This window comes from Undibacterium sp. SXout7W, from assembly GCF_049339385.1.
In the GTDB taxonomy this organism is placed as follows: Bacteria; Pseudomonadota; Gammaproteobacteria; order Burkholderiales; family Burkholderiaceae_D; genus Undibacterium.
Genome location: NZ_JBMPPF010000009.1, coordinates 115,343 through 164,933 on the forward strand (window position 1 = coordinate 115,343; position 49,591 = coordinate 164,933).

The window sequence follows — 49,591 nt, forward strand, 5'->3', positions numbered from 1 at the left end:
ATATGTACATACCAAGCTGGAACGCATCCGGCGCCACTTCGACCAAGTCATTGATATTGCCGTTATTCTGACGGTCGATAAGCTCCGGGAGAAAGAAAAACGACATAAAGCGGACATTAACCTGCACATCAGCGGTAAAGATATCCACGTAGAAAGTCTGTCGCATGATCTGTATTCTGCCATTGATACCCTGATCGACAAACTTGATCGTCAGGTGATCAAACACAAAGATAAAATTCAGGACCATCAGCATGATGCCATCAAGCACATTCCTGATCCGGCCTCTGCCTCATAATTTCTGCGGTTAGGGAAGACTTAAAAAGGACGCAATATTGCGTCCTTTTTTGCGATCTCTGCAATCGCGTGACGAGGATGATCGTCAACGTTAGAATGTCTGTCTCTACACTACTCAACGGTATTTTTCATGAGCGAATACGTACACACCTCTATCCGGAACAAAATCGGCTTTATCATGCTGGATCGCCCGAAGGCACTGAACTCCTTATCGCTGGACATGGTACGTACAATCACTGAAAGTCTGTTGCAATGGCGAGACAATGACGAAGTGAATGCTGTCTTCATTTACAGCAGCAGTGAAAAAGCATTTTGCGCCGGTGGTGATATTCGTTTTTTCTACGATGTAGGTACAGCAACCCCGACAGGCGACAGTGCTTTGCTGGAAGATTTTTTCACTGAAGAATATGCGCTGAATCATGTCATTCATTTTTATCCGAAGCCGTATATTGCACTGATGAATGGCGTCGTCATGGGCGGTGGGATGGGTATTGCCCAGGCTGGTTCGGATTGTGGTCTGCGCATTGTGACTGAGCGTACCAAGATGGCGATGCCGGAGGTGAATATCGGTTTATTCCCTGACGTCGGCGGCGGCTATTTTCTGTCGCGCACGCCAGGACAAATTGGCACTTATCTGGGGCTGACGGGTGAAATCATCGGGGCAGCCGATGCGCTGTATGCTGGTCTGGCCGACGTGTTTATTCCGACAGCAGAGTTACCCGCCCTGATGCAACTGCTGGAAACCACCGATAGCACCAATCGCACCGATATCCGCCATACGATCCGCACATTTGCAGCGACATTTGCAGATCAGGCTGCGCCTGCGGACAGCAAACTGGCAGCGCAACGCAACGTGATTGACCAGCACTTCAGTGGCAATCAGGTGCAAGAGATTGCCCGCCGTCTGGAAAACGACAGCAATGCCTTTGGGCAGCAAACCCTGGCAATGATGCAAAAACGTTCTCCGTTGATGATGTGTGTCACGCTGGAACAATTACGTCGCGGTGCGACGTTGTCTGTCGCAGATGATTTGCGTATGGAACGCAATATGGTGCGACATTGCTTCCGTCATGGCGAAGTGCTGGAAGGCGTGCGTGCGCTGGTTGTGGATAAAGACAACACACCACAATGGTCACCCACCTCGCTGGCAGAAGTGACAAGTGAACAAGTTGCAGGTTTTTTCAGCCAGGTCTGGCCAGAGCATGCCCACCCCTTGCGTCATCTGAACTAAATCCAGCAACGCCATCTCACCCTGGAACATAACAAAAAGGGCATGTATTTCGCATACATGCCCTTTTTTTGCTTCCCACGGCCAAAATATACTCCCCTCAGTATATAAAAACACGCCTTATTTTATATTGATGTCGGCCTGTTTTTATCAATTTATGGGGGGAGTATCTGTCTATCTCAGTGATGTGCGCCACCACCAAGATAGGCTGCCTTCACCGCCGGGTCATTTTGCAGGCTCGCTGCCGGACCATGCACTGAGATGCGGCCATTTTCCAGCACGTAACCATAATCAGCGACCGCCAACGCTGCGGCAGCAAACTGCTCCACCAGCAACATCGTCGTACCTTCTTGCTTGAGTCGCTGAATGATACGGAACACCTCGTCTACCAGAATCGGCGCCAGTCCCATCGAAGGCTCATCCAGCAGCACGACGTCAGGATTGAGCATCACAGCGCGCGCCATCGCCAGCATCTGCTGCTCACCGCCGGACAAAGTCCCCGCCAGTTGATGTCGCCGCTCTTTCAGACGAGGAAACAGTTCCATCGCCTTTTGCAGGTCATTCTCAATATCGCCACGCGGACGCGAGCGAGTGAAACGTGGAAACGCGCCCAGTAGCAGATTATCCGTCACCGACATGGTGGCAAATACGCGACGGCCTTCTGGCGAGTGTGCCAGACCAGCGCGTGCAATCCGATGCGAATCCATGCCCGTTACATCCTGCCCTGCCAGCGTGACTTTGCCTTCTTTAGGTTTTAACATGCCGGAAATCGCACGCATTGTCGTGGTTTTTCCAGCGCCGTTAGAACCAATCAACGTCACCACTTTGCCTTTAGGAACATCTAAGGAAATTCCGTGCAACACTTCGACCTTGCCATACGCAGCGTGCAAATTTGAAATAGATAACATGATTTGTCTCCTTAGGCGGTTGCAGTTGCTGCACCAAGTTCATCACTGACACTACCACCCAGATAGGCTTCGATCACTTTCGGATCAGCCTGCACCTCAGCCGGTTTGCCTTCGGCAATCTTCTGACCAAAATCGAGCACAGTCACCGTATCGCAAATCGACATCACCACGTCCATATGATGCTCAATCAGAATAATAGTGATGCCATGTTCACGGATTTTACGGATGATCGCGATTAACTCTTTGATATCCGGAGCGGTCAGACCCGCCGCTGGTTCATCCAGCAACAGCAATTGCGGATTCAATCCCAATGCGCGACCGATTTCGAGCAAACGCTGCTTACCGTAAGGCAAATTACGTGCTTCTTCATTGGCCAGATCTGCCAGGCCGACAAAGTTCAGGATACTTGCCGCACGGGCACGCGCTTCGCGCTCTTCACGCAGATAGCGCGGGCTGTGTATCATCACGTCAAAGACATTGCTACGGAAAGTATTGTGCAACCCCACCAGCACGTTCTCGGTTGCAGTCATTTCACCGAACAATTGCACGTTCTGGAAAGTACGTGCCACACCGCCGAGAGCAATCGCGGATGGCGTTGTACCAGAAATAACGCGGCCACTGAACTCCACCACGCCATCTGTTGGCTTATAAATGCCTGTCAGGACATTCATCATGGTACTTTTACCAGAACCGTTTGGACCGATCAAACCATGAACGGTGCCTTTGGCAATTTGCAAATCCACCTGATTCAAGGCTTTCAAACCACCAAACTGCATCAGCAACTGGCGAGCACTTAACAAAATACCCACGCGACCAGCGTCGGCTTTAACGATAGCAGTGTCATCATTGGCTGCAAACGCTGTGGACTTGGCGAGCAGGTGCTTTGGCCCCTTGCCTGCCAGTGCATTAACAAAGCCAACAATGCCATCCTGCAGGTAATACACCACGAACAAAGTCATCAGCCCAAAGATGGTCAGACGCCAGTCCGTAATGCTTTCCAGCTTGTAGGAGAACAATGCCATCGCGACCGTTGCCACGACAGGCACCGCCAGTTCACGCACTGTTTTGCGCTGCTTGATCAAGGTAAATCCACCTGCTGCCACAGCAATCACAGCAGCGACTGTGGCGATCTTGCGGAACAGCTCAATATCAGCCAACAGGGATGGCAACATCACCACGATGAAGGCACCCAGCAAAGAGCCGATACGCGATTTACGGCCACCCATAATCACCGCGAGCAAGAACAAAATTGTCAGCTCGAAGTTATACGTGTTCGGCGAAATGTACTCTTCCGAATAGGCATACAAACTACCCGCCAGTCCAGCCAGCGCCGCGCTGATCACGAAGGCATATACCTTGTAGCGGTACACGGAAACACCCATACAGTCAGAGGCAATCGGGCTGTCACGCAAGGCCTGAAAAGCACGGCCAAGATGCGAACGCAAAATACGATGCACGACAATCATCGCCAATACCATCATGCCGGCAACCAGATAGAAGTTGCCGACTTCACCAAGTTTCTGACCGAACAGAATTGGCTTCGCGACTTTAATCCCCATCGGGCCTTCTGTCAGGAACGTCATTTCGTTAATCAGAATCTGGATAATGGTACCGAATGCCAATGTCACCATCGCCAGGTAAGGTCCCGTGACGCGCAGCGCAGGCAAGGCCAACACCGCGCCAAACACTGCAGTGACAGCGATACTGGCAGGCAACGCCAACAAAATCGGCATACCCAGTTTGAAATACAACACGCCAGTGGTGTATGAGCCTATTCCGAACAAACCCGCATGTCCGAGCGACACCTGGCCGGTGTAACCGACAACGATGTCCAGACCAAACAATAAAATCGCGTAAATTAAAATCGTTTCGGCAAGGTGCATGTAATACGGATTATGCACAATCACCGGAAACAAGATCAGCGCAGCGATGCCGAGAATTGAAAAAGCTAAGGTCTTCTTGTTCATGTTTATTCCTTATACCTTTTTGATGGCGGCTTTGCCGAACAGACCAGCAGGTTTAAATGCCAGCACCAGCAACAGCAACACCAGGCCAGGTACTTCTTTGTACCCTGTCGAGATATAGAAACCGGTCAGTGTTTCAGCCACGCCCAAAATCAGTCCGCCGACAATCGCACCGACGCCAGAAGTCAGGCCACCGATAATCGCAACAGCAAACGCCTTCAGACCCAGTGCAGAACCCATTGTCGCGCCAGTCAGCGTCAACGGTGCCACCAGCACGCCTGCAAACGCGGCAGTGGCTGAAGATAAGGCATAAGAAAAGGTAATCACGAGGCTGGTATTGATACCCATCAGGCCAGCAGCATCGCGGTCATTCGAGGTTGCCACCACGGCTTTACCGTAAATCGATTTGCGATTGAATAATTCCACTGCCAGCATGATCGCCAATGCACCAACGACGACAACGACTTGCATCGCCTGTACATTGGCACCGAAAATCTGAAACGGTGCAGCAGATAGCGGAGATGGGAAAGTCAGATCGTCTTTACCCCAGATATTTTCAGCAACATTTTTAAAAATAATTGCGAGCGCAATCGTGGACATAATCCAGCCGAACTCTGATTTGATTTTAATCGCCGGACGTACACCGATCCATTCGACGAACATCCCTTGCAAGCCACCGAAGACGATGACGATAGGAATCATCAGCCAGTAATTCATGTAAGGACCACCATGAATATTACCGACCACACTCAGGCCAACCAGCGCGCCCAACATCAGTGACTCGCCCTGGCCGAAATTCAGGGTGCCGGAAGTCGCAAAGGTTAGTTGATATCCAAATGCAATGACCGCGTAGATCATGCCAAGTGCGACACCACTGAACACTAACTGTAATAGAATTTCCATTTTTATTTACCTAATGGAGAGCACCGTACAAGACGCGTACAGAGGCATATTGATATAGCTGCGCTATATCAATATGGGACGCAATCCTGATGGTGCGGTACAGAGAAACGAGTCAGACCTGTCTGCAATATCCGACGATCTGACTCTGATGACAGCTAAAAGACGATGTCTTATTTAGACTGAACGATATGGCCGCCCTTAGCTTCGCCCATGACTGGAATACCAGTTTTGATCGCTTCGTGATCGTCATGCGTAAATGGTTTGTTGTAAGTCGTTACAACGCCATCCACTTTTTCAGACAGATTTTCGAGTGCTTCGCGAACCTTGGCACCATCGGTGGTACCAGCCTGTTTAATCGCTGCGGCAAGAACATAAATGGAGTCATATCCTTGTGCTGCAGAAACTGGGGAAGGAATACGATCAACTTTGTAAGCCTTTTGGTAGGCATCGATAAAAGCCTTACGCTTTGGTGTCGTTGCTTCCTGGATAAATGTCTGTGGCATACGTGCGCCATCGCCATTTTTACCAGCGTTGTCGAGGAAGTTACCCATCGACAATGTCCAGCTACCGATCATCGGTACTTTCCAGCCGAGCTTTTCCATACCATTGGCGATCTGCGCCAATTCTGGGCCGATACCGTAAGTCAGAATCGCTTGTGCGCCGCCTTGTTTGGCTTTCAGCAATTGCGCCGTCATATCCACATCTTTGATATTGAATTTTTCTACGGCAACTGGTTTGATGCCTTTGGCTGTCAGTGCTTTTTCCAAATCTTCACGGCCTAATTGTCCGTAATTGGTGGAGTCAGCAAGAATCGCCACTTTGGTAAATTTATGCTTACCGATCGCTTCTTCCACAATCATCGCAGATTGAATCGTATCGCTGGCCGCAATACGGAAGATGTAGTTATCTTTGTGTTCTGGTGCAACGAACTGCTTGGTGATCGCAGTACCGGTAGCGATATTATTCATGACAGGAATTTTGGCTTCCTGATAAAAACGCTGAGCCGCCAGGGCAACGCCTGTGTTGGCATAGCCAACTGTTGCCACTACTTTTTCTTTATTGATCAATTCTTGAGCAACTTGCACACCACGCTCATTTTTTGCCTCGTCATCACGTTCAACGAGTTGAAATTGGCGACCTAGCACGCCGCCTTTCGCATTAATTTCGCTCACTGCCAGCTTCACACCATCGCGCATGGAAACACCCATAGGTGCTGAGCCGCCCGTTAATGGGCCTGAAACGCCGATCTTGATTGGCTCTGCAGCACTACCTGCTACCGCCCAACCCAATAATACCGATGCAACCAAGGTTTTCATTTTGTATGACATGTCCGTCTCCTGTTTATTGATTTGTAATCTGATATTTGAACAATTAGTCGTACTACCCCTACAAATTACCAGAAATTTCGCTTTGCAATGCAACATTAGCTACTTAAGTGTTACTACGCAGAATGCGTGATGAGGCATGCATACATCGATATTTTTATGAATAAATGTTAAATACGATACTGGCATTAGGATTAAGCAGGGGGCCATCATTGAGCCCCGGATGAGGAGAAAAATATTTTCATCGAATCATCAAAATATTTTCATACCAAAGCTGACATCTTTCTTAAAAAAACACACACCAAGCGGCATCATTGCTCACTTCACCGCTCTCACGATACGACTTTTCGGCAATATAAAATATATCCACGGTATCGACTGTATCGTTGACACATAAGAGCTATTTCCTCATCAAGTACTACTCAGAAAATAAACCGGGACGCATCAATAAAAAAGGTAGCAAAGCTACCTTTTTTATTGAATACATGGAGAACCGACATCCAGTTGTCTCAGCATGACTGACAATCTTCTACTTTTCTGAACACATCAGCCAGAAAAAAAGAAAACGATTGACTGGCAACTATTTCAATAAACCAAACACTTTACCGATCACTTTGCTACCGGATCCGATAGGGTCTTGGCGTATCGCTTTTTCCTCTTCTGCAATCATCAAAAACAAGCCATCCAATGCACGCTGAGTTACATAACCTTCTACCGTCGCCTCCTTCTCCGAAACAGCACCGAATTTCTGCGCCTGTCCCATCACAGCATTATATTTTGCCGATAAACCCGCTTTGTCTGTCACGCCTTTTACTAATGGCAAAAATTGCTGCGATAAGGGAGCGCTGGTTTTTTCTTTAAAAAATTCAGTGACCGATGTTTCTCCTCCAGTCAGAATATTTTTGGCGTCTGTCAGCGTCATCGACTTCACTGCATTCAACAGCAAAGGTTTAGCCATTGGCACTGCTGCTTCTGCGGCACGATTCATAGACACAACAAGTTCATCAAGCTGAGCCCCCTTGCCTGTCATTTTCAAAATCGGACGTGCCTGTTCCAATATTGAAGGTAACTGTATTTTGACCTTTTCATTATTCAGAAAACCATTTTCTACTCCGAGCTTTGACGTTGCTGCACTGGCACCTTTATCAAGGGCAGCTTTCAAGCCTGAACTGGCATCTTGGTTACTGAGATCAGCAAATGACAAGGCATGTGCAGGCAATACAGGTACCAGCAAGCTGGTCGCCATCAAGCAGGCTTGCAAAGCCTTGGCCAGACACATACGACGGGATGCAATTTGCAACATAATAAACTCCACAATATAAAAATAAGAACGAGATATCAGATTCACTAAATTTCATTCACCGCGAATAAGCGACGATGCTCCCTGACAGCGTAACGATCAGTCATGCCCGCAATGTAATCGGCTATCTTGCGCGCCTGCTTTAAAACGCGCTCTTCTTCTGATGCCGCCTGAAGTACCTGATAATCTGGTGGCAGGAGAATCGGCTCTGAAAACATGGCATGAAATAATTCAGAAACGATACGCCTCGCTTTTGATGTCATGCGATTGACAAGATAATGACGATATAAATGATGATGCAAAAACTGCTTAAGGATTGTTGCATGTCCATGCATCTGCTCAGAAAAGGCAATCATTTTTGGCATTCTGCGCACATCATCAATAGATGCTGGTGCATGGTCCGCAATGCGTTTACTGGAAGTCTGGATCAAATCTACGATCAACGCATTGATCATGCGGCGTATGGTTTCTGATATAGCGCGGCGCCCGGTAATCCCTGGATAAGCAGCATCTACACTGGCTCTGTGCACTGAATAAAACTCTAACTCAAGCAATTGAGATTCAAGCAACAAGCCTGACCGTAAGCCGTCGTCAATGTCGTGATTGTTGTAAGCGATCTCGTCAGCAAGATTAGTCAGTTGTGCCTCCAGTCCAGGCTGCTTTTTCTCCAAAAACCGCTGACCCACATCGCCCAACAACTGCGCATTCGTGACAGAGCAATGCTTGAGTATTCCTTCCCGGGTTTCAAAGCTTAAATTCAACCCATCAAACGCACCATAGCGTTCTTCTAATTGATCAACCACACGTAAGCTTTGCAGATTATGCTCAAAGCCACCATAGTCCTGCATACAGGCATTTAATGCATCCTGACCTGCATGGCCAAATGGTGTATGCCCAAGATCGTGCGCAAGTGAAATTGCCTCTACCAGATCCTCGTTCAGCCGCAGATTACGGGCGATAGAACGGGCAATCTGTGCGACCTCAAGACTGTGCGTCAAACGAGTACGAAATAAATCACCTTCATGATTCACAAATACCTGCGTTTTATATTCCAGTCGCCTGAACGCTGTGCTGTGAATAATACGGTCTCGATCACGTTGAAATACACTGCGAGAAGTAGAAGCTGGCTCAATAAAACGCCGCCCTCTCGACGTTGCAGATTGGGCGGCGTAGGGTGCCAGATGAGTGTCTGTGAACATCGCCTTATTGTAAAATACAATGACGCAAAGTTTGCAGAAGAATTTCTTTTGGTACCGTTGTGATATGGGCAGTCCCCAATGGCTTCAACAGAATAAACTTGATCTGGCCACCTTCATTTTTTTTGTCCACTTCCATCAGATCAAGCCAGCGCTGCTCTCCAAGATCAGGCGCAACAGAAGGCAGACCCGCCGCCTCTACCAGCTGCTTGATTCTGGTTCTGGCAACATAATCAATATAACCAAGACGATACGACAGATCAGCCGCCATCACCATGCCACATCCCACCGCTTCTCCATGCAGCCATTTGCCGTAACCAAGTCCTGACTCAATTGCATGCCCGAAGGTGTGACCAAAATTAAGAATCGCCCTCAAACCACCTTCTCGCTCGTCCTGACGCACGATATCTGCCTTAATTTCACAGGAGCGCTGTATTGCATAGGACAAAGCATGCGTGTCTTTCGCTCTCAACTGAGTGATATTCGCTTCGATCCAATCAAAAAACGCAGGATCAATGATCGCTCCGTGCTTGATCACCTCCGCCAATCCAGCAGAAAGCTCATTGTCAGGTAATGTCGACAGACTGGAAATATCGGCTAGCACTGCCTCTGGCTGATAAAAAGCACCAATCATATTCTTCCCCAAGGGATGATTGATGCCTGTTTTACCACCGACAGAAGAGTCAACCTGAGACAACAATGTCGTCGGCACCTGAACAAATGGAACACCGCGCATATAGGCCGATGCCGCAAAACCAGTCATATCACCGATCACACCGCCACCGAGTGCGACCAAAGTAGTTTTACGATCACATTTCTTTTCCAGCAAGACGTCGAAAATCACCATCAGATTCGACCATTCTTTGTGTTCTTCACCGTCTGGCAAAATAACAGAGACGACATCTTTACCAATAGATCGTAAGGTTTTTTCTAAGGTGGCAAGATAAAGAGGAGCAACAACAGTATTTGTGACAATTGCCACTCGCTGCCCCTTGATTTGATCTTGCAACAAAACTTGATCACTCAGCAAATCAGTACCGATGGTGATAGGGTAACTACGTGCACCTAAATCCACACGAAGATCATGCCTGAAACTACTACCAGAAGATTGCATATCTGTATTCGTACTGTGAACATGCTGGGGCGAACTTGCCGGAGCGAGTTTATCCAGAATGGTTTGAACTAAAAATTGAACATTCGGACGCCCGGTCTCAATCACCAGATGGGCGACTTCCTGATATAAGGGATGACGCTGAACTTCAAGTTCTTCAAGCTTTTTACGGGGATCAACAGTCCTGAGCAAAGGTCTGTTTTTATCGTTGCGAGTCCTTTGCAATATGCTGTTAATACCTGCACGTAGGTATATCACCGTGCCACGTTCATGCAGATATTGGCGACTCTTTTCATTCAGGATCGCGCCTCCACCAGTCGCCAGCACTACATCGTCCAATGCAGTTAACTCGGCGATTGTCTCAGCCTCACGTTGCCGGAAGCTGGCTTCTCCTTCAATTTCAAAAATGACAGGAATAGAGACACCTGTTCGTGCCTCTATCTCGTGATCAGAATCAATAAAGCGCTTATGCAGCTTTTTCGCCAGGGCCCGGCCAACCGTAGTTTTGCCGGACCCCATCAGGCCTACTAAAAAAATATTCGACACAAATAAACTTCAACTTACATATTCAGATGAATATGTTTTTTTATTTTCAATTAAGGACAAGGAACATTATTATCCGCAATATTCATTGTTGACGATGTTGATGCTCCCAAGCTATCCACCACTGTCAGTGTGACTACATATGAGGCAAGAGGTGTTGTAGGAATAAAACACCTTGTTCCAGCTGCTACTGCACTTACCGTAAATACGCTACCAGAAACAGATACTGGTGCTGAACGGGTATCGCTGGAGTAGGCAGTATAAGGCCCAGTACCACCATAGATAGACAAATCCACTTTGCCAGCATACAACTCACTGACACTAAAGACGCTAGGCGACATACGTAACAACGAGGCATTACCTTGGTTGGCAACAATATCAAATCGAATGGTCTGACCTTGAGTATCTGCAACTGTAATAGCCGTCGTGCCCGCATTCAACAATTTTGCAGTAAAGGTTCCACCTGCTGCAACGGAAGTAGGACTCACCGTCGCAATATTAGAATTGTTGTTTGTAACGGTATAGCCAGGAGTACCTCCGGAAAGACGGAATACCAGCGTATCACCGACACTTCCAGTTGCACCATTTGGAGATGCGGTCAATGCAGCAGAAGCAGTGGAGGCAACGGAAACACTCACTGAAATGACTTTACCTGTTGCATCTGTAATCACAACTTGCGCATTACCAGCAGAAACACCGGTCACTGAAAAATCAGTACCACTATTTGTTACAGTTGCCACACCAACATTACTACTTGTGACAGTGTAAGGAGCAACACCGCCTCCAACAGAATAAGGCACGGTAGAGCCAATGGAAACAGTAATAGAGGAAGGTGCGGTAGTAAATAACGCAAGACTAGAGCCAGTACCAACAGTGACATCGATCGAGAGCTGTTTACCGACAGAATCTGTAACAACAACTTTGGCCGCGCCAACAATCAAGCCTTTTACCGTCAATGTATTACCGCTTACCTGAACCGCCGCTACCGCAGCATTACTACTACTTGCAGAATATGGTGCTTTACCTCCACCAATAGTAAAAGTAGGCGAAGTCGAAGGTGCAACCACGAGTGGGTTAGTCGCTGTAGTAAACAAATCTGGTACAACACCACCACCGACAGTAACATTGATGGTCACAGAACCTTTTGCAGTATCACGCACAACCACTGTTGCTTTACCTATATCAACACCAGTAATAATCAGATTGTTACCTACAATTTTTGCTGTTGCGGCAGCGGTATTGCTGCTGGAAGCTGAATAAGTTGTTGTTCCACCACCAACAGTAAAGGTATTTGCAGCACCAACTGCCAGAGTGATGTCTGTTGCGGCTGTAGTGAAGAGATCATCACTAGTTCCGACCACGACATCAATACTGACTGAGCCGCCAATACTATCTTTTACACTTACCGTTGCTTTACCACCAGTAACACCAGTAATCACAAACCTGTTCCCGCTCACGCCAACAGTTGCAATTTGACTGTTGCTACTTGATACCGCATATACCTGACTACCACCGCCGATCTGATATACAGACGAAGTGGCACCAACCGCGACAGTAACAGCACTTGGTGCCGTGGTGTACAGAGTAATACCAGAACCCACAGTCACATCAATCGTTACAACCGCACCAGCACCATCCTTGACAGTGACTGTCGCGCTACCGCCGCCGCCGCCAGTAATTGTGAGTGTCTTACCGTTAACGCTGACAAGAGCAGCACTACTATTACTATTGGCGCTGTAACCCGGCACACCACCACCAATGGTGTATATCTGGGTTTCACCAGGAGAGATGGTGATTGCTTTTGCTGCTGTAGTAAATAAAGCAGCGCCACTTGTATTGCCAGCAGAACCGCCGCCGCCGCCGCAAGCTGACAGTATCGCAAGCAAAAACATCGAAAGGATGACACGAAGTAACTTCATAATTGAATACCTATCTTTAAACGAATTCGTATAATTGTATATTTACTATAAAAAAATAAACTAATATTTACTTTGTGCTCATACGTTCAGCGACAATTTTAGGGGTGATGAATATGAGCAGCTCGGTTTTATCGTTTGTTTTACCTGTGGTCTTAAACAAATTCCCGAACAATGGCAAATCACCAAAAAATGGGATTTTTGTCACATTATCCCTTTCATTTTGCTGAAAAATACCACCAAGAACAACCGTCCCACCGTTCTCAACCAATACCATCGTTTTCACTTCTTTAGTATCAATCGCATAACCAGCGCGGGTTTCGACACCGACACTGTCTTTGTGCACATCAACATCAAGAATCACATTTCCATCAGGGGTAATTTGCGGCGTCACTTCCAGACGCAAAGTCGCTTTTCTGAAAAAAATTGAAGTCGCCCCACTTGAAGTGGATACTTGATACGGCAACTCTGTTCCTTGTTCAATCATGGCTTTCAATTGATCTGCCGTCACGACTCTTGGACTAGAGATAATTTTACCCTTACCGTCCGCTTCCAAAGCAGAAAGTTCCAGGTTCAAAAATCGATTAGCAGCAGAAGAAAATAAGCTGACTGCCAAACTACCTGGATTAAGTCCATTGATACCCGCAGCTGGCAAGCTTACAAATTGCGTATTTGGAATAAAACTCTGATCCGTTATCTTCGCCTGACCAGTCTGCTCACCAACACCGAGATAATTACCAGTCAGAGCAAGACGTTGATTACCCTGTAATTGATATCCGACATCCCCACCGCGCAAACCTCGCATGTCTGCAAAACCAAGTTTTGCACCCAAATTCTTACTAAAGGTATCATCAGCTTCTACTATGCGAGCCTCGATCAAAACTTGCTTTGAGGCAATATCAGTCTTCTGTATCAGCTTCCTTACCTCTTCGAGTTTTGATGGAATATCAGTGACAAACAATTGATTAGTTCTCGGTTCAATGACGGCACTTCCTCTTTTGGACAATATACGATTGGTACTTGAACCATCTACACCAAAAACGAGCTTAAACGCTTCTGCCTTTTGATAATTCAATTGAAACGATTCCGTTTTTAATGGCTCTAATTCTGCAATTTGCGCTTTTTGTTCGAGTTCTAATTTCTCTTTAGTCAACAGCTCATCTTTGGGTGCGACCCAAATAACGGTACCGTTCTTACGCATATCAAGACCCTTGATCTGCATAATATTATCCAAGGCCTGATCCCAAGGTACGTCCTTAAGACGCAGTGTAATAGTTCCTGTCACGGTATCGCTGGCAATCACGTTCAAGCCGCTGACTTCGGCAATAATCTGTAAAATTGCTCTGACTTCGATGCTTTGGAAATTAAAAGAGAGCCTCTCGCCACGATAGCCCTGAGTTCCCTGCGTGAGCTTATTCGGATCTTCCTTGATCGGTTTTACTTCGACCACAAATTGTGTGTCACTCTGATAAGAGCTTTGTTCCCAAAGTCCTTTAGGCTCAATCACCATGCGGACGTTTTCACCAACTGCAGTCGTAGTGATGGTTTGAACGGGAGATCCAAAATCGGCAACATCAAGGCGACGCCTTAAGACTTCTGGTAATCCCACTTTCAGAAAATCAACGATGATTTTTTGCCCTTGCTGACGAACATCAACAGCGATCGGATTTAATGGCAAATCAACAACAATACGCCCTTCACCGCCAACGCCTCGGCGAAAATCAATATCACGCAATGCCAATTTAGTCGTCAAAGGTGCTTGTGCAGCAACTGGAAGACCCTGCGAACTAACAGCGGTAGCAACGCCTCCCGATGCATCAATCGTCACAATCAGTGCATTTCCCTCAATGACAGTGGCATAGTTAAGCGGTTTATTGAGATTAAAAACGAGTCGGGAACGCCCTGTCGCTTCAATCACGTTCACTGTACGTAAATCCCCGATATTGACATCAATGCTTGCTTTACCTGTTCCATTGGCAGTGTCAGCAAAATCCAATGCCACACGAGCAGGATTCGCAATTGAAAAACCAACAGGAGATTTAGTCAGAGGATTTTTCATTCCTACTCTGACAATAACATTTGCTCCTTGTTGATTTGCAGTAATAGACTCAATGCTATTTGACTGGGCCAGACATAATTGACTTAATCCCATCAAAATAAACAAACTGAACTTAGCAAGCATGGCGCCCCTTTTATTTGGATTTATCAACGCTTTCATTTTTTACTCTCCTGCAGTTCCAGCTTGGTATTACGCTCAGTCCATTCGCCAGATGCATCCTGAACAATTTCTTTTATTTCGATTTCGTTATCCGCAATTTTGGTAATCAGCCCAAAGTTTGCACCTATGTAATTTCCTACTTTTGCTTGATATACGGTTTTATCTACCTGTATCAGCGCCTGTCTGAGATTATTTTTTTCAATGATCCCAACCATTTTCAATGTATCCAGTGGAAACGCCTCCAAAGCCTCACGCCGCCTGTCCATATCAGGATGAATACCGCTACTGGATTCTGCTTTGAGTCTCGCCAATACCACCAGAAGTTTAGAGGGATTAAATGGGTCAATATCATTTTTTCCATTGTATGGAACAGGCATATAGACCTTTGGAGCACTGGGCTTCACGATGACTATGTGAGAATCCCTTTTCACTGTTTCCATCCAATCCTGCACTTCAGAGACATCATGCTCACCGCAGGCACTTAACAAAAATGCTGGCAGAACTAATAAAGAGAATCTTTTTATCGCTACTATCATTTTTTAGCCGTTTTTTTCAGGTTGGCCTGTGCCAAAACTTCGTCTTTATCTAAGTAACGGAATGTTTTTGCCACCACATCCAATACCAGAGTACCGTCTTTACCTGTTGTAATAGCCAAATTATTGAGGGTCACAATACGTGGCAATTTGGCAATATCAGAAACAAATTCACCTAAATCATGATAACTGCCTTGCAATTTAATATCGATCGGCAACTCCGCATAGTAGTCCTTAACAACAACCGTACCCGGCTTAAACGATTCAAACTGCAAGCCACGCCCTGCACCAGCCTGGTTAATATCTGACAACAACGCATCCATTTCCGCTTTACTTGGCAATTGCTTTTCCATTGCAGCAACATATTGCTGAACCAGTTTGCGCTGCTCTTTTAATGCATCAAGATTAATTGCCTGTTGTATCTTTTGGCGATACTCATCTTTCAGACGAACTTCTTCTTGTTGCTTCTGCTCAATTTCCTGAGTTTGTCCATCCCAGTAAAAGAACCATCCTAAAAAAAGGACAATCAGCAACACACCAAAACCAGCAGCAATTCTGGGAGCAATAGGCCACAGCCCTGGATGCAAGCCACTTAAATCGCGAAACTGCTCACTAATCGATTCAAATGCATCTTTTACGTTAATTGCCATTTCTAATCTTTCAATTCTTTTTCATCAAAACCTACTCGTATCAGAAACCGTTTTTGGCTGGCTTCGCAGTTTCTGCCGCAGAAGAAGCTGCCACATCTTTTTCCCGGGGGCGTTTAATGCCGACATTCACCGTAAAATCAGACACTTTTTTTGCATCCCGCCCCTGCCCAATTCCCGCAGAGTGAATGTCATTCAGATCAGGCTTATACATCCATTCAGATTTATTACCCAGATTACGAATAAACTCAGCGACTCTGTCCTGAGATTGCGCATAACCGTTCAGTGTAACGCGCTGACCATCCTGCTTTAATGATTTCAGATAGACGCCTTCCGGCGTCAGCTTGACCAACTCATCGAGCAAAAATACAGGTTGATTTCTATCGCCCTGCAAATCTTCAACTGCTTCCTGACGTGCTTTCAGCGCATCAATTTCTTGCTTGAGTGTAGAAATTTCTTTAATTTTCTCGTCCAGTCTTGCATTTTCTTTTTTAATCAGTTCCGTGCGCTCATTCTGTATGCCTAGCTGTCTGGCATAGTAAGCACCTACGATAACAATAACAAAGACGCCAATAATGGACGAAAGTAATAACAGCGAATAGAAGTCTTTCTTTAACTGCTTGCGGCGCTCTTCTCTGTGCGGAAGAAGGTTAATTTTAATCATCAGTCAAATCTCCGCATTGCCAAACCACAAGCAACCATATAAGCGGGAGCGTCTCCACGTAGCGACTTTTCATTCACACTGGATCCCAACTCCATGCCTTTAAATGGACTGACAACGGCCGTCGATATCTTTGTGCGCTCGGCAATTACATCAACCAACCCCGGAATGACCGCACACCCCCCCGTCAGAAATATCTGGTCAACTCGGGTATAGGGTGTTGATGTGAAGAAAAATTGTATGGCGCGGGTCACTTCCAATGCAGCGCTTTCAAGAAAGGGTTCCAGTAACTCCATCTCATAGCTATCTGGAAGGTCAGCGGTTTTTTTCTTCATTTCCGCCTCTTCTTGCGCCAGTCCAAAATTACGAACAATGTCCTGTGTCAGCTGCGCGCCACCAAACTGCTGTTCTCGCTCATAGATGACATCGCCATTCAGCAGGATGAAAATATAAGTACGCTTGGCGCCAATTTGAAAGACAGCACAGATCTGGTCACGACCTTGATTCGGTTGCATGTCAATTAAACGCAGAATTGCCGTTCTGGCGGCATAAGACTCCACATCCATAACTTTTGCCTGCAAACCAGCAGCTTGAACAACCGCGACCCTGTCTTCGATTTTTTCTTTGCGCGACGCGGCAAGCATCACTTCGACATCTTCTTCGGAATTAGCCGCAGGACCGATAACACAGAAATCCAGACTGACATCGTCCATCGCGAACGGAATATACTGACTGGCTTCAGATTCAACTTGCACTTCCAGCGCCTGCTCACTAAGGCTGCCGGGTAATATCATTTTTTTTGTAATAACGGCAGATGCAGGCATAGCGAGCGCAACATTTTTTGCACTCGTGCCACTTTTCTTGACCAATCTACGCACCGCTTCGGATACCTGTTCGATATTCTCAATGTTACCGTCGAGTATCGCCCCTTTAGGCAGCGGTTCCGATGCATAGCGCTCCAAACGATATGCTTTATCTCCGCCCTCGGAGAGTTCGACCAGCTTGATATCAAAAGAGCTAACGTCCAGCCCTATCAACGGTGGGTTTTTTCTGCCGAGCAATGTAGCCAGATCTAAAGCCAAGAATATCCCCTTACAAATACATCAGTGCATTTTTACAATAGAAACAAGCTTACCTAAGCAACATTTTCAGCAAATTGTCTTTTAAATCCGTGATTTACAAAACAATTATCCAAGCTTACATGAAATGCTAGCAATAAGACCCCTATTGGTAAAGCAATTTCCAAAAAGCATTACTTAAATATGTTGTCAAATATCCACGACAGGCACGGGATTTTAGTTCGAGCCAAAGCATGTTTCTCCCGGCAATAAACTCTGACCACACGACAGCGACTATAATGCATCTCGCCATTGTTACAAAATAAACCCATGTCTGACAGCAAAAATACTACGGGCGACAAACCGTCCTCTCCATCTTCTAAAAACAAGAGCATATGGACCCGCATACTGACGGGTGCAGGTATTTGCTTGATTGGTCTCGGAATTTCGGTTGTACTGATTGTTGGTTTTGCTCTCACAATGGCATATCCAAATTTACCGGAACTGGATTCTCTGACGAGTTATCGTCCCAAAATGCCGCTACGGATATTTTCGGCAGACAATGTTCTGATCGGTGAATTTGGTGAGGAACGTCGTAATGTCGTGCGCTTCAATGAAATTCCGGATGTCATGAAAAAAGCCGTTCTGGCAATTGAAGATGATCGCTTTTATGAACACGGCGGGGTCGATTATCTCGGTATCACCAGAGCGTTTCTGCATAATCTGACAGGTGGCGCCAAGCAAGGAGCATCAACGATCACCCAACAGGTGGCTCGTAACTTCTTCCTGTCGAGCGAGCAAACCTTCAAGCGTAAGATTTATGAAATATTAATGGCCTGGAAAATTGAACAGAATTTGACCAAAGATCAGATTCTGGAGGTCTACATGAACCAGATCTATCTGGGTCAAAGAGCATATGGATTTTCTTCTGCTGCTCAGATTTATTTTGGTAAAAATTTAAAAGACGTCACGGTGGCGGAAGCTGCCATGCTTGCAGGCCTCCCCAAAGCACCATCCGCCTATAATCCTGTAGCGAACCCAAAACGTGCAACAGTGCGGCAGCAATATATTTTGCAGCGTATGCGACAACTCGGCTACATCACCGAAGCCCAGTTTACGCAGGCAAAAGTCGAAGAGCTGCGCACAAAAACGGACAGTAGCGAATTTGGCATTCACGCTGAGTACGTTGCAGAAATGGCTCGCCAACTTGTCTATGAACAGTTCAAAGAAGATACTTATACCCGTGGCCTGAATGTCTACACCACGATCACAAAATCAGACCAGGACGCTGCCTATCTGGCGTTGCGCCGAGGAGTGATGGAATATGAAAAGCGGCATGGCTATCGCGGACCAGAAGCCATCATTACTATTCCAGAAGGTAAAGAGGCGGCAGAGGAAGCGATTGAAAGCGAATTGGCCGAACATTCTGACAACGATGACCTGCAAGTGGCGATGGTACTTGATGCATCACCAAAGCTGGTGCGTGCGGTCTTGTCCTCTGGAGAAGAAATCCGGATTGACGAAGCAGGACTCAGTTTTGCTGCCGGCGGATTATCGTCCAAAGCTTTACCCAACAAACGTATACAACGTGGTGCGGTGATCCGCGTATTTCAGGATGGCAAAAACTGGAGTATTACTCAAATGCCGGAAGTGCAATCGGCCTTTGTGGCGGCGAGCACCACCGATGGCGCCATCCGGGCGCTGGTTGGCGGTTTTGATTACAACCTGAATAAGTTTAATCACGTCACGCAAGCGTGGCGCCAACCGGGATCGAGCTTTAAGCCATTTATTTATTCAGCTTCACTGGAAAAAGGCTTGTCTCCATCCACCATCATTAATGACGAACCCATCAGTTTCGATGCAGGCCAGACTGGTGGACAGGCTTGGGAGCCAAAGAATTACGATGGTAAATATGAAGGCCCGATGACGATGCGCAAAGGTTTAACGAAGTCAAAAAATATGATTTCGATTCGAATTTTGCACAGAATAGGAGCCAAATATGGTCAGGAATACACTAACCGCTTTGGTTTTCTCCCTGAGAAAAATCCGCCTTATCTGACACTGGCTCTCGGCGCTGGCGCGGTGACTCCTCTGCAAATGGCGGGTGCTTATGCTGTATTTGCCAACGGTGGCTATAAGGTGAACCCTTATCTGATTTCAAAAATTACGGATAGCAATGGCAAGATTCTGGTTCAGACCAATCCTGAAAAAGCAGGTGATGAATCAAACCGTGTGATTGACGAACGTAATGCCTTTTTGATGGACAGCATGTTGAAAGACGTTGTGCGCTACGGTACTGCAACAAAGGCATTATCACTGAAACGGACTGATATCGCCGGAAAAACAGGCACCACAAATGATTCGTTTGATGCTTGGTTTGCTGGCTATCAGGCCAAACTGGTCGGTATTGCCTGGATAGGATTTGACCAGCCTAAAAACCTGGGAAATAAAGAAACAGGTGGTGGTTTGGCATTGCCAATCTGGATCGGCTATATGCAAAAAGCACTGAAAGATATTCCTATTGAGGAACGTGCGATTCCTAGCGGTATTATTTCGGTGGAGGGCGACTACTATTATGCAGAAAACCCTCCCGGATTAGGTATATCGAGTCTGGCACCACCACCTGTGAAAACTCAGGAAGAAAACACCGCTGATCACTGACCTTGTTCGCGCGCGATGCGGGACAAGGTAGCAAACAACTCCGAACCATCGCGCGTGTTTAACCAGTGGCTGCCATCATAGCGGTAATGAAATCCGCCTGAGCGTGCAGCCAGCCACATCTCTTGCATAGGTGCCTGGCTGTTCACGATGATTTTAGAGCCATTGTTGACGAACTCTACCGTTAGCACATTGCCACTACGGCTACATTCAACATCCAGCTCATCATTGTCAAACGCGCGTTCAAATATTTCTTCAACTTCTCGCAGACAGGCTTCTGCCAGAGTCAGGAATTCAGATTCAGTCATGCTACACTTCCTCGCCTCAGAGACAACATAAAAACGCCATTCTATACGGTGTTACCAACTCCCATGATGCGCACACTGATTTCCACCATTACAGTCGTTCTGTTGTTATCCGCCTGCGGTCAGAAAGGACCTTTGACGCTACCGGAAAAAAGTCCACCGCCTTCCAGCAGCATGAATAAATAACTGTTTTATACGCAATATTTTGGGGAGGACGGGGATTCAACAATCGCCCCTTCCAGACAAGATGCGACTATACCTGAATAACAATATCCTGATGCACTGATCCCATCATCCATGTTCGACGGATAACGAACTCATCGTGACTTATTTCAGAACAACGACCGGATCCCGACCAAACCAACGCCACCACAAACGGAGCATCAGCAACAGCGCAACGATCAGACCAAATAATACGGGCTGAGAAAAATCATGTTTGCCGGCTTTCATCCAGGTGTAATGCAGCACACCTAGTACGGCGACGATATATACCAATCGATGCAGCCGTTGCCAAAATTTGCCACCCAGCAACCTGATCATGCGATTCGTACTGGTGAGTGCCAGTGGAATCAGCAGCACGAATGCCGTAAAACCAACCGTAATGAATGGCCGTTTCAGCACGTCCAGCCACATTTCCTGCCAGTCAAAAAAATGGTCAAACCATAAAAATGTGGTGAAATGGAGAATCGCATAAAAAAATGTAAATAGTCCCGTCATGCGTCTGAAGCGTATTAACCACGGCCAATGCAAGAGCTTGCGCAGTGGTGTGATAGCGAGAGTCATACAGAGTAGATACAGCGTCCAGTCACCCGTGTTACGGGTAATAAACTCGACTGGATTTGCCCCCAGTTTATCCAAAAAAACTGCAGCGACGAGCCTGATCAGCGGTAACAGGGCTAATATGAAACAAGCCAGCTTCAGTCTGGCTATCTGCTTATTGGTCATCAGCATGTCAGAAAAATTTCTTCAAATCCATCCCCGCATATAACGACGCTACTTCGCTATAGCCGTTAAACATCAGGGTTTTGCGCTTACGGGCAAGCAAACCATCTTCACCAATACGGCGCTCGGTCGCTTGTGACCAGCGCGGGTGATCCACGTTTGGATTGACGTTGGAATAAAAGCCGTATTCATTCGGTGCCGCCAGATTCCATGCTGTACGAGGCTGCTCTTTGACAAAACGGATTTTGACGATAGATTTCGCAGATTTAAAGCCATACTTCCATGGCAATATCATCCTCACCGGAGCGCCATTCTGATTAGGCAGAACCTCACCATACATACCAAACGTCAACAAAGATAATGGATGATTGGCTTCATCCATACGCAAACCTTCTACATAGGGCCATTCCAATACCGGACTGCGTAATCCCGGCATTTGCTTCTTATCGTCCAAGGTCACGAATTCGATATAGCGCGCATTACCAGTTGGCTCCACTTTTTTGATCAGCTGTGACAATGAATAACCCACCCAAGGAATCACCATTGACCAGCCCTCAACACAACGAAGGCGGTAGATACGCTCTTCCAATGGAGCCAACTTCATCAGACTATCCAGATCAAGCCTCATCGGCTTTTTGACCTCGCCTTCAATGCTGATGCTCCAGGGACTCGTCCTCAATGATCCCGCAGTCATTGCCGGATCTGCTTTATCAGTGCCGAACTCGTAGAAATTGTTATAACTGGTGGCATCTTTATAGGCCGTTTTTTTCTCCATCACGGCATAGGTGGGATTGGGTTTTGCCACCAATTTTGCCGCCCCTATCGTTTGCGCGAAGGCCTCGCGATTTGCCATCTCCAGCAGCGCGCTGCCAGCGATCGAGCCTAACGCTAACTGTCGAATAAAATCCCGCCGCGATTCAAATACGGCTCGGGGAGTAATCTCTGAGGGGAAAGGCAAATCAATGCCATTGGGACTGCGTTTAATCAACATGTCGGACTCCGTGATGGAAACACTGGGCGCAAGAACAGTCTATTGAGATTGTTCTTGCGCCGATTAGTTTCTCATGAGTCGCTAAAGTCTGCTGATCCTTACGCAATAGGAAAAAAATTTATAAGGTACCGTAAGAGTGCAGGCCAGACAAAAACATATTCACGCCAAGAAAAGCAAACGTCGTCACCAGCAAACCGACGAGTGCCCACCAGGCTGCGACCTGACCTCGCAAGCCCTTCATTAAGCGCATGTGCAACCATGCAGCATAGTTAAGCCAGACGATCAGCGCCCATGTCTCCTTGGGATCCCAGGACCAATAGCCACCCCATGCTTCGGCTGCCCACAAAGCGCCCAGGATTGTCGCGATCGTGAAAAAAGCAAAACCGACAGCAATCGCCTTGTACATGACATCATCCAGCACTTCGAGTGATGGCAAACGATCTGCGAGATAGCCCTTTGACTTCAGCAAATACGCCAATGCCACCATCGCAGCCAATGAAAAAGTACCATAGCCAATGAAATTTGCCGGCACATGGATTTTCATCCACCAACTTTGTAATGCGGGCACCAGGGGCTGAATCTCTGCCGCATCGCGTGAAACGGTGTACCAGAGCAGAAATCCGATCGCAGCAGAAATGACCAGCAGCACAAACGCCCCTAGCTGGCGGGTTGCATACTGTTGTTCGTAGTACAAATAGAACAATGCTGTGATCATAGAAAACAAAATGAACACTTCATACAAATTGGAGACAGGAATATGACCAACATCAACCCCAACCAGATAAGACTCATACCAACGAACCAACATGCCGGTAAAACCCATGACAACTGCCGCCCAGCAGAGTATGGAACCGACAGACGAGCCGAAATCAGAACGGAGAATCAAACCGCCCCAATAGAACAATGTCGACAGAAAAAATAAAGTGCTCATCCATAAAATAGCAGACTGACTGGATAGCAAATACTTCAGAAAAAATTTCTGGTTCGCCATCTCCAGCGATCCTGCATATAAATGCACAGCGAAAAAACTCAATACTGCCAGCAAGAGCAACAAGGGTCGTACCGGTTTCCAATGCCATCCCAGCCATGCAAACGTTGGAGCTGCCAGTAACAAAATACCTTTTTCGTAGATATCCATATACGCGCCAAACTGACTCAGCGCAAACAACGATGCCATACTCAGGACGACGGCATACAACCAGTCGATGACCGTCAGCCGCTTGAAAAAGCCTTGATAGGGCGTGTAATTTTGTGTCATTTCCATCATAGTTTCCTTAGCAAACGGATATCTGCATATGCCCGCAGTGTAGTCGATTACGTTTGCGGCTGTTCAGAACGTCTGGATTCAGGCGCAGTATTTGTCACATTCTGGGTCGCAATATGCCCTAACTGCATCGCCAGCTGCTCAAATTCTTTTTCAAAATCAAGGGTCTTGCGCTGAGAACTCAGCGCCATCAGGGCATTCACACCCTGTACATCGTCTTTGACCCATATCCATAAACGACGTTCACGGATATAAAACATCGCAAACACGCCGATCACCAAAAACAGGCAGCCAAGATATACCACGTTCTTACCGGGCGAACGGGTAATCTGTAGTACAGAGGCTTTGACTTCGTCAAACCCGTTCAGTTGCAAAAATACTGGCGCACCATAAAAAAACGAATCGGATAAAGCACCTGTTGCCAGTTGCAGGAAGCGGGCATGTTTGTCTGACGGATTCAATACTGGCAAACCTTCTTTTTCGCGGGCAATCATCCACAAATCCCACATACTGCCATTGAGTATTTTCATAAATACATCAGCGGCTTTAGCCTGATCCGCAGCAGGAATTTGCTCTAAAAATGTAGAAATAGCCACAAAACCAGCTTGTTTTCCGTCTCCAGCAAAAATACCCAAGCTCTTTTTAGCCGACTCCATCAGCTGATTCTGCATCTGTGTCGCATTGGGCATATTGGACGGTAATGCCCGTGCGGCATAACGTTTAGCAGCCTCGTCGCGTAGATCAGGATTATTGATAGCGGCACGAAGACGCATCCATTCTTTCACACTGTCATCGTCATCCGCAGGAATACGCAAATAACGGAATCCTTCCGCTGGAGAATCCCTCGTACCGGCCAAAAACATATAGTCGCCATCCACAAACACCGGCTGCATATAGTTGTGAAATTCTCTTGCCTGACCTGTTTTATCACGCAATTTATACTGAACACTGGGTCCAACGTTTTTCAGATCTTTACTATTGGCATTTTTGGCTGCAGAACCCAGATGCTTATCCAGATCCGTGCTCAGTTGCTGATTTAATGTTTTACCTGGATTGACAGCGCGCACATCAGCACCATTGCGTGCCATATTTTCCACATTAAAAGGGCGGAAGCCAGACCACTCCACAGTAAAGTCATTGCCGTTTGTGCCTTTTAAGGCCGTATTCCCACCTACTTCACCCGTCATATCAAACGATGCAGAGCGACCTCCGGACATCGGATATGCGGTCAGCTTCAGACGACTGCCACCATCCTCAAAACTGGATTGATAAACAGCGATCCCTTTGTAGATCAATGGCTGATTGACTTTAATGACGGAGGAAAAAGTTTTCCCGGTGTCGTGATCAATCACTTCTACATCACTCGCAAACAATTTCGGCATACCCGTGCTGTAAAAATCAATCGTGAATTTTTTCAGTTTGATCGTAAACGGCAAATCCTGAATTAACACGCCATTTTGCTGAGGAATAATTGCCGTATTACTGCTACTCCCCTCTGGAATCATGGTGTTGCCGCGAAAAGTAGGATTTGACAGCGATAAGCGATGTTGTTGCGGGATTTTCGCAATAATACCGTTGCCATCAAAAGGCACTTTCCCCATAAACCATTGCTGTGCACGAATAGGCAGCTCGGAGTCGAGTAAGCCGCCAATACAGATAATGACAATCGCACTATGCGCAAAAATATAGCCCCATTTGTTTGCGGCTCCTTGCTTAGCGGCAATTAATGTTGCCTGGTCTTTTTCAACAACTTTAAAACGGTAACCAATACGAGCCAGATGATCGGAAAACTGCGCCGTCAGTTGAGCGCGAGTGCCAGTTGATTGCCACTCAGCCTTGTGATGAAAGTTACGAAGCGACTGCTCACGGACATTATCTCGCCAACTACGCATGTCTTTGAGCATTTTTGGCGTATTGCGGATAACACACAGACTGGTCGACACCACCAGAAAACCCATAATCAACAAAAACCACCAGGCTGAATATACCGAATACAGACTGAATTTATTGAATATTTCGAACCAGAACGGGCCAAACTGATTCATGTAGTTAGGCATTGGTTCATTTTGCTTCAGCACCGTGCCGATAATTGATGCGACTGCAATTAAGGTCAGCAGACTGATCGCGAACCGCATAGAGGAGAGTAGCTCTATTGCATCCGCCAGCCATGCCTGACGGGTATTGATATGCATCCCCCCCGTGTCCGTTGCCAATTCCGGGTCTAATCTGTGTTCCATACTTGTTTTGCCCAACTTGAAAAAAAAAGGGGATGGCGCTATCGCCACCCCCTCCGTTATATATTGTCTTGTTATTGTTTTGCTGGCTTCAATATCTGTCAGGTCAACCCTGACGTTATTTTTGCCAGAAACCGATTATTTCAAGCCGGCCACGTAGTCAGCAACCGCTTTCATTTCATCATCCGACATTTTTTTGGAGATAGCGACCATCTGCGCACTGTTTTTACGCGCACCTGTACGGAAATTTGTCAGCTGAGCGATGGTGTAGTCCTGATGCTGACCTGCGATACGTGGGAACTGAGCTGGGATACCTGCACCATTCGGGCTATGGCAACCTGCACATGCCGGAACATTTTTCTCTGCAATGCCACCACGGTAAATCTGCTTACCCAATTGCACGATATCTTTATTTTTTGCTGAACCTGGCTTGGATTTTTGTGCAGACAAATAAGCCGCGAGGTTTTTCATGTCTTCTGGTGTCATCGCTTTAGCGAATGTCGTCATCACGGGATTATTCCGGTCAGCACCAGTGAAATCTGTCAGCTGTTTATTGATATAAGCTTCATGTTGCGCAGCCAGTTTAGGATTGACGGTAATCGTTGAGTTACCAGCAGCACCATGGCAGGAGGCACAGGCGACAATTCCGCGTGCGGCATCACCATTCGTATAAAGAGCCTCGCCTTTTGCAGGATCTGCTTTTGCAGGTTTAGCTTCTTCATTCGCGTATGCAACAGAAGCAAGAGAGGACACCGCCAGAATTGCGACGCTGATGGATTTCAAAAACGGTAAGAAAGCACGGTTCATTCAAACACCCTGAGACTAAATAATAGAAATCTGCCCGATAGGCGACGCATAGCTGCTAGGTTGATGCACATCATGGTGATTGCAAAAACCGTGGTAGTAAGGCATGTGTTACAGCTGCCCATTACCTAACCCCTTATTGTACAATAGCTTTCGGGCGTTTTTAACGCTGACTGTTGCATTTTTCAATTTTTCCTTTCCTCTATGTCTATCCTCTGGCAAGCCCGCTTCTTTACTACGGTAAATCATTTACGTGATCTGCCGCGTACCCACGTTCCGGAAATCGCATTTGCCGGCCGTTCCAATGCAGGCAAATCCACTGCCATTAATACCCTATGTAATCAAAAGAAGCTTTGTTTTGCGTCAAAAACCCCTGGCCGCACGCAACATATTAATTATTTTTCGATCGGCGGTGCCCATGTTGGCCAACATCGCAAAGATGAAACACGTGTCGATGAAATCCGCGCATTACTGGTCGATTTGCCGGGTTATGGCTATGCCGAAGTTCCGGGCGCTGCGAAAGACCACTGGAATCAGTTGCTCGGTGCCTATGTTCAGCGCCGTACACAACTCGCAGCACTCGTGCTGATCATGGATGCACGTCGCCCTTTTACCGATCTTGATATTCAGATGCTGGAATGGTTTGCTCCGACCGGACGTCCTATCCATTGCATACTGACCAAAGCAGACAAGCTGAACCGGAATGAATCCGCCAATGCCTTGCGCCAGGCCAAGACGCTGCTGGAAAGCTATGTCGATGATGAAGGTGCGATGTTCCCGTTCACCATCCAACTGTTTTCAGCACTGAAACGAACAGGCATTGAGGAAGCTGATGCAGCAGTTCAACACTTGCTTGGCCTTGATCGGGAACCAGAGATGATCGTTGACGAAGCCGATTCCATCACGTCAGATGCAGAACCGGACCATGACAAGCCTGTGGCAAATGACTGAATCAGACGCGGAAATGATTTTTCATTGCCGCTCAGGTGACAGCAATGTGCCATATTGAACTACCAGAAAGACACACCACCTACGATAAGTACACGATCGACACACAGCAAGAAATGTATGACCTGAATATATGCAAGTCTGCATTTTCAATGCTCAGCATCAAGCTCTGTCATCATCTCTGTAATAAGATATCGGTATTCTCACGTCGCCTCACTCATCTGTCACATTTATCTCATCATGTCCTACACAAAACCTGCCATGTTCCCAGCTATCCGCATGCGCCGCATGCGTAAAGATGTTTTCTCCCGCGCGCTGATGCGTGAAAATATTGTCACTGCCGCAGATCTGATATATCCGGTCTTTGTAATTGACGGTGTTGGCCAACGTGAAAAAGTTGCCTCTATGCCCGGAGTAGAGCGGGTGTCGGTCGATGTATTGCTGGGCGTGGCGGAAGATTGCGTGGCACTCGGTATTCCTGTCATGGCGCTATTTCCGGCGATCAATCCTGGATTAAAAACACCTGATGGCATTGAAGCCACCAATCCGCATGGTTTGATTCCACGCGCTATCCGTGAGCTGAAAGAACGCTTCCCCGAGCTCGGCATTCTGACTGATATCGCGCTTGATCCTTACACCAGCCACGGGCAAGATGGTTTGCTCAACGCAGACGGCTATGTTCTCAATGATGAGACCACCGAAATGCTGGTACGTCAGGCTTTGACACACGCTCAGGCGGGAGCAGACATTGTTGCGCCTAGCGATATGATGGACGGGCGTATCGGCGCCATTCGCCATGCACTCGAAAGCAATCATTTTATTCACACACGCATCATGGCTTATTCGGCCAAATATGCCTCCGCCTTTTACGGCCCCTTCCGTGATGCGGTTGGTTCTGCGACGAATCTGGGCAAGAGCGACAAAGCCAGTTATCAGATGGACCCAGCCAACAGCGATGAAGCCTTGCGCGAAGTGGCGCTCGATCTGGCAGAAGGTGCCGATATGGTCATGGTGAAACCGGGCATGCCGTATCTGGATATTGTCCGCCGGGTCAAAGATGAATTCAAAGTTCCGACATTTGCCTATCAAGTCAGCGGCGAATACGCGATGATCAAGGCAGCGGCACAAAACGGCTGGCTGGATCACAATAAAACCATGATGGAATCCATGCTGGCATTCAAACGCGCTGGCGCGGATGGCATCCTGACCTACTTTGCACGCGATGTGGCACGGTTGCTGAAACACACCAACTGAGTCTGAGTGATCACTTCATGTTAGGTAGCAAGCAATGTACAGCAAGTACATTGCTTGTCTGAGGAACTTATTTATTGACTCATTGACTCATTGTTTCATGAACTGATGCATTGACGATAAAAACCGCTGCCTTGGATCAAATGGAGTCGTCTTGATTCACCTGAAGTGCCTTGATGAATATGGCAATCGTTCAGTTTAGAGAGCCCCGATATAAGCATCCTGTAACACATCAAGGCGTCAGTCGTATTCAAAAGTATTCAAAAGCATCTTGCAGTCTATGGCAACATCTGAATATCACCGGGCGTCAGCTGGAGAGTTTCAGCAATAGCCATATGCGCCTCCCACTATCCACAATCGATTCAAGTACACGGCAAGCCTGATAGCATGGATATTTTCTACATCACCGACACGCAGGTCACCCTTAATCAACAGCCAGCACCAGATATTGCGACAGCCGCCGGTTTTCTCTGGCTCGATGCCACTCACGATGAAGTCAGTGCGGCGCCAGAAGTCTGGCGTGATCAGATTGAAGCACTCAGTGGAACGCAAGTATATGATCTGCATTTAAAAGACATTACCAATTTATCGCATCCTTCGTATTTCGACGCGACACAGGATTACGAAATGGTGGTGTTTCGTAAGCTCACGCTGAGCGACGCTGTCCCTGCCCCCAAATCTGAACCTAAACGTAAAATCCCGGCTGCATTGAACAAACTGACGACTTCTCCTATTTCGTTTTTGCTGATGCAAAACGTGTTGGTGACCGTGCGCCCCCAGCACAGCCGCACCGTCGATCTGGCAAGGCATCGGCTGCTGGATTACAAACAGAAACCCGACAGCAACACACACGGCGCACGTTTGCCGACATCGCCCGAAGAGCTGATGCTGCGTTTGCTGAACGCGATGGTTGATCAATATCTGGAATTACGCCATCCGTTGACGCAACAACTAGACCGCTGGCAACACGCGCTGCTCGATCCTCGCCGCCCGTTCAACAACTGGATGGCACTACTGGATTCGCGTCTGGAGCTACGTAAGCTCGATAATCTGTGCGAGGAACAGCGGGATGCGATTCAGGAGCTGCGGGATCATATCGTCGATAATCATGACGGCAACAGCCGGGCAAAAGATTTGCTGCTGGTGCGCACCAATGATGTGATGGAACATATCAGCCGCGTCTTGAATCACGCCCGTCGTCTGGAAGCATCACTGGAATCCGCGGTACAAATCCACTTTGCAGCCATGGCACACCGTACGAGCGAAATTATGCGCACACTGACCGTCATCACCGCACTATTTATGCCGCTGACGCTGATTACCGGTATTTTTGGCATGAACTTTGAAGTCATGCCATTACTCAAAAATAGCGCCGGCTTCTGGATAACCATGGCAGGCATGGGCATTCTGGTCGTGTTGCTATTGCTGTATTTCCGCAGCAAGCAATACCTCGAAGAACGTTCGCGCTCGCGCTTCGATTCATAAGATACTCTGGTGGAGTATATGCAATTTTAAACTGATTGCCACCATAAAATAACGCACTATAAAAAATACTCCCTCTTTTCATCCATTTAATCAGATCGCACTTCATGCAAGATTACAGCTTCCTCTGGCACGATTACGAAACCTTCGGGGCGCAAGCCAGACGCGACAGACCCGCGCAATTTGCCGCCATCCGCACCGACGCTGAACTCAATGAAATAGGGGAAGCAATGATGCTGTATTGTCAGCCTGCTCCTGATTTTTTACCCGATCCGCAATCCTGCCTGATTACCGGCATCACGCCACAAACCTGTCTGCAACGCGGCATTCCGGAATATCAGTTTGCAGCGCAGATAGAAGCGGCATTTTCGCAAAGCGGAACCATCGGCGTTGGATACAACACCATTCGTTTTGATGATGAAATCACGCGCTTTCTGTTCTGGCGCAACCTGATCGATCCCTATGCCAGAGAATGGCAAAATAACTGTGGTCGCTGGGATATTCTGGATGTCGTCCGTACTGCCTATGCTTTACGCCCGGAGGGCATACAATGGCCACGCAATGACGATGGCAAAGTCAGCTTTAAACTGGAACATCTGAGTGCCGCCAATCATCTCGCTCATGATGCCGCACATGATGCACTGTCCGACGTGCGCGCCACCATTGCGCTGGCGCGACTGATACGCCAACAACAACCCCGATTATTTGAATTCTGCCTGGGCTTACGCAAAAAAGACCGCGTGATGGATGAAATTGGTCATGCGCTGGACAAACCGTTTTTACACATTTCCGGCATGATTCCGGTCGAATATGGTTGCCTCAGCGTCATGTGGCCTCTGGCGGTACATCCTCAGAATAAAAACGAGATCATTGCCTGGGATTTACGTGACAATCCCGCCGAACTCTGGGAACTCGATGCTGCCACCATACAGCAACGCATGTTCAGCAAAATTGCGGATTTACCGGAAGGCATCCGTCGCCTTCCGATCAAAACCATCCATATCAACAAATCACCTATGGTGATCAGCAATCTGAAAACTCTGACTCCTGCGCTGGCCGCACAATGGCAAATTGACATGGAGCAGATACAGGCACATGCCGCCATTGCTGCAACGGCACCCGATATGTCAGCTACCTGGCGGCAAGTCTTTGATCGTGGGGCGCCAGCAGTACTGGACGTGGATGAGGATTTATATGGTGGGTTTATCGGCGCTGGCGACAAGCGCTTGTTGAACGACTTACGGCAAATGACGCCAGCGCAATTAGCTCAGGCGTCGCCCGTATTTCAGGATGCACGTTTGCCAGAACTGGTGTTCCGCTACCGCGCCCGCAACTTCCCAGAGACGCTCAGTGAACAAGAGCAGAACAGATGGGAACATCATCGCGCAGCCCGATTGCACGAAGGTCAAGCCAACGCTCTGACGGTAGAACAGTTTTTTGAACGGATTGACCAATTCTCTGAATCTGCTGATGAGCAACAGGAAGAGATTCTGGGCGCGCTCTACGATTACGCAGAACATATCACGCCCAGCAGGTAACATAAAAAACGCCCGTACTGCATTGACGGGCGTTTTTACTGAATGCTGGAAATTGACTAAGCTGATGGTGGCAATGAGCAAATAAACAACCATGCCGACGAATCAATATGCCGTTTGGCTGTTCAGCCAATGAGAGGGTAATACGCTCAGATCCTATGGCGCAGTGACACGCGTCAGAGACTCCAAAAATGTATCCGCATTCTGATAGCCAACAACCCGATTGCTCAGTTCTTGTGACTGCTTGTCAAAGAAAATAATGCCGGGCGGCCCAAATAAATGAAAGCGTTTCAATAAGGCCTTGTCGTCAGCGTTGTTTGCTGTGACGTCCACCTGCAGCAACAGCATGGTATTCATTTTCTCCTGCACTCTGGCATCTGTAAATGTCAGCTTCTCCATTTCTTTGCAAGAGACACACCAGTCCGCATAAAAGTCGAGCATGGCTGTTTTCCCCTTATTCTGCGCCAGTGCTGACTCCAGCTCTGCCACAGTACGCACACGGGTGAACTGGACTGCATGACTCTGCTTGCCGTACAAATGTGCCAGCGGTGCATACACATCACGGCCGCCTGTGCTGACGCCAACTAATTGCGCCAGACCCAACAGGGCAAACAAAATAGCCAGCGCCTTTCCTGGCATTCCGGAGCGATGAAAAAATAACTGATAGGCAGCATACCCGATCAATAACAATGCCCATCCTGCCATTTGTAAGGCAACAGGAATCACCGGAGAAATCATCCATAAAGCCATCGCCAGCATCAATACACCAAAGAACCGTTTGATGTTCTCCATCCAGATACCCGCACGAGGCAATAAGCTACCTGCTGACACGCCCAACAACAGCAAAGGCACTCCCATTCCTATCGCGATAGCAAACATCGCAGCACCGCCAACAAATACATCCCGCGTCTGACTAATGTACACCAGCGCCCCGAGCAAAGGTCCGGTGACACAAGGACCGACGATGAGCGCAGAAATCGCTCCCATCAAAAAAACACCAAACAACTTTCCCATCCGGCTGTCGCGCTGACCTTCAGACACCTGCGTCAAACGCGTCTGCAATGCTGCCGGCATCTGCAACTGATACACATTAAACATCGATAGTGCCAATGCCACCATTAACAAAGAAAATGCACCGAGTACCCAAGGATTTTGTAATGTTGCCGCCAAGCCTTCGCCCGCCAGACCAGCCGCAATTCCCATCCCGGTATACACCAAAGACATTCCAAGAACATACGCTATTGACAATAAAAACCCACGTAAACGGCTGACGCCAGCACCTTCACCGACAATAATAAATGACAGAATCGGCACCATAGGCAAGACGCACGGAGTCAGTGACAAGCCGAGGCCAAGAATAAAAAACAAGGGAAAAATCACCACTAACTTGCCACTTTTCAATGCCGCACTGATACTGTTGTCCGACGTGGTTTGCGATGCATCACCTGCCTGCGAAATCTCGCCATTGACAATAGCTGGCTTACCTCCGGTGACGGTTGCATCAGAAGACATTGACAGCTTAAAACTGCTTTCCATAGGCGGATAACACAATCCCTGGTCAGCACACCCTTGACGCCCCACCTTCAGTGTGAAATCTCCAGCTGCCTGAACAGGAATCGTCACGACTAAAGAATGGCGATAGGTTTCGACTTCCTTTTGAAAAGTTTCATCAAATTTCACTTTACCCTTAGGCAAAACTGGCTCACCCAACTTGGCATCATCCGACGTGAACTTCAGACGTTCACGGTATAAATAATAGCCATCAGCGATGGTCAGCGTCACCTCAACCGTGCCTGGTGCAGAGATTTTTGCAGCAGCCGTGAATGCGATTTCCGGATCGAGAAAATCGTCAGCCTTGACCATACTGTGGCCGAAAAAAATAGCCAGCAACACCATCATCTGCAGCATCACACGCGGCAAATACTGGGATCTGTTTGAAATGAGATAACGAAGCATCATCTTTAATATCCTGTTGTTTCTTGTTGAACCCACTTGGCATAGGCCTCGGATGCATGCACTACCGGAACAGCAATAATTTCTGGCACATCATAAGGATGATGTTCAGTAATCAATGCCTGTAACGCAGAATAAGCCGCAACACAGGTTTTGATCTGCAATGGAATTTCTGATTGATCTTCCTGCTGACCATTCCATGTGTACAGAGACCGTATCTCAGGCAAGACGTTCACACACGCAGCCAACTTTGCATGCAATATTTTTTCTGCGATTGCCACAGCAGATGCCTGATCGGGGCAATGAGTCATGACAAGCAACAGTGAATTCATCTTTTTATCCATAGTGGCGCATTCTAACAAGGCTACCTGTTTCATGCTCGAAAAGCGTGTCGAGGGCGTTAATACGCGCCAAAAATGGACAACATAGGCATAAAAAAAGCCGCTCAGTCAAACTGAACGGCTTTTTGTCAGAACCCTGGAGTCCTGTCAGTATTTATTCTGCTTCTGGAGCATCAGCGATGTCAGTGACTTCTGGACGATCCAGCAGTTCAACATACGCCATAGGAGCATTATCACCAACGCGGAAACCCATTTTCAGGATACGCAGGTAGCCGCCGTTACGATTTGCGTAACGTGGGCCCAATTCAGCGAACAACTTAACAACCATTTCGCGATCACGCAAACGGGAGAAAGCCAAACGCTTGTTCGCCAATGTATCCGTTTTACCCAAAGTCAGAATCGGCTCGATAACGCGGCGCAGTTCTTTCGCTTTTGGCAAAGTTGTTTTGATTGCTTCGTGACGCAACAGGGAAACTGTCATGTTGCGCAACATTGCTAAACGGTGGGAAGATGTACGATTCAGCTTACGTAAGCCGTGACGATGACGCATGGTAATTCCTTTCAAGTTTTAAAAAAGCCAGCTCTTCTATCGCTAAAGTTGCTCATTATTGAGACTCATCAGCGCGGGCCGGTCGGTACTACGATTAAATTCGGGCAGCAATGCTGCCCGAGGATACAAATTATTTTTCCAAGCCAGCTGGTGGCCAGTTTTCCAACTTCATGCCCAAAGACAAGCCACGGGATGCCAGAACTTCTTTGATTTCGTTCAAAGACTTGCGGCCCAGATTTGGCGTCTTCAACAGTTCGTTTTCGCTACGCTGGATCAGATCGCCAATGTAGTAAATGTTTTCTGCTTTCAGGCAGTTTGCTGAACGGACTGTCAATTCCAGATCATCAACTGGACGCAACAGGACAGGATCAACTGCAGGTGCGCGGGATGGCGCTTCAGCAGCGGCTTCAGTACCTTCCAGAGCGGCGAAGACATTCAATTGATCAACCAGCACGCGAGCGGATTGACGAATCGCTTCTTCAGGAGAGATCACGCCATTGGTCTCAATATTAATAACCAGTTTATCCAGATCAGTACGTTGTTCAACGCGGGCAGATTCCACAGCGTAAGAAACACGACGTACTGGAGAAAAAGACGCATCCAGTATCATACGACCAATAGTTTTATTCGCATCTTCAGACAAGCGACGAACGTTACCTGGCACATAGCCACGGCCTTTCTCTACTTTGATCTGCATGTCGAGCTTACCGCCGGCTGTCAGATTAGCGATAACGTGATCTGGGTTAATCAGTTCTACGTCATGCGGCAAATCGATGTCAGAAGCCAGTACAGCGCCTTCGCCATCTTTTTTCAATGTCAAAGTGACTTCTTCACGATTATGCAACTTGAAAACAACGCCTTTCAAGTTCAACAGAATATCAACAACGTCTTCCTGAACACCATCAAGAGAAGAATACTCGTGAACCACACCAGCGATAGTCACTTCAGTTGGTGCGTAACCAGTCATTGTCGACAACAGAACACGACGCAAAGCATTACCCAGCGTATGTCCATAACCGCGTTCAAACGGTTCCATCGTTACTTTAGCGTGACCAGCACCCAACATTTCCACATCAATAATACGTGGCTTTAACAGATTGTTTTGCATGAATGTCCTTTTCAATACCCTCGGCTCGTTACACCGATAAGGCTGACGGCATTAAAGAAAAAGCCTGCCTGTCGTAAAACAGGCAGGCCGTGAAACTTAATATTAACGAGAATACAATTCAACGATCAGAGATTCGTTGACATCGTGAGCGATGTCACTACGATCTGGCATGGACTTGAAAGTACCTTCCAGTTTTTTCGCATCAACAGCTACCCAAGAAGGCATACCGGATTGCTCTGCCAATGACAGCGCTTCAGCGATACGAACTTGTTTTTTAGCTTTTTCACGAACAGCGATCACATCACCAGATTTAACCTGGTAGGAAGCGATATTCACAACGATACCGTTAACTGTGAATGCTTTATGGCTCACCAACTGACGTGCTTCTGCGCGTGTGGAACCGAAGCCCATACGGTATGCAACGTTGTCCAGACGGGATTCCAGCAATTTCAACAGTGTTTCGCCTGTATTGCCTTTTTGACGGTCAGCTTCAGCGAAGTAGCGGCGGAACTGACGTTCCAAAACGCCGTACATACGTTTAACTTTTTGCTTTTCACGCAATTGATTACCGAAATCAGAGGTACGAGCACCAGAAGTGCGACCATGTTGACCTGGTTTTGCGTCCAGTTTGCATTTGGAGTCCAGAGAGCGACGTGCGCTTTTCAGGAACAGATCCGTGCCTTCACGGCGGGAAAGTTTTGCTTTTGGTCCGATATAACGTGCCACGATATTTTCCTTGTAAATGACGCAATGATGTATTTATTGCGCTAGTCTGACCTACCTGCGATCAAACGGTGGTCTTAACAACAAAGGTAAACCCTTTGTAATTTCTAAAATTTCCACAACACAAAACCCGCCAACGAAATGGCGGGTCTGCATTCTAACGAAAAATTCGAAAGAATGCTAGCAGATATTAGTCTGCTTAGCTAAGATGCTTAAACAAGCAGCTTAGTACCAGCTTAGATACGACGACGCTTTGGAGGGCGACAACCGTTATGCGGAACTGGAGTAACGTCTTGAATCAGGGAAATTTTGATACCCAGATTGTTCAAAGCGCGCACTGAAGATTCACGACCTGGGCCTGGGCCTTTGATGCGAACTTCCAGATTTTTGATACCGCATTCAACTGCAACTTTACCAGCTGCCTCTGCTGCAACCTGCGCTGCAAACGGAGTAGACTTACGAGAGCCTTTGAAGCCAGCACCACCGGCAGTTGCCCAAGACAACGCATTGCCTTGACGATCAGTGATCGTGATGATGGTGTTGTTGAAAGAAGCGTGAACGTGAGCGATACCTTCTGCAACGTTCTTTTTAACTTTCTTACGCGCACGTGCTGCTGCAGCGTTATTTTGAGCTTTTGCCATAATGTTTTCCTTGGATCCGGGCTAGCCTGGATTATTTCTTCAAAGATTGCGCTGCTTTACGTGGACCCTTGCGAGTACGCGCATTAGTGCGTGTACGCTGGCCACGGCAAGGCAAGCCTTTACGATGACGGAGACCACGGTAGCAACCCAAGTCCATCAAACGTTTGATGTTCATGGACAGTTCACGACGCAAGTCACCTTCGACGATAAATTTACCGATTTCGTCGCGAAGCTTTTCGAGTTCGTTGTCATCCAGATCCTTGACTTTTTTATTAGTCAAAACACCTGTTGCTTCACAGATTTTCTGTGAGCGTGGACGGCCAATACCATAGATAGCTGTTAAGCCGATTACGGTATGCTGATGATTTGGGATATTAACCCCTGCGATACGTGCCATTCGTTATTCCTCGTTCAATAACGTTAAATTAACCTTGGCGCTGTTTATGGCGTGGTTCTGTGCAAATAACACGAACAACACCTTTGCGCTTGATGATTTTGCAGTTGCGGCAGATCCGCTTAACTGATGCGAGAACTTTCATTTTTGCCCTCTTCCCTTCTTGTTCACTTTTAATTTACTTGGTACGGAACACTATTCGCGCCCGGCTCAAATCATAAGGCGTCAATTCCACTGTCACCTTATCACCTGGAAGAATGCGAATATAGTTCATTCGCATCTTCCCGGAAATATGGCCTAGTACAACATGCCCGTTTTCCAACTTAACTCGAAATGTTGCATTCGGAAGATTCTCAAGAATCTCGCCCTGCATCTGTATAACGTCGTCTTTTGCCATTCGATCTGCTGTTCCTTCAGGCAATTACCGCGAAGGAATCCCGCCCTTGAAATTTGCTTTACGAAGAAGCGATTCATACTGCTGAGACATCACATAGTTCTGAACTTGAGCCATAAAATCCATGGTCACGACCACAATAATCAGCAGAGACGTTCCACCGAAATAAAATGGTACTTTCCATTTGGCAATCAAAAATTCAGGCAACAAACATACTAGTGTGATGTAGACCGCGCCAGCCAAAGTTAATCGCATCAAAATTTTGTCGATATAGCGCGCAGTTTGATCACCTGGACGAATCCCTGGAACAAACGCACCGCTTTTCTTCAAATTATCTGCTGTTTCTTTACTATTAAATACAAGTGCAGTATAAAAAAAGCAGAAGAAAATAATCGCAGCAGCATACAGCAACGCATGAATCGGCTCACCTGGCGCCATTGACGCAGCCAGATCTTTCAAAAAAGTGATAAAACCACTTGTTGAAGACTCGGCACCTTTAGTAAACCAACTCGTAATCGTAGCCGGAAACAAAATAATAGAAGAAGCAAAGATAGGAGGTATTACGCCCGCCATATTCAACTTCAAAGGCAAATGACTACTTTGCCCACCGTAAATTTTGTTACCAACCTGACGCTTCGCATAATTCACTAGAATTTTACGCTGGCCGCGCTCGATGAACACAACCATAAACGTCACGCCAGCAGCAATGACACAAATCAGCAATACAGAAGCTGGGTGCATCGATCCGGTGCGAACCAACTCAAACAAACTACCCAATGCATTAGGCAAACCAGCAGCGATACCAGCAAAGATGATAATAGAAATTCCATTACCAAGACCACGCTCTGTAATCTGCTCACCTAACCACATTAAAAACATCGTTCCAGTAACCAAGGTAACGACTGTGGTAAAACGGAATGCCATGCCTGGATCAATTACTAATCCAGGCTGAGCCTCTAATCCGAATGCAATAAAATAAGCTTGCAAAGTCGCCAATAGCAATGTGCCGTAACGAGTGTACTGAGTTATTTTCCTGCGACCAGATTCGCCTTCTTTCTTCAGCGCTTCCAATTGCGGAGAGACAATTGACATCAACTGCATAATGATCGATGCCGAAATATACGGCATGATACCAAGTGCAAACACGGTAAACCGTGATAATGCACCACCAGAGAACATATTAAACATACCCAAAATACCGCCTTGGTTCTGCTTAAACAAGTCCGCTAATGCAGTTGGATCTATCCCAGGAACAGGTACATGCGCACCAATCCTGTAGACAACCAGTGCTGCGAGCAAAAACCAGAGTCGCCCCCAAGGGAATCCGCTTGCTGCACTTTTAGCTTGTTGTGGAGATGTTGCCAATTATTGCTCCGGTGTCTACACTGAATTAAGCGATCGTACCGCCAGCAGCTTCGATTGCAGCTTTAGCGCCTTTAGTGACGATCAAGCCGTTCAAAGTAACTTTTTTGGAGATAGCACCAGACAAGATCACACGAACTACACGTGCGAGCTCAGAAACGACACCAGCTTGTTTCAAAGCTAAAATATCAATTTCAGTCACTGGCAGGTTTTCCAGATCTGTCAAGCGTACTTCTGCTTTAAACGGTGTTGCCATCGACTTAAAGCCGCGTTTTGGCAAACGACGTTGCAGAGGCATCTGACCGCCTTCGAAACCGACTTTATGAAAGCCGCCGGAACGGGATTTTTGACCTTTATGGCCGCGACCCGCTGTCTTACCTAAACCTGAACCGATACCACGACCAACACGACGTTTGTAGTGTTTTGCGCCATCAGCAGGTTGGATGTTATTCAATTCCATAATTTGCTCCGAACATAAGTCTGACGACTTACGCTACAACCTTCACAAGATACGAGACTTTGTTGATCATGCCGCGTACTGCTGGCGTGTCTTGCAATTCAGAAACTGAATTAACACGACGCAAGCCCAGACCACGTACGGTAGCACGGTGATCCTGACGTGTGCCGATCAGACCTTTGACCAGTTGCACTTTAACTGTCTTAGTAGTCATCGCGCTCTCCTTAACCGAGGATTTCTTCAACGGTCTTGCCACGCTTTGCAGCGATTTCAGATGGAGTACTCATCTTAGCCAGACCATTCAAAGTCGCACGAACCATGTTGTAAGGATTAGTGGAACCGTTGGACTTAGCCACAACGTTTTCAATACCCATTACTTCAAAAATCGCGCGCATTGGACCACCAGCGATAACGCCAGTACCTTTTTTCGCCGGAGAAATCATGACGGAAGATGCGCCGTGCTTACCTGTAACGGTATGTTGCAAAGTACCGTCTTTCAGTGTCACTTTGATCATCTTACGACGTGCTTCTTCCATCGCTTTTTGTACGGCAACAGGAACTTCTTTCGACTTTCCTTTGCCCATACCGATACGGCCATCGCCGTCACCTACGACTGTCAGCGCAGCGAAACCCATGATACGACCACCCTTAACCACTTTGGTTACACGGTTGATCGCGATCATTTTTTCGCGCATGCCATCATCCGGCTTGTCGGCTGCTGTTTTTGCTTGCATTTTTGCCATGACAAATTTTCCTTAGAACTTCAGGCCAGCTTCGCGGGCAGCTTCTGCAAGCGCCTTGATGCGGCCATGGTAACGGAAACCGGAGCGGTCAAACGCAACTTCGGTAACCCCTGCTTTGATTGCCTTCTCTGCTACACGCTTGCCGATCAAAGTCGCGGCTGTGGTGTTGCCACCAGCACCCGATTTGCCAGCCAACTCTGCACGCACTTCTGCCTCGACGGTAGAAGCTGATGCCAACACTTTGGCGTCTGGGCCAATGATGTTTGCATAGATGTGCAGGTTGGTGCGATGCACGGCCAGGCGGTTCACTTTGAGTTCTGCGATCTTGGCACGGGTTTGACGTGCGCGGCGCAGACGTGATTGTTTCTTGTCCATCGTCAACCCCTATTACTTCTTCTTGGTTTCTTTAATCACAACCACTTCGTCCGCATAACGGACACCCTTGCCTTTGTACGGCTCTGGGCTGCGGTATGCACGGACTTCAGCTGCCACTTGACCTACTTTTTGCTTATTAACCCCTTTAATCAGGATTTCAGTAGGTGTTGGCGTAGTACAGGAAACACCTTCTGGCATTTGATGTACAACTGGATGTGAAAAACCTAAAGACAAATTCAATTTGTCACCTTGAGCTTGCGCTTTGTAACCAACGCCGACCAAAGTGAGTTTTCTCTCAAAGCCTTTTGTAACGCCGTTCACCATATTATTGACGAGTGCACGCAAAGTGCCTGTCATTGCATTAGCTTCACGACCATCATTGGCTGGAGAAAAACTCAAAGTGCCATTGTTGTTCGCAACTGCCACCAAGCCATTCAGACTTTGTGACAATACGCCCATAGGACCTTTTACTGTAATCTGCTCTGCTGAAATTGCAACTTCTGCACCGGCCGGCAAAGCGATTGGCATCTTACCTACTCGAGACATCTTTCACTCCTTAGGCGACGTAGCAAATAACTTCGCCACCGACACCGGTTGCGCGTGCTTTGCGGTCAGTCATGACGCCTTTTGGTGTGGACACGATGGCCACGCCCAAACCGTTCATCACACTTGGGATCTCGTCTTTACCTTTGTAAATACGGAGACCAGGGCGTGAAACACGCTCCAAGCGCTCAATAACAGGACGTCCTGCGTAATATTTCAAGCCGATTTTTAATTCGGACTTACCTGCAGTTTCTAAAACTGCGAAATCTTCAATGTAACCTTCGTCTTTAAGTACGTTTGCAATTGCAATCTTTACTTTAGAAGACGGCATCGCGACCACAGTTTTTTGAACAACTTGTGCGTTACGAATGCGGGTCAGCATATCGGCGATAGGATCGCTCATACTCATTGCTTATTCTCCTATTACCAGCTGGCTTTAGTCATACCCGGAATTTCACCACGCATGGCGACTTCACGGAGTTTAATACGGCCCAAACCGAATTTACGGAATGTGCCACGTGGGCGACCTGTCAAAGCGCAACGATTACGCTGGCGGGTCGGATTAGAATTACGTGGCAAAGCTTGCAACTTCAGGCGAGCAATATAACGCTCTTCTTCAGTCTTTGATTGGTCATCAACGATGGCCTTCAATTCAGCGCGTTTGCCAGCGAATTTCTTCACCAGATCTGCACGCTTTTGCTCACGATTAATCAGTGCCAATTTTGCCATGGCGACCTCAGTTTCTGAACGGAAATTTAAATGCGGCGAGGAGTGCTTTCGCTTCTTCGTCGGTCTTTGCGGTTGTCGTGATACTGATATTCATACCACGCAATGCGTCGATCTTGTCGTATTCGATTTCAGGGAAAATAATCTGTTCCTTGACGCCGATATTGTAGTTACCACGACCATCAAACGCACGACCAGAAACACCACGGAAGTCGCGTACACGTGGCAGAGCCACTGTAATGAAACGATCCAGGAATTCATACATCTGAGCGCCACGCAAAGTCACCATACAACCAATTGGATAGCCTTCACGGATTTTAAAACCTGCGATCGCTTTGCGAGCTTTAGTCACCACTGGCTTTTGACCAGCGATTTTAGTCAGATCACCAACTGCATGCTCAATAATCTTTTTATCTGCAACTGCTTCAGACAAACCCATATTCAGGGTGATTTTCAAGATGCGCGGCACTTCCATACTTGACTTATAAGCGTACTTTTCAGTCAGATCGCCAACGATTTTTTCTTTATATAATGCTTGTAGACGGGCCATGATGTTATGCCTTCACAACTTCGCCAGTCGACTTATAGACGCGGACTTTCTTACCATCCACGACCTTGAAGCCTACACGGTCTGCTTTGCCAGACGTCGCATTAAACAATGCAACATTCGACACATGAATCGGCATCAATTTATCCACGATGCCACCAACTGCGCCAGTCATTGGGTTAGGCTTAACTGCTTTTTTAGCAACATTAATACCTGCAACAACTACGTAATCGTTATCGATGCAATTTTGCACCTGACCACGCTTACCTTTGTCTTTACCCGTCAAGACGATGACTTCGTCGTTTTTACGAATTTTATTCATCACGACCCCTTACAGCACTTCTGGAGCCAGAGACACGATTTTCATAAAACGCTCAGTACGCAACTCACGCGTCACTGGGCCGAAAATACGAGTGCCGATAGGCTCAAGCTTTGCATTCAATAATACTGCAGCGTTACCGTCAAATTTGACCAACGAGCCATCCTGACGACGAACACCTTTAGCTGTTCTCACAACTACAGCGTTGTAAATTTCACCTTTTTTTACGCGACCGCGAGGAGCAGCAGACTTCACAGTGACTTTAATTACATCACCGATACCCGCATAACGACGCTTGGAACCGCCCAACACCTTAATACACAAAACTTCGCGTGCACCAGTATTGTCAGCCACTTCCAGCCGGCTTTCTGTTTGAATCATAATGTTCTCTTTCCCAACTTAATCCACACAACTTACACAATGCAAGTTTGTAGTCAGTCTTGGTCCTGCCAGCAAACTCCTACACAACCCACAATGCACGAGCCAACTGATTAGGTGGACGATTTTTTAACCACTTTCACAACGAGAGGGTGCTGCGAAAGACATTTAGGCTGTCATTCACATACTTTGCAAATGACAGCCCATCATTATTACACTAAAAAACTATTTGCGCAATAAATTTATACAACTTGTGCTACTTGAATCACACGTGTGACTGTCCAAGCTTTTGTCTTGGAAATCGGACGACCTTCTTGAATCTCAACTGTGTCGCCTTCTTTTGCTTGGTTCGCTTCATCATGCGCGTGATATTTTGCACTGCGAACGATGATCTTGCCATACAAAGGATGCTTGACGTGACGCTCAACAACCACTGTGACGGTTTTGTTCATCTTGTCAGAGACAACTTTGCCAATCAATGTGCGCTTCAATGCGACTTTAACTTGATCGTTCATTATTTGGCATCCTTCTGATTCATGACAGTTTTTACACGTGCGATGTCACGACGAACTTTTTTCAACTGAGAAGTATTAGTCAGTTGCTGCGTTGCAATTTGCATGCGCAGGCTGAATTGTGCCTTCAACAGATCATTTAGTTCTTTAGTCAAACCCGCTTGATCTTTACCTTGGAGTTCAGATACTTTCATTTACAACTCCCTTTTAAGTGCCGACTTGACGGACGACAAATGTTGTCATCAGCGGCAATTTAGCTGCAGCTAAGCGGAACGCTTCGCGTGCCAGCGCTTCATCGACACCATCCATTTCATACAACATCTTGCCTGGCTGAATCTCGGCAACATAGTACTCAGGATTACCTTTACCATTACCCATACGAACTTCTGCAGGTTTCTGGGAAATTGGCTTATCTGGGAAAATACGGATCCAGATACGGCCGCCACGCTTGATGTGACGTGTCATTGCACGACGCGCAGCTTCAATCTGACGCGCTGTGATACGACCACGGCCAACCGCTTTCAAGCCAAACTCACCGAAGGAAACTGCTGTACCACGAGTATGCGAGATACCCTTGTTACGGCCTTTCTGTTCCTTGCGATATTTTCTGCGTGCTGGTTGCAGCATGATTATTCTCCTGCTTTCTCAGCTGGCGCTGCATCAGCTTTTGCGCGTACACGCTTAGCTGGTGCTGCTGCGCCAGTTGTATTTTGTCCTTCAGGACGCTTAGCACGTGGACGGCTATTTGGCTTGCCATCGTCACGACGTGGGCCACGACGTTTTTTGTCGTCTTCCGGAGTCGATTCAATAACAGGCGCATCGCCATTTGCCAAACGATCACCTTTGTAGACCCACACTTTAACGCCAATAATACCGTAAGTTGTGGATGCTTCGCCGAAGCCATAGTCGATATCAGCGCGCAGTGTATGCAGAGGCACGCGGCCTTCGCGATACCATTCTTTACGTGCGATTTCGATACCGTTCAAACGACCACCGGACATGATCTTAATGCCTTGAGCACCCAAACGCATTGCATTTTGCATCGCACGTTTCATCGCGCGACGGAACATAATACGTTTTTCGAGCTGTTGAGCAATCGAATCAGCGATCAATTGCGCATCGATTTCTGGCTTGCGAATTTCTTCGATGTTGACGTGAACTGGCACGCCCATCATCTTCGACAAATCCGCTTTCAGAACTTCGATATCTTCGCCTTTTTTACCGATTACAACACCTGGACGGGAGCTATAAATAGTAATACGGGCGTTTTTCGCAGGACGCTCAATAACGATGCGGCCTACAGATGCGTTTTTCAGTTTTTTCTTCAGGTACTCGCGTACTTTCAGATCTTCACCGAGCATAGTGGCAAAGTTACCATTGCCAGCATACCAGCGAGAAGACCAGTTACGCGTTACTGCCAGACGAAAACCGGTTGGATGTATCTTCTGTCCCATCGTGACTCCTTAGTTACCAACAGTCACGTAGATGTGACAGGATTGTTTAGAGATACGATCACCACGACCTTTAGCGCGTGCTGTGAAACGCTTCAGAATCGCACCTTTTTCGACATAGATAGTCTTTACTTTCAGCTCATCGATATCTGCACCATCGTTATGTTCGGCGTTTGCAATTGCAGACTCCAACACCTTCTTAATGATTGCAGCACCTTTTTTAGGGCTGAAAGCCAGGATATTCAATGCCTGATCTACTTTTTTACCGCGGATCAGATCTGCCACCAGGCGACCTTTTTGCTCAGACAGACGCACACCGCGAAGAGTTGCTTTAGTTTCCATCATCGGTCCTTATTTCTTAGCCTTTTTATCGGCAGCGTGACCCTTGAACGTACGGGTCAGCGCAAATTCGCCGAGCTTATGACCAACCATGTTTTCGGAAACATAAACTGGCACGTGTTGCTTGCCGTTATGAACCGCAATGGTCAAACCGATGAAGTCCGGCATAATTGTCGAACGACGGGACCAAGTTTTGATTGGCTTTTTGTCTTTAGTTGCTTGCGCAGCTTCGACTTTCTTCACCAGATGGGCGTCGCAGAACGGCCCTTTTTTCAATGAACGTGTCATGTGTTATCCCTTATTTCTTACCACGGCGTGAGACGATCATCGAAGTAGTACGCTTGTTGCGACGTGTCTTCTTACCCTTGGTCTGTTGACCCCATGGAGATACTGGATGACGACCAGCTGCTGTTCTACCTTCACCACCACCGTGCGGGTGATCGATCGGGTTCATGACCACACCGCGAACGGTAGGACGAACACCACGCCAACGCATAGCACCAGCTTTACCAATCTTACGCAGATTGTGTTCACCGTTACCAACTTCACCAACAGTTGCACGGCATTCGATATGAATGCGGCGAACTTCGCCGGAGCGCAGACGAACCTGAGCGTAAGTACCTTCACGTGCCATCAATACAACGCCAGCACCAGCTGTACGTGCAATCTGTGCACCCTTACCTGGCAACATTTCTACGCAGTGCATAGTTGTACCGACAGGGATATTACGGATAGGCAAACAGTTACCTGCTTTGATCGGAGCCTGAGAGCCATTCATCAATTGATCGCCAGCTGCAACGCCTTTAGGAGCAATGATGTATGCACGTTCACCGTCGGCATAGCACAACAAAGCAATGTGCGCTGTACGGTTAGGATCGTATTCAATACGTTCTACTTTTGCAGGGATACCATCTTTGTTGCGCTTGAAGTCAACAATACGGTAATGCTGTTTATGACCACCACCGATATGACGGGTAGTGATATGACCGTTATTATTACGGCCAGCAGTTTTTGATTTTTTTTCCAACAAAGCAGCGAACGGACGACCTTTAAACAGGCCTTCTGTCACTACCTTCACCATACCACGACGACCTGGTGAGGTTGGCTTCATCTTAACGAGTGCCATGCTTATGCCCCCTCAGTGAAGTTAATTTCCTGACCTGGCTTCAAGCATACAAAAGCACGTCTTGTATGATTGCGGCGGCCATTAAATTTACCGGTACGTTTTTGTTTACCTTGGCGATTTGCTACTTGTACAGATTCAACTTGTACTTTAAACAGCAATTCGACGGCAGCTTTGATTTCTGGCTTGGTTGCATCTGGCATCACCAGGAAAACCACTTGCTCATTCTTTTCAGCAACCATTGTTGCTTTTTCAGAAATCACAGGAGCCAGCAACACCTTCATCAGGCGTTCTTCGCTAATTTTGACTTGTGCGCTCATGCCAGCATCTCCTCAATCTTTGCCAGTGCTGGCTTAGTGATCAACACTTTCTTGTAGAACACCAAAGAAACTGGATCGGCATAACGTGGCTCAACAACCAATACGTTTGCCAGGTTACGCGCTGCCAACATCAGATTTTCGTTGAATTCATCAGTGATGATCAAAACGGAATCCAGGCAACCCAATGCTTTGAGTTTTTCAGACAAGAGTTTTGTCTTAGGCGCATCAACAGCAACATTTTCAACCACTTGCAAACGATCTTCACGAGCCAATTGAGACAGAATCGAGCAGATACCTGCGCGATACATCTTCTTATTAACTTTATGAGAGAAGTTTTCATCTGGCGTGTTCGGGAATATACGACCACCTCCGCGCCACAGTGGAGAAGAAGACATACCAGCACGTGCACGGCCAGTGCCTTTTTGGCGCCATGGCTTTTTGGTTGTGTGGTGAACTTCTTCACGATCTTTTTGCTTACGATTACCACTACGTGCATTCGCCTGGAATGCAACGACAACTTGATGAATCAAAGCTTCGTTGTAATCACGAGCAAAGATAGTGTCAGGTGCTGCAACATTTGCTGCTGCTTGACCTTGTTCGTTTAGGAGCTTCAGTTCCATGGATTAGGCTCCCTTCTTAGCTTTAACTTTAACAGCAGGAGATACAATCACCTGACCATTTTTCGCGCCAGGCACGGCACCCTTCACCAGCAACAACTGACGATCAGCATCAATACGAGCGATTTCCAGATTTTGCACAGTACGCGTAGCATCACCCAGATGACCAGTCATGCGCTTACCAGGGAAAACGCGACCTGGATCCTGCGCCATACCGATAGAACCTGGAACATTATGCGAACGGGAGTTACCGTGAGTAGCGCGACCAGAAGCGAAGTGATGACGCTTGATGGTACCGGCATAGCCCTTACCAATTGTCACACCCTGCACATCCACTTTTTGACCAGCTTCGAACAAACCGACAGGCACAACATCGCCAGCCTTCAGCTCAGCAGCTTTAGCAGCATCAACACGGAATTCTTTTAATACAGTACCAGCTTCAACACCTGCTTTTGCGAGGTGACCGGCAGCCGCTTTAGTTACACGGGATGCACGGCGCTGACCGAAAGTAACCTGAACAGCAGAGTAACCATCTGTTTCAGGAGTTTTGACTTGCGTCACGCGGTTGTTGGACACATCCAATACTGTAACTGGAATTGAATCCCCGTCATCAGTAAAGATACGCATCATGCCAACCTTGCGACCAACTAGGCCCAAGCTCATTATTTTCTCCATTCTCACCTACGATTGGGTGAGGCTGATGTTTAAAAAACTTAAACGAACAGGCCAGCCGAAGCTGACCTACATTTAAGCCTTCCATTATAGCCCGCGATTTTTTTATTCACAAGCAAAAATATTTGAAAAATCGAAAATTTGTGGTATGTCAGATTTTCGCAGTTTTCAGATTTTTTAATGAAAGGCCATTAGGAATTACTGCAATTTGATTTCTACATCAACACCAGCAGGCAGATCGAGCTTCATCAATGCGTCAACAGTTTTATCTGTTGGATCAACGATGTCCATCAAACGCTGATGCGTACGGATTTCAAACTGATCACGGGAAGTTTTGTTCACGTGCGGGGAACGCAGAACGTCGAAACGCTGGATACGTGTTGGCAGTGGAACCGGGCCCTTAACAACTGCGCCAGTGCGCTTTGCTGTCTCAACGATTTCGAGTGCAGATTGATCGATCAGCTTGTAGTCAAATGCTTTCAAGCGGATACGGATTTTTTGATTTTGTGTAGACATAACCATTCCTATAAAGAGCGAGCCAACATCTCAATGAGTGTGGCAAATTTACAAAGAGCGAATACTAAAAAAGTCGGCTGCCATGCTTAAAAACATGGCAGCCGACTAGTGTACTACAAAATGCGATTTAATCGATTAAAAATTACTCGATAATTTTAGCAACGACACCCGCACCAACAGTACGACCACCTTCACGAATCGCAAAACGGAGACCTTCTTCCATCGCGATCGGGTTGATCAGTTTTACTGTGATAGAGACGTTATCACC

Annotated in this window: 58 protein-coding genes and 1 pseudogene (1 of these 59 only partly in view); 8 read left to right on the forward strand and 51 right to left on the reverse strand. The window is 47.2% G+C overall.

Annotated elements, in window-relative coordinates:
* Together hpf and ACO0LB_RS10720 are read left to right on the forward strand one after the other, a co-directional pair.
* Positions 1-295, forward strand: the 3' portion of a protein-coding gene (gene hpf / locus ACO0LB_RS10715; protein ID WP_423049092.1) for a ribosome hibernation-promoting factor, HPF/YfiA family. 53 nt of this gene lie to the left of the window's left edge; only the last 295 of its 348 coding nucleotides appear in the window; its start codon lies beyond the left edge, outside the window; it ends in the stop codon at positions 293-295.
* 129 nt (positions 296-424) lie between these two features.
* Positions 425-1,525 (forward strand): enoyl-CoA hydratase/isomerase family protein, encoded by a 1,101-nt coding sequence (locus ACO0LB_RS10720; RefSeq protein ID WP_423049093.1) that lies wholly within the window; start codon positions 425-427, stop codon positions 1,523-1,525.
* A 176-nt stretch (positions 1,526-1,701) separates the two neighbouring features.
* Here ACO0LB_RS10720 and ACO0LB_RS10725 read toward each other — a convergent pair whose 3' ends face one another.
* The 13 genes from ACO0LB_RS10725 to ACO0LB_RS10785 form a co-directional block, all read right to left on the reverse strand.
* Entirely contained in the window at positions 1,702-2,430 is a 729-nt protein-coding gene (locus tag ACO0LB_RS10725) for an ABC transporter ATP-binding protein (RefSeq protein WP_423049094.1), read from the reverse strand.
* 11 nt (positions 2,431-2,441) lie between these two features.
* Positions 2,442-4,397, reverse strand: a complete 1,956-nt coding sequence (locus tag ACO0LB_RS10730; protein WP_423049095.1) for an ABC transporter permease subunit — start codon at positions 4,395-4,397, stop codon at positions 2,442-2,444.
* A 9-nt stretch (positions 4,398-4,406) separates the two neighbouring features.
* Positions 4,407-5,297, reverse strand: a complete 891-nt coding sequence (locus ACO0LB_RS10735) for a branched-chain amino acid ABC transporter permease (RefSeq protein ID WP_423049096.1) — start codon at positions 5,295-5,297, stop codon at positions 4,407-4,409.
* Between the two features lie 170 nt (positions 5,298-5,467).
* Positions 5,468-6,625: an ABC transporter substrate-binding protein gene (locus tag ACO0LB_RS10740; RefSeq protein WP_423049097.1), complete on the reverse strand. Its 1,158-nt coding sequence runs from the start codon at positions 6,623-6,625 to the stop codon at positions 5,468-5,470.
* Positions 6,626-7,202: 577 nt separating this feature from the next.
* Complete coding sequence (locus tag ACO0LB_RS10745; RefSeq protein WP_423049141.1) at positions 7,203-7,868, reverse strand: DUF4197 domain-containing protein; 666 nt, start codon at positions 7,866-7,868, stop codon at positions 7,203-7,205.
* A gap of 101 nt (positions 7,869-7,969) precedes the next feature.
* Complete coding sequence (locus ACO0LB_RS10750; RefSeq protein ID WP_423049098.1) at positions 7,970-9,121, reverse strand: deoxyguanosinetriphosphate triphosphohydrolase; 1,152 nt, start codon at positions 9,119-9,121, stop codon at positions 7,970-7,972.
* A gap of 4 nt (positions 9,122-9,125) precedes the next feature.
* Positions 9,126-10,748, reverse strand: a complete 1,623-nt coding sequence (aroKB, locus tag ACO0LB_RS10755; protein WP_423049099.1) for a bifunctional shikimate kinase/3-dehydroquinate synthase AroKB — start codon at positions 10,746-10,748, stop codon at positions 9,126-9,128.
* Between the two features lie 77 nt (positions 10,749-10,825).
* On the reverse strand, positions 10,826-12,691 hold the full coding sequence (locus ACO0LB_RS10760) for a hypothetical protein (RefSeq protein WP_423049100.1): 1,866 nt from the start codon (positions 12,689-12,691) through the stop codon (positions 10,826-10,828).
* 67 nt (positions 12,692-12,758) lie between these two features.
* The gene (gene pilQ / locus ACO0LB_RS10765; protein WP_423049142.1) at positions 12,759-14,870 is read right to left on the reverse strand and encodes a type IV pilus secretin PilQ; all 2,112 of its coding nucleotides are present in this window, start codon (positions 14,868-14,870) and stop codon (positions 12,759-12,761) included.
* 32 nt (positions 14,871-14,902) lie between these two features.
* Positions 14,903-15,442 carry a pilus assembly protein PilP gene (locus tag ACO0LB_RS10770; protein ID WP_423049101.1) on the reverse strand — a complete coding sequence of 180 codons (540 nt, stop codon included), beginning with the start codon at positions 15,440-15,442 and terminating at the stop codon, positions 14,903-14,905.
* Entirely contained in the window at positions 15,439-16,089 is a 651-nt protein-coding gene (locus ACO0LB_RS10775; RefSeq protein ID WP_423049102.1) for a type 4a pilus biogenesis protein PilO, read from the reverse strand. The genes ACO0LB_RS10770 and ACO0LB_RS10775 overlap by 4 nt, the downstream gene beginning before the upstream one ends.
* Before the next feature lie 40 nt (positions 16,090-16,129).
* Entirely contained in the window at positions 16,130-16,750 is a 621-nt protein-coding gene (locus tag ACO0LB_RS10780; RefSeq protein ID WP_423049103.1) for a PilN domain-containing protein, read from the reverse strand.
* Positions 16,750-17,829 carry a pilus assembly protein PilM gene (locus tag ACO0LB_RS10785; RefSeq protein WP_423049104.1) on the reverse strand — a complete coding sequence of 360 codons (1,080 nt, stop codon included), beginning with the start codon at positions 17,827-17,829 and terminating at the stop codon, positions 16,750-16,752. The genes ACO0LB_RS10780 and ACO0LB_RS10785 overlap by 1 nt, the downstream gene beginning before the upstream one ends.
* A gap of 306 nt (positions 17,830-18,135) precedes the next feature.
* Between ACO0LB_RS10785 and ACO0LB_RS10790 the strand changes: the two genes are divergently transcribed.
* Positions 18,136-20,466 (forward strand): penicillin-binding protein 1A, encoded by a 2,331-nt coding sequence (locus ACO0LB_RS10790; RefSeq protein ID WP_423049105.1) that lies wholly within the window; start codon positions 18,136-18,138, stop codon positions 20,464-20,466.
* Here the strand turns inward: ACO0LB_RS10790 and cyaY are convergent.
* Positions 20,460-20,771, reverse strand: a complete 312-nt coding sequence (cyaY, locus tag ACO0LB_RS10795; RefSeq protein WP_423049106.1) for an iron donor protein CyaY — start codon at positions 20,769-20,771, stop codon at positions 20,460-20,462. The genes ACO0LB_RS10790 and cyaY overlap by 7 nt on opposite strands.
* A 66-nt stretch (positions 20,772-20,837) precedes the next feature.
* Here cyaY and lptM point away from each other — a divergent pair, with 66 nt between their 5' ends.
* Positions 20,838-20,954: an LPS translocon maturation chaperone LptM gene (gene lptM / locus ACO0LB_RS10800; RefSeq protein WP_423049143.1), complete on the forward strand. Its 117-nt coding sequence runs from the start codon at positions 20,838-20,840 to the stop codon at positions 20,952-20,954.
* 141 nt (positions 20,955-21,095) lie between these two features.
* On the opposite strand, the gene ACO0LB_RS10805 is transcribed toward lptM, so the two are convergent.
* From ACO0LB_RS10805 to ACO0LB_RS10825, 5 genes are all read right to left on the reverse strand, one after another.
* Positions 21,096-21,713: a sulfite oxidase heme-binding subunit YedZ gene (locus ACO0LB_RS10805; RefSeq protein WP_423049107.1), complete on the reverse strand. Its 618-nt coding sequence runs from the start codon at positions 21,711-21,713 to the stop codon at positions 21,096-21,098.
* 7 nt (positions 21,714-21,720) lie between these two features.
* Positions 21,721-22,701, reverse strand: a complete 981-nt coding sequence (gene msrP / locus ACO0LB_RS10810) for a protein-methionine-sulfoxide reductase catalytic subunit MsrP (RefSeq protein WP_423049108.1) — start codon at positions 22,699-22,701, stop codon at positions 21,721-21,723.
* Between the two features lie 118 nt (positions 22,702-22,819).
* Entirely contained in the window at positions 22,820-23,968 is a 1,149-nt protein-coding gene (gene ccsB, locus ACO0LB_RS10815) for a c-type cytochrome biogenesis protein CcsB (RefSeq protein WP_423049109.1), read from the reverse strand.
* 47 nt (positions 23,969-24,015) lie between these two features.
* Positions 24,016-26,202, reverse strand: coding sequence for a cytochrome c biogenesis protein ResB (locus ACO0LB_RS10820; RefSeq protein WP_423049110.1), 2,187 nt, complete (start codon positions 26,200-26,202; stop codon positions 24,016-24,018).
* Positions 26,203-26,337: 135 nt separating this feature from the next.
* Complete coding sequence (locus tag ACO0LB_RS10825) at positions 26,338-27,006, reverse strand: c-type cytochrome (protein ID WP_423049111.1); 669 nt, start codon at positions 27,004-27,006, stop codon at positions 26,338-26,340.
* A 201-nt stretch (positions 27,007-27,207) separates the two neighbouring features.
* Here ACO0LB_RS10825 and yihA point away from each other — a divergent pair, with 201 nt between their 5' ends.
* The 4 genes from yihA (at position 27,208) to sbcB (ending at position 32,222) form a co-directional block, all read left to right on the forward strand.
* Positions 27,208-27,954, forward strand: coding sequence for a ribosome biogenesis GTP-binding protein YihA/YsxC (gene yihA, locus ACO0LB_RS10830; RefSeq protein WP_423049112.1), 747 nt, complete (start codon positions 27,208-27,210; stop codon positions 27,952-27,954).
* A gap of 237 nt (positions 27,955-28,191) precedes the next feature.
* The gene (hemB, locus tag ACO0LB_RS10835; RefSeq protein WP_423049113.1) at positions 28,192-29,205 is read left to right on the forward strand and encodes a porphobilinogen synthase; all 1,014 of its coding nucleotides are present in this window, start codon (positions 28,192-28,194) and stop codon (positions 29,203-29,205) included.
* Positions 29,206-29,589: 384 nt separating this feature from the next.
* On the forward strand, positions 29,590-30,687 hold the full coding sequence (locus tag ACO0LB_RS10840) for a magnesium transporter CorA family protein (protein WP_423049114.1): 1,098 nt from the start codon (positions 29,590-29,592) through the stop codon (positions 30,685-30,687).
* Between the two features lie 104 nt (positions 30,688-30,791).
* Positions 30,792-32,222, forward strand: a complete 1,431-nt coding sequence (gene sbcB / locus ACO0LB_RS10845) for an exodeoxyribonuclease I (protein ID WP_423049115.1) — start codon at positions 30,792-30,794, stop codon at positions 32,220-32,222.
* Between the two features lie 153 nt (positions 32,223-32,375).
* On the opposite strand, the gene dsbD is transcribed toward sbcB, so the two are convergent.
* From dsbD to tuf, 32 genes and pseudogenes are all read right to left on the reverse strand, one after another.
* A complete protein-coding gene (gene dsbD, locus ACO0LB_RS10850; protein WP_423049116.1) occupies positions 32,376-34,178 on the reverse strand; it encodes a protein-disulfide reductase DsbD in 1,803 nt (600 codons plus the stop codon).
* Between the two features lie 2 nt (positions 34,179-34,180).
* A complete protein-coding gene (cutA, locus tag ACO0LB_RS10855; protein WP_423049117.1) occupies positions 34,181-34,504 on the reverse strand; it encodes a divalent-cation tolerance protein CutA in 324 nt (107 codons plus the stop codon).
* A gap of 163 nt (positions 34,505-34,667) precedes the next feature.
* Entirely contained in the window at positions 34,668-35,063 is a 396-nt protein-coding gene (gene rplQ, locus ACO0LB_RS10860; protein WP_423049118.1) for a 50S ribosomal protein L17, read from the reverse strand.
* A 130-nt stretch (positions 35,064-35,193) separates the two neighbouring features.
* Positions 35,194-36,171, reverse strand: a complete 978-nt coding sequence (locus ACO0LB_RS10865) for a DNA-directed RNA polymerase subunit alpha (RefSeq protein WP_423001165.1) — start codon at positions 36,169-36,171, stop codon at positions 35,194-35,196.
* Between the two features lie 102 nt (positions 36,172-36,273).
* Complete coding sequence (rpsD, locus tag ACO0LB_RS10870) at positions 36,274-36,897, reverse strand: 30S ribosomal protein S4 (RefSeq protein ID WP_423049119.1); 624 nt, start codon at positions 36,895-36,897, stop codon at positions 36,274-36,276.
* A gap of 233 nt (positions 36,898-37,130) precedes the next feature.
* Complete coding sequence (rpsK, locus tag ACO0LB_RS10875; protein ID WP_110255932.1) at positions 37,131-37,535, reverse strand: 30S ribosomal protein S11; 405 nt, start codon at positions 37,533-37,535, stop codon at positions 37,131-37,133.
* Between the two features lie 31 nt (positions 37,536-37,566).
* Positions 37,567-37,932: a 30S ribosomal protein S13 gene (gene rpsM, locus ACO0LB_RS10880; protein WP_186884641.1), complete on the reverse strand. Its 366-nt coding sequence runs from the start codon at positions 37,930-37,932 to the stop codon at positions 37,567-37,569.
* Between the two features lie 28 nt (positions 37,933-37,960).
* On the reverse strand, positions 37,961-38,074 hold the full coding sequence (rpmJ, locus tag ACO0LB_RS10885; protein WP_014004415.1) for a 50S ribosomal protein L36: 114 nt from the start codon (positions 38,072-38,074) through the stop codon (positions 37,961-37,963).
* A 33-nt stretch (positions 38,075-38,107) separates the two neighbouring features.
* On the reverse strand, positions 38,108-38,326 hold the full coding sequence (infA, locus tag ACO0LB_RS10890) for a translation initiation factor IF-1 (protein WP_005663428.1): 219 nt from the start codon (positions 38,324-38,326) through the stop codon (positions 38,108-38,110).
* A 24-nt stretch (positions 38,327-38,350) separates the two neighbouring features.
* A complete protein-coding gene (gene secY, locus ACO0LB_RS10895; RefSeq protein ID WP_423049120.1) occupies positions 38,351-39,688 on the reverse strand; it encodes a preprotein translocase subunit SecY in 1,338 nt (445 codons plus the stop codon).
* 25 nt (positions 39,689-39,713) lie between these two features.
* The gene (gene rplO, locus ACO0LB_RS10900) at positions 39,714-40,145 is read right to left on the reverse strand and encodes a 50S ribosomal protein L15 (RefSeq protein ID WP_423049121.1); all 432 of its coding nucleotides are present in this window, start codon (positions 40,143-40,145) and stop codon (positions 39,714-39,716) included.
* A 28-nt stretch (positions 40,146-40,173) separates the two neighbouring features.
* On the reverse strand, positions 40,174-40,356 hold the full coding sequence (gene rpmD, locus ACO0LB_RS10905) for a 50S ribosomal protein L30 (RefSeq protein ID WP_162021771.1): 183 nt from the start codon (positions 40,354-40,356) through the stop codon (positions 40,174-40,176).
* Positions 40,357-40,366: 10 nt separating this feature from the next.
* On the reverse strand, positions 40,367-40,885 hold the full coding sequence (gene rpsE / locus ACO0LB_RS10910) for a 30S ribosomal protein S5 (RefSeq protein WP_186882656.1): 519 nt from the start codon (positions 40,883-40,885) through the stop codon (positions 40,367-40,369).
* Between the two features lie 12 nt (positions 40,886-40,897).
* A complete protein-coding gene (rplR, locus tag ACO0LB_RS10915) occupies positions 40,898-41,260 on the reverse strand; it encodes a 50S ribosomal protein L18 (protein ID WP_186884637.1) in 363 nt (120 codons plus the stop codon).
* Between the two features lie 12 nt (positions 41,261-41,272).
* Positions 41,273-41,806, reverse strand: coding sequence for a 50S ribosomal protein L6 (gene rplF / locus ACO0LB_RS10920; RefSeq protein WP_423049122.1), 534 nt, complete (start codon positions 41,804-41,806; stop codon positions 41,273-41,275).
* Between the two features lie 10 nt (positions 41,807-41,816).
* Complete coding sequence (rpsH, locus tag ACO0LB_RS10925; RefSeq protein ID WP_186911219.1) at positions 41,817-42,212, reverse strand: 30S ribosomal protein S8; 396 nt, start codon at positions 42,210-42,212, stop codon at positions 41,817-41,819.
* 14 nt (positions 42,213-42,226) lie between these two features.
* Positions 42,227-42,532: a 30S ribosomal protein S14 gene (gene rpsN, locus ACO0LB_RS10930; RefSeq protein ID WP_423049123.1), complete on the reverse strand. Its 306-nt coding sequence runs from the start codon at positions 42,530-42,532 to the stop codon at positions 42,227-42,229.
* A gap of 7 nt (positions 42,533-42,539) precedes the next feature.
* Positions 42,540-43,079, reverse strand: coding sequence for a 50S ribosomal protein L5 (gene rplE, locus ACO0LB_RS10935; protein WP_423049124.1), 540 nt, complete (start codon positions 43,077-43,079; stop codon positions 42,540-42,542).
* Positions 43,080-43,083: 4 nt separating this feature from the next.
* A complete protein-coding gene (gene rplX, locus ACO0LB_RS10940) occupies positions 43,084-43,398 on the reverse strand; it encodes a 50S ribosomal protein L24 (protein ID WP_423049125.1) in 315 nt (104 codons plus the stop codon).
* Between the two features lie 9 nt (positions 43,399-43,407).
* Positions 43,408-43,776 (reverse strand): 50S ribosomal protein L14, encoded by a 369-nt coding sequence (gene rplN, locus ACO0LB_RS10945; protein ID WP_006464924.1) that lies wholly within the window; start codon positions 43,774-43,776, stop codon positions 43,408-43,410.
* A 239-nt stretch (positions 43,777-44,015) separates the two neighbouring features.
* Positions 44,016-44,288 carry a 30S ribosomal protein S17 gene (gene rpsQ, locus ACO0LB_RS10950; RefSeq protein ID WP_423049126.1) on the reverse strand — a complete coding sequence of 91 codons (273 nt, stop codon included), beginning with the start codon at positions 44,286-44,288 and terminating at the stop codon, positions 44,016-44,018.
* Positions 44,288-44,479 (reverse strand): 50S ribosomal protein L29, encoded by a 192-nt coding sequence (gene rpmC / locus ACO0LB_RS10955; protein ID WP_423049127.1) that lies wholly within the window; start codon positions 44,477-44,479, stop codon positions 44,288-44,290. Before rpmC ends, rpsQ begins: the two co-directional genes overlap by 1 nt.
* Positions 44,480-44,492: 13 nt before the next feature.
* Positions 44,493-44,912 (reverse strand): 50S ribosomal protein L16, encoded by a 420-nt coding sequence (rplP, locus tag ACO0LB_RS10960; RefSeq protein ID WP_423049128.1) that lies wholly within the window; start codon positions 44,910-44,912, stop codon positions 44,493-44,495.
* Between the two features lie 2 nt (positions 44,913-44,914).
* Positions 44,915-45,739 (reverse strand): 30S ribosomal protein S3, encoded by an 825-nt coding sequence (rpsC, locus tag ACO0LB_RS10965; protein ID WP_423049129.1) that lies wholly within the window; start codon positions 45,737-45,739, stop codon positions 44,915-44,917.
* Between the two features lie 9 nt (positions 45,740-45,748).
* A complete protein-coding gene (gene rplV / locus ACO0LB_RS10970) occupies positions 45,749-46,081 on the reverse strand; it encodes a 50S ribosomal protein L22 (protein WP_176804281.1) in 333 nt (110 codons plus the stop codon).
* Between the two features lie 6 nt (positions 46,082-46,087).
* Positions 46,088-46,363 carry a 30S ribosomal protein S19 gene (gene rpsS / locus ACO0LB_RS10975; RefSeq protein ID WP_007875308.1) on the reverse strand — a complete coding sequence of 92 codons (276 nt, stop codon included), beginning with the start codon at positions 46,361-46,363 and terminating at the stop codon, positions 46,088-46,090.
* A 10-nt stretch (positions 46,364-46,373) separates the two neighbouring features.
* Positions 46,374-47,201, reverse strand: coding sequence for a 50S ribosomal protein L2 (gene rplB, locus ACO0LB_RS10980; RefSeq protein ID WP_423049130.1), 828 nt, complete (start codon positions 47,199-47,201; stop codon positions 46,374-46,376).
* 2 nt (positions 47,202-47,203) lie between these two features.
* Positions 47,204-47,518: a 50S ribosomal protein L23 gene (rplW, locus tag ACO0LB_RS10985; protein WP_110255914.1), complete on the reverse strand. Its 315-nt coding sequence runs from the start codon at positions 47,516-47,518 to the stop codon at positions 47,204-47,206.
* Positions 47,515-48,138: a 50S ribosomal protein L4 gene (gene rplD, locus ACO0LB_RS10990; RefSeq protein WP_423049131.1), complete on the reverse strand. Its 624-nt coding sequence runs from the start codon at positions 48,136-48,138 to the stop codon at positions 47,515-47,517. Before rplD ends, rplW begins: the two co-directional genes overlap by 4 nt.
* A gap of 3 nt (positions 48,139-48,141) precedes the next feature.
* Positions 48,142-48,798: a 50S ribosomal protein L3 gene (rplC, locus tag ACO0LB_RS10995; RefSeq protein ID WP_423049132.1), complete on the reverse strand. Its 657-nt coding sequence runs from the start codon at positions 48,796-48,798 to the stop codon at positions 48,142-48,144.
* Positions 48,799-49,005: 207 nt separating this feature from the next.
* Positions 49,006-49,323 (reverse strand): 30S ribosomal protein S10, encoded by a 318-nt coding sequence (gene rpsJ, locus ACO0LB_RS11000; protein WP_110255911.1) that lies wholly within the window; start codon positions 49,321-49,323, stop codon positions 49,006-49,008.
* A 142-nt stretch (positions 49,324-49,465) separates the two neighbouring features.
* A pseudogene (tuf, locus tag ACO0LB_RS11005) lies at positions 49,466-49,591 on the reverse strand (elongation factor Tu); the annotation flags it as partial.

What these genes read in the sequence shown, in the direction of transcription:
- ACO0LB_RS10825 (WP_423049111.1), bottom strand. Translation starts at nt 27,006, where the DNA reads ATGAACCGTGCTTTCTTACCGTTTTTGAAATCCATCAGCGTCGCAATT.
- ACO0LB_RS10740 (WP_423049097.1), bottom strand. Translation starts at nt 6,625, where the DNA reads ATGTCATACAAAATGAAAACCTTGGTTGCATCGGTATTATTGGGTTGG.
- ccsB (WP_423049109.1), bottom strand. Translation starts at nt 23,968, where the DNA reads ATGATGGAAATGACACAAAATTACACGCCCTATCAAGGCTTTTTCAAG.
- rpsS (WP_007875308.1), bottom strand. Translation starts at nt 46,363, where the DNA reads ATGACACGTTCATTGAAAAAAGGGCCGTTCTGCGACGCCCATCTGGTG.
- ACO0LB_RS10780 (WP_423049103.1), bottom strand. Translation starts at nt 16,750, where the DNA reads ATGATTAAAATTAACCTTCTTCCGCACAGAGAAGAGCGCCGCAAGCAG.
- rplP (WP_423049128.1), bottom strand. Translation starts at nt 44,912, where the DNA reads ATGCTGCAACCAGCACGCAGAAAATATCGCAAGGAACAGAAAGGCCGT.
- yihA (WP_423049112.1), top strand. Translation starts at nt 27,208, where the DNA reads ATGTCTATCCTCTGGCAAGCCCGCTTCTTTACTACGGTAAATCATTTA.
- rplE (WP_423049124.1), bottom strand. Translation starts at nt 43,079, where the DNA reads ATGGCCCGTCTACAAGCATTATATAAAGAAAAAATCGTTGGCGATCTG.
- rplB (WP_423049130.1), bottom strand. Translation starts at nt 47,201, where the DNA reads ATGGCACTCGTTAAGATGAAGCCAACCTCACCAGGTCGTCGTGGTATG.
- rplW (WP_110255914.1), bottom strand. Translation starts at nt 47,518, where the DNA reads ATGAGCGCACAAGTCAAAATTAGCGAAGAACGCCTGATGAAGGTGTTG.
- rpsQ (WP_423049126.1), bottom strand. Translation starts at nt 44,288, where the DNA reads ATGAACGATCAAGTTAAAGTCGCATTGAAGCGCACATTGATTGGCAAA.
- ACO0LB_RS10805 (WP_423049107.1), bottom strand. Translation starts at nt 21,713, where the DNA reads ATGACCAATAAGCAGATAGCCAGACTGAAGCTGGCTTGTTTCATATTA.
- rpmD (WP_162021771.1), bottom strand. Translation starts at nt 40,356, where the DNA reads ATGACTACTAAGACAGTTAAAGTGCAACTGGTCAAAGGTCTGATCGGC.
- cutA (WP_423049117.1), bottom strand. Translation starts at nt 34,504, where the DNA reads ATGAATTCACTGTTGCTTGTCATGACTCATTGCCCCGATCAGGCATCT.
- cyaY (WP_423049106.1), bottom strand. Translation starts at nt 20,771, where the DNA reads ATGACTGAATCTGAATTCCTGACTCTGGCAGAAGCCTGTCTGCGAGAA.
- msrP (WP_423049108.1), bottom strand. Translation starts at nt 22,701, where the DNA reads ATGTTGATTAAACGCAGTCCCAATGGCATTGATTTGCCTTTCCCCTCA.
- rpsE (WP_186882656.1), bottom strand. Translation starts at nt 40,885, where the DNA reads ATGGCAAAAATGCAAGCAAAAACAGCAGCCGACAAGCCGGATGATGGC.
- ACO0LB_RS10775 (WP_423049102.1), bottom strand. Translation starts at nt 16,089, where the DNA reads ATGGCAATTAACGTAAAAGATGCATTTGAATCGATTAGTGAGCAGTTT.
- ACO0LB_RS10820 (WP_423049110.1), bottom strand. Translation starts at nt 26,202, where the DNA reads ATGGAACACAGATTAGACCCGGAATTGGCAACGGACACGGGGGGGATG.
- rplC (WP_423049132.1), bottom strand. Translation starts at nt 48,798, where the DNA reads ATGAGCTTGGGCCTAGTTGGTCGCAAGGTTGGCATGATGCGTATCTTT.
- sbcB (WP_423049115.1), top strand. Translation starts at nt 30,792, where the DNA reads ATGCAAGATTACAGCTTCCTCTGGCACGATTACGAAACCTTCGGGGCG.
- ACO0LB_RS10725 (WP_423049094.1), bottom strand. Translation starts at nt 2,430, where the DNA reads ATGTTATCTATTTCAAATTTGCACGCTGCGTATGGCAAGGTCGAAGTG.
- dsbD (WP_423049116.1), bottom strand. Translation starts at nt 34,178, where the DNA reads ATGATGCTTCGTTATCTCATTTCAAACAGATCCCAGTATTTGCCGCGT.
- rplN (WP_006464924.1), bottom strand. Translation starts at nt 43,776, where the DNA reads ATGATTCAAACAGAAAGCCGGCTGGAAGTGGCTGACAATACTGGTGCA.
- rpsH (WP_186911219.1), bottom strand. Translation starts at nt 42,212, where the DNA reads ATGAGTATGAGCGATCCTATCGCCGATATGCTGACCCGCATTCGTAAC.
- lptM (WP_423049143.1), top strand. Translation starts at nt 20,838, where the DNA reads ATGCGCACACTGATTTCCACCATTACAGTCGTTCTGTTGTTATCCGCC.
- ACO0LB_RS10865 (WP_423001165.1), bottom strand. Translation starts at nt 36,171, where the DNA reads ATGCAAAACAATCTGTTAAAGCCACGTATTATTGATGTGGAAATGTTG.
- ACO0LB_RS10770 (WP_423049101.1), bottom strand. Translation starts at nt 15,442, where the DNA reads ATGATAGTAGCGATAAAAAGATTCTCTTTATTAGTTCTGCCAGCATTT.
- rpmJ (WP_014004415.1), bottom strand. Translation starts at nt 38,074, where the DNA reads ATGAAAGTTCTCGCATCAGTTAAGCGGATCTGCCGCAACTGCAAAATC.
- rplQ (WP_423049118.1), bottom strand. Translation starts at nt 35,063, where the DNA reads ATGCGTCATCGTCACGGCTTACGTAAGCTGAATCGTACATCTTCCCAC.
- rpmC (WP_423049127.1), bottom strand. Translation starts at nt 44,479, where the DNA reads ATGAAAGTATCTGAACTCCAAGGTAAAGATCAAGCGGGTTTGACTAAA.
- rpsN (WP_423049123.1), bottom strand. Translation starts at nt 42,532, where the DNA reads ATGGCAAAATTGGCACTGATTAATCGTGAGCAAAAGCGTGCAGATCTG.
- rplF (WP_423049122.1), bottom strand. Translation starts at nt 41,806, where the DNA reads ATGTCTCGAGTAGGTAAGATGCCAATCGCTTTGCCGGCCGGTGCAGAA.
- rplV (WP_176804281.1), bottom strand. Translation starts at nt 46,081, where the DNA reads ATGATGGAAACTAAAGCAACTCTTCGCGGTGTGCGTCTGTCTGAGCAA.
- ACO0LB_RS10760 (WP_423049100.1), bottom strand. Translation starts at nt 12,691, where the DNA reads ATGAAGTTACTTCGTGTCATCCTTTCGATGTTTTTGCTTGCGATACTG.
- rplD (WP_423049131.1), bottom strand. Translation starts at nt 48,138, where the DNA reads ATGGAACTGAAGCTCCTAAACGAACAAGGTCAAGCAGCAGCAAATGTT.
- ACO0LB_RS10745 (WP_423049141.1), bottom strand. Translation starts at nt 7,868, where the DNA reads ATGGCGACCAGCTTGCTGGTACCTGTATTGCCTGCACATGCCTTGTCA.
- aroKB (WP_423049099.1), bottom strand. Translation starts at nt 10,748, where the DNA reads ATGGGGTCCGGCAAAACTACGGTTGGCCGGGCCCTGGCGAAAAAGCTG.
- rplO (WP_423049121.1), bottom strand. Translation starts at nt 40,145, where the DNA reads ATGGAATTGAATAACATCCAACCTGCTGATGGCGCAAAACACTACAAA.
- rplR (WP_186884637.1), bottom strand. Translation starts at nt 41,260, where the DNA reads ATGGACAAGAAACAATCACGTCTGCGCCGCGCACGTCAAACCCGTGCC.
- hemB (WP_423049113.1), top strand. Translation starts at nt 28,192, where the DNA reads ATGTCCTACACAAAACCTGCCATGTTCCCAGCTATCCGCATGCGCCGC.
- ACO0LB_RS10730 (WP_423049095.1), bottom strand. Translation starts at nt 4,397, where the DNA reads ATGAACAAGAAGACCTTAGCTTTTTCAATTCTCGGCATCGCTGCGCTG.
- rpsK (WP_110255932.1), bottom strand. Translation starts at nt 37,535, where the DNA reads ATGGCAAAAGCTCAAAATAACGCTGCAGCAGCACGTGCGCGTAAGAAA.
- ACO0LB_RS10735 (WP_423049096.1), bottom strand. Translation starts at nt 5,297, where the DNA reads ATGGAAATTCTATTACAGTTAGTGTTCAGTGGTGTCGCACTTGGCATG.
- pilQ (WP_423049142.1), bottom strand. Translation starts at nt 14,870, where the DNA reads ATGCTTGCTAAGTTCAGTTTGTTTATTTTGATGGGATTAAGTCAATTA.
- rplX (WP_423049125.1), bottom strand. Translation starts at nt 43,398, where the DNA reads ATGAATAAAATTCGTAAAAACGACGAAGTCATCGTCTTGACGGGTAAA.
- infA (WP_005663428.1), bottom strand. Translation starts at nt 38,326, where the DNA reads ATGGCAAAAGACGACGTTATACAGATGCAGGGCGAGATTCTTGAGAAT.
- rpsC (WP_423049129.1), bottom strand. Translation starts at nt 45,739, where the DNA reads ATGGGACAGAAGATACATCCAACCGGTTTTCGTCTGGCAGTAACGCGT.
- rpsM (WP_186884641.1), bottom strand. Translation starts at nt 37,932, where the DNA reads ATGGCACGTATCGCAGGGGTTAATATCCCAAATCATCAGCATACCGTA.
- rpsJ (WP_110255911.1), bottom strand. Translation starts at nt 49,323, where the DNA reads ATGTCTACACAAAATCAAAAAATCCGTATCCGCTTGAAAGCATTTGAC.
- ACO0LB_RS10790 (WP_423049105.1), top strand. Translation starts at nt 18,136, where the DNA reads ATGTCTGACAGCAAAAATACTACGGGCGACAAACCGTCCTCTCCATCT.
- ACO0LB_RS10750 (WP_423049098.1), bottom strand. Translation starts at nt 9,121, where the DNA reads ATGTTCACAGACACTCATCTGGCACCCTACGCCGCCCAATCTGCAACG.
- ACO0LB_RS10720 (WP_423049093.1), top strand. Translation starts at nt 425, where the DNA reads ATGAGCGAATACGTACACACCTCTATCCGGAACAAAATCGGCTTTATC.
- ACO0LB_RS10840 (WP_423049114.1), top strand. Translation starts at nt 29,590, where the DNA reads ATGGATATTTTCTACATCACCGACACGCAGGTCACCCTTAATCAACAG.